General features: G+C 71.5%; 56 protein-coding genes and 2 pseudogenes (2 of these 58 running past the window's edge). 31 read left to right on the top strand and 27 right to left on the bottom strand.

Translation table 11 applies throughout. The features are described from left to right. From B082_RS0112975 to argS, 7 genes are all read right to left on the bottom strand, one after another. On the bottom strand, positions 1-78 hold the 5' end (the start) of the coding sequence (locus B082_RS0112975; protein ID WP_018552231.1) for a choice-of-anchor A family protein. It extends 1191 nt beyond the left edge of the window; only the first 78 of its 1269 coding nucleotides appear in the window; it begins with the start codon at positions 76-78; the stop codon falls past the left edge of the window. 132 nt (positions 79-210) lie between these two features. Next, positions 211-1008, bottom strand: a complete 798-nt coding sequence (locus B082_RS0112970; RefSeq protein ID WP_026249738.1) for a DUF4253 domain-containing protein — start codon at positions 1006-1008, stop codon at positions 211-213. A 38-nt stretch (positions 1009-1046) separates the two neighbouring features. Continuing rightward, positions 1047-1286, bottom strand: coding sequence for a DUF397 domain-containing protein (locus tag B082_RS0112965; RefSeq protein ID WP_018552229.1), 240 nt, complete (start codon positions 1284-1286; stop codon positions 1047-1049). Beyond that, entirely contained in the window at positions 1283-2107 is an 825-nt protein-coding gene (locus tag B082_RS0112960) for a Scr1 family TA system antitoxin-like transcriptional regulator (protein WP_018552228.1), read from the bottom strand. The genes B082_RS0112965 and B082_RS0112960 overlap by 4 nt, the downstream gene beginning before the upstream one ends. A 71-nt stretch (positions 2108-2178) precedes the next feature. Beyond that, on the bottom strand, positions 2179-3306 hold the full coding sequence (locus B082_RS0112955) for a hypothetical protein (RefSeq protein WP_018552227.1): 1128 nt from the start codon (positions 3304-3306) through the stop codon (positions 2179-2181). 686 nt (positions 3307-3992) lie between these two features. After that, positions 3993-4409, bottom strand: a complete 417-nt coding sequence (locus B082_RS0112940) for an ATP-binding protein (protein ID WP_199783793.1) — start codon at positions 4407-4409, stop codon at positions 3993-3995. Positions 4410-4576: 167 nt separating this feature from the next. Further along, entirely contained in the window at positions 4577-6346 is a 1770-nt protein-coding gene (argS, locus tag B082_RS0112935) for an arginine--tRNA ligase (protein WP_018552223.1), read from the bottom strand. A gap of 168 nt (positions 6347-6514) precedes the next feature. Between argS and lysS the strand changes: the two genes are divergently transcribed. Beyond that, positions 6515-8281, top strand: a complete 1767-nt coding sequence (gene lysS / locus B082_RS0112930; protein ID WP_026249735.1) for a lysine--tRNA ligase — start codon at positions 6515-6517, stop codon at positions 8279-8281. 108 nt (positions 8282-8389) lie between these two features. Here the strand turns inward: lysS and B082_RS0112925 are convergent, their stop codons facing one another. The 3 genes from B082_RS0112925 to B082_RS0112915 all read right to left on the bottom strand — a co-directional run bounded on the left by B082_RS0112925 (position 8390) and on the right by B082_RS0112915 (position 11747). Then, positions 8390-9766, bottom strand: coding sequence for a DUF2637 domain-containing protein (locus B082_RS0112925; protein ID WP_018552221.1), 1377 nt, complete (start codon positions 9764-9766; stop codon positions 8390-8392). 142 nt (positions 9767-9908) lie between these two features. Then, the gene (locus tag B082_RS0112920; RefSeq protein ID WP_026249733.1) at positions 9909-10700 is read right to left on the bottom strand and encodes a DUF3558 domain-containing protein; all 792 of its coding nucleotides are present in this window, start codon (positions 10698-10700) and stop codon (positions 9909-9911) included. Positions 10701-10877: 177 nt separating this feature from the next. Then, on the bottom strand, positions 10878-11747 hold the full coding sequence (locus B082_RS0112915) for a hypothetical protein (RefSeq protein ID WP_018552219.1): 870 nt from the start codon (positions 11745-11747) through the stop codon (positions 10878-10880). 170 nt (positions 11748-11917) lie between these two features. Here B082_RS0112915 and B082_RS0112910 point away from each other — a divergent pair, with 170 nt between their 5' ends. Next, positions 11918-13111: an RtcB family protein gene (locus B082_RS0112910; RefSeq protein ID WP_018552218.1), complete on the top strand. Its 1194-nt coding sequence runs from the start codon at positions 11918-11920 to the stop codon at positions 13109-13111. 95 nt (positions 13112-13206) lie between these two features. Here the strand turns inward: B082_RS0112910 and B082_RS0112905 are convergent, their stop codons facing one another. Beyond that, positions 13207-13965: an SDR family NAD(P)-dependent oxidoreductase gene (locus tag B082_RS0112905; protein ID WP_018552217.1), complete on the bottom strand. Its 759-nt coding sequence runs from the start codon at positions 13963-13965 to the stop codon at positions 13207-13209. Positions 13966-14037: 72 nt separating this feature from the next. Beyond that, a complete protein-coding gene (locus tag B082_RS0112900) occupies positions 14038-14373 on the bottom strand; it encodes a YnfA family protein (protein WP_018552216.1) in 336 nt (111 codons plus the stop codon). Positions 14374-14463: 90 nt separating this feature from the next. On the opposite strand from B082_RS0112900, the gene B082_RS0112895 reads away from it, so the two are divergent. Together B082_RS0112895 and B082_RS0112890 are read left to right on the top strand one after the other, a co-directional pair. After that, complete coding sequence (locus B082_RS0112895) at positions 14464-14988, top strand: hypothetical protein (RefSeq protein ID WP_018552215.1); 525 nt, start codon at positions 14464-14466, stop codon at positions 14986-14988. A gap of 130 nt (positions 14989-15118) precedes the next feature. Next, positions 15119-15616, top strand: coding sequence for a MarR family winged helix-turn-helix transcriptional regulator (locus B082_RS0112890; RefSeq protein WP_026249732.1), 498 nt, complete (start codon positions 15119-15121; stop codon positions 15614-15616). 3 nt (positions 15617-15619) lie between these two features. On the opposite strand, the gene B082_RS0112885 is transcribed toward B082_RS0112890, so the two are convergent. The 6 genes from B082_RS0112885 to B082_RS0112860 all read right to left on the bottom strand — a co-directional run bounded on the left by B082_RS0112885 (position 15620) and on the right by B082_RS0112860 (position 19922). Beyond that, a complete protein-coding gene (locus tag B082_RS0112885; RefSeq protein WP_018552213.1) occupies positions 15620-16357 on the bottom strand; it encodes a Mut7-C RNAse domain-containing protein in 738 nt (245 codons plus the stop codon). 40 nt (positions 16358-16397) lie between these two features. Then, entirely contained in the window at positions 16398-17237 is an 840-nt protein-coding gene (locus tag B082_RS0112880) for an NAD(P)H-binding protein (RefSeq protein ID WP_018552212.1), read from the bottom strand. 171 nt (positions 17238-17408) lie between these two features. Then, a complete protein-coding gene (locus B082_RS0112875; protein ID WP_018552211.1) occupies positions 17409-17939 on the bottom strand; it encodes a GNAT family N-acetyltransferase in 531 nt (176 codons plus the stop codon). Between the two features lie 58 nt (positions 17940-17997). Continuing rightward, positions 17998-18819, bottom strand: a complete 822-nt coding sequence (locus B082_RS0112870; protein ID WP_018552210.1) for a helix-turn-helix domain-containing protein — start codon at positions 18817-18819, stop codon at positions 17998-18000. Between the two features lie 11 nt (positions 18820-18830). After that, positions 18831-19106: a hypothetical protein gene (locus B082_RS0112865; protein WP_018552209.1), complete on the bottom strand. Its 276-nt coding sequence runs from the start codon at positions 19104-19106 to the stop codon at positions 18831-18833. Between the two features lie 222 nt (positions 19107-19328). After that, complete coding sequence (locus B082_RS0112860; protein WP_078622560.1) at positions 19329-19922, bottom strand: hypothetical protein; 594 nt, start codon at positions 19920-19922, stop codon at positions 19329-19331. 130 nt (positions 19923-20052) lie between these two features. On the opposite strand from B082_RS0112860, the gene hemL reads away from it, so the two are divergent. From hemL to ccsB, 7 genes are all read left to right on the top strand, one after another. Next, entirely contained in the window at positions 20053-21369 is a 1317-nt protein-coding gene (hemL, locus tag B082_RS0112855; protein ID WP_078622559.1) for a glutamate-1-semialdehyde 2,1-aminomutase, read from the top strand. Then, complete coding sequence (locus B082_RS0112850) at positions 21366-22064, top strand: histidine phosphatase family protein (RefSeq protein WP_018552207.1); 699 nt, start codon at positions 21366-21368, stop codon at positions 22062-22064. The genes hemL and B082_RS0112850 overlap by 4 nt, the downstream gene beginning before the upstream one ends. Positions 22065-22310: 246 nt before the next feature. Then, positions 22311-23573, top strand: a complete 1263-nt coding sequence (locus tag B082_RS0112845) for a hypothetical protein (protein WP_018552206.1) — start codon at positions 22311-22313, stop codon at positions 23571-23573. Between the two features lie 67 nt (positions 23574-23640). Continuing rightward, on the top strand, positions 23641-24249 hold the full coding sequence (locus B082_RS0112840) for a TlpA family protein disulfide reductase (RefSeq protein WP_018552205.1): 609 nt from the start codon (positions 23641-23643) through the stop codon (positions 24247-24249). A gap of 4 nt (positions 24250-24253) precedes the next feature. After that, positions 24254-25015, top strand: coding sequence for a cytochrome c biogenesis CcdA family protein (locus tag B082_RS0112835; protein ID WP_018552204.1), 762 nt, complete (start codon positions 24254-24256; stop codon positions 25013-25015). A gap of 6 nt (positions 25016-25021) precedes the next feature. Next, positions 25022-26767: a cytochrome c biogenesis protein ResB gene (gene resB, locus B082_RS0112830; protein WP_018552203.1), complete on the top strand. Its 1746-nt coding sequence runs from the start codon at positions 25022-25024 to the stop codon at positions 26765-26767. After that, entirely contained in the window at positions 26764-27846 is a 1083-nt protein-coding gene (gene ccsB / locus B082_RS0112825; protein ID WP_018552202.1) for a c-type cytochrome biogenesis protein CcsB, read from the top strand. Before resB ends, ccsB begins: the two co-directional genes overlap by 4 nt. A gap of 72 nt (positions 27847-27918) precedes the next feature. Here ccsB and B082_RS0112820 read toward each other — a convergent pair whose 3' ends face one another. Further along, a complete protein-coding gene (locus B082_RS0112820; protein ID WP_018552201.1) occupies positions 27919-28317 on the bottom strand; it encodes a PLD nuclease N-terminal domain-containing protein in 399 nt (132 codons plus the stop codon). 253 nt (positions 28318-28570) lie between these two features. Here B082_RS0112820 and B082_RS0112815 point away from each other — a divergent pair, with 253 nt between their 5' ends. The 3 genes from B082_RS0112815 to mqnP all read left to right on the top strand — a co-directional run bounded on the left by B082_RS0112815 (position 28571) and on the right by mqnP (position 31784). Continuing rightward, positions 28571-29335 carry an MHYT domain-containing protein gene (locus tag B082_RS0112815; RefSeq protein WP_018552200.1) on the top strand — a complete coding sequence of 255 codons (765 nt, stop codon included), beginning with the start codon at positions 28571-28573 and terminating at the stop codon, positions 29333-29335. A gap of 77 nt (positions 29336-29412) precedes the next feature. After that, positions 29413-30870, top strand: coding sequence for a menaquinone biosynthesis decarboxylase (locus B082_RS0112810; RefSeq protein WP_018552199.1), 1458 nt, complete (start codon positions 29413-29415; stop codon positions 30868-30870). After that, positions 30867-31784, top strand: coding sequence for a menaquinone biosynthesis prenyltransferase MqnP (gene mqnP, locus B082_RS0112805; protein WP_018552198.1), 918 nt, complete (start codon positions 30867-30869; stop codon positions 31782-31784). Before B082_RS0112810 ends, mqnP begins: the two co-directional genes overlap by 4 nt. On the opposite strand, the gene B082_RS0112800 is transcribed toward mqnP, so the two are convergent. Further along, positions 31774-32352 carry a rhomboid family intramembrane serine protease gene (locus tag B082_RS0112800; RefSeq protein WP_018552197.1) on the bottom strand — a complete coding sequence of 193 codons (579 nt, stop codon included), beginning with the start codon at positions 32350-32352 and terminating at the stop codon, positions 31774-31776. The two genes, mqnP and B082_RS0112800, sit on opposite strands and share 11 nt — an antisense overlap. Before the next feature lie 145 nt (positions 32353-32497). Between B082_RS0112800 and B082_RS0112795 the strand changes: the two genes are divergently transcribed. Beyond that, the gene (locus B082_RS0112795; protein ID WP_086023916.1) at positions 32498-33145 is read left to right on the top strand and encodes a UbiX family flavin prenyltransferase; all 648 of its coding nucleotides are present in this window, start codon (positions 32498-32500) and stop codon (positions 33143-33145) included. A 10-nt stretch (positions 33146-33155) separates the two neighbouring features. Here the strand turns inward: B082_RS0112795 and B082_RS40235 are convergent, their stop codons facing one another. Beyond that, positions 33156-33290 (bottom strand): hypothetical protein, encoded by a 135-nt coding sequence (locus B082_RS40235; RefSeq protein ID WP_018552195.1) that lies wholly within the window; start codon positions 33288-33290, stop codon positions 33156-33158. Positions 33291-33422: 132 nt separating this feature from the next. On the opposite strand from B082_RS40235, the gene B082_RS0112785 reads away from it, so the two are divergent. The 6 genes from B082_RS0112785 to B082_RS0112760 all read left to right on the top strand — a co-directional run bounded on the left by B082_RS0112785 (position 33423) and on the right by B082_RS0112760 (position 38726). Further along, positions 33423-33878, top strand: a complete 456-nt coding sequence (locus B082_RS0112785) for an Lrp/AsnC family transcriptional regulator (protein ID WP_018552194.1) — start codon at positions 33423-33425, stop codon at positions 33876-33878. Positions 33879-33927: 49 nt separating this feature from the next. Then, positions 33928-35091 carry an aminofutalosine synthase MqnE gene (mqnE, locus tag B082_RS0112780; protein WP_018552193.1) on the top strand — a complete coding sequence of 388 codons (1164 nt, stop codon included), beginning with the start codon at positions 33928-33930 and terminating at the stop codon, positions 35089-35091. 129 nt (positions 35092-35220) lie between these two features. Beyond that, the gene (locus B082_RS0112775; RefSeq protein WP_018552192.1) at positions 35221-35745 is read left to right on the top strand and encodes a GNAT family N-acetyltransferase; all 525 of its coding nucleotides are present in this window, start codon (positions 35221-35223) and stop codon (positions 35743-35745) included. 146 nt (positions 35746-35891) lie between these two features. Continuing rightward, entirely contained in the window at positions 35892-36146 is a 255-nt protein-coding gene (locus tag B082_RS0112770) for a DUF4229 domain-containing protein (protein WP_018552191.1), read from the top strand. A 437-nt stretch (positions 36147-36583) separates the two neighbouring features. Then, positions 36584-37927 (top strand): dicarboxylate/amino acid:cation symporter, encoded by a 1344-nt coding sequence (locus tag B082_RS0112765; RefSeq protein WP_018552190.1) that lies wholly within the window; start codon positions 36584-36586, stop codon positions 37925-37927. A 172-nt stretch (positions 37928-38099) separates the two neighbouring features. After that, the gene (locus B082_RS0112760) at positions 38100-38726 is read left to right on the top strand and encodes a TetR/AcrR family transcriptional regulator (RefSeq protein WP_018552189.1); all 627 of its coding nucleotides are present in this window, start codon (positions 38100-38102) and stop codon (positions 38724-38726) included. A gap of 145 nt (positions 38727-38871) precedes the next feature. Here the strand turns inward: B082_RS0112760 and B082_RS0112755 are convergent, their stop codons facing one another. Then, positions 38872-39693: a MaoC family dehydratase gene (locus B082_RS0112755; protein ID WP_018552188.1), complete on the bottom strand. Its 822-nt coding sequence runs from the start codon at positions 39691-39693 to the stop codon at positions 38872-38874. A gap of 4 nt (positions 39694-39697) precedes the next feature. Continuing rightward, positions 39698-41017 carry a 3-oxoacyl-ACP reductase gene (locus B082_RS0112750; protein ID WP_018552187.1) on the bottom strand — a complete coding sequence of 440 codons (1320 nt, stop codon included), beginning with the start codon at positions 41015-41017 and terminating at the stop codon, positions 39698-39700. A 76-nt stretch (positions 41018-41093) separates the two neighbouring features. On the opposite strand from B082_RS0112750, the gene B082_RS0112745 reads away from it, so the two are divergent. Together B082_RS0112745 and B082_RS0112740 are read left to right on the top strand one after the other, a co-directional pair. Then, complete coding sequence (locus B082_RS0112745) at positions 41094-42371, top strand: acetyl-CoA C-acetyltransferase (RefSeq protein WP_018552186.1); 1278 nt, start codon at positions 41094-41096, stop codon at positions 42369-42371. 371 nt (positions 42372-42742) lie between these two features. Beyond that, the gene (locus tag B082_RS0112740) at positions 42743-44656 is read left to right on the top strand and encodes an AMP-dependent synthetase/ligase (RefSeq protein ID WP_018552185.1); all 1914 of its coding nucleotides are present in this window, start codon (positions 42743-42745) and stop codon (positions 44654-44656) included. 141 nt (positions 44657-44797) lie between these two features. Here the strand turns inward: B082_RS0112740 and B082_RS38870 are convergent. After that, positions 44798-44923, bottom strand: a pseudogene (locus B082_RS38870) (MarR family transcriptional regulator); the annotation flags it as partial. On the opposite strand from B082_RS38870, the pseudogene B082_RS0112730 reads away from it, so the two are divergent. The 7 genes and pseudogenes from B082_RS0112730 to B082_RS0112700 all read left to right on the top strand — a co-directional run. Beyond that, positions 44922-45107, top strand: a pseudogene (locus B082_RS0112730) (multidrug ABC transporter permease); the annotation flags it as partial. The pseudogenes B082_RS38870 and B082_RS0112730 overlap by 2 nt on opposite strands. A 148-nt stretch (positions 45108-45255) precedes the next feature. Then, the gene (locus B082_RS0112725; RefSeq protein WP_199783796.1) at positions 45256-46173 is read left to right on the top strand and encodes an LLM class F420-dependent oxidoreductase; all 918 of its coding nucleotides are present in this window, start codon (positions 45256-45258) and stop codon (positions 46171-46173) included. 10 nt (positions 46174-46183) lie between these two features. Continuing rightward, positions 46184-46969: an SDR family NAD(P)-dependent oxidoreductase gene (locus B082_RS0112720; RefSeq protein WP_018552181.1), complete on the top strand. Its 786-nt coding sequence runs from the start codon at positions 46184-46186 to the stop codon at positions 46967-46969. Between the two features lie 100 nt (positions 46970-47069). Beyond that, positions 47070-48191 (top strand): LLM class flavin-dependent oxidoreductase, encoded by a 1122-nt coding sequence (locus tag B082_RS0112715; RefSeq protein ID WP_018552180.1) that lies wholly within the window; start codon positions 47070-47072, stop codon positions 48189-48191. Between the two features lie 279 nt (positions 48192-48470). Continuing rightward, the gene (locus tag B082_RS0112710; RefSeq protein ID WP_018552179.1) at positions 48471-50210 is read left to right on the top strand and encodes an N-acyl-D-amino-acid deacylase family protein; all 1740 of its coding nucleotides are present in this window, start codon (positions 48471-48473) and stop codon (positions 50208-50210) included. Next, the gene (locus B082_RS0112705; RefSeq protein ID WP_018552178.1) at positions 50207-51670 is read left to right on the top strand and encodes an aldehyde dehydrogenase family protein; all 1464 of its coding nucleotides are present in this window, start codon (positions 50207-50209) and stop codon (positions 51668-51670) included. The genes B082_RS0112710 and B082_RS0112705 overlap by 4 nt, the downstream gene beginning before the upstream one ends. Before the next feature lie 109 nt (positions 51671-51779). Further along, entirely contained in the window at positions 51780-53123 is a 1344-nt protein-coding gene (locus tag B082_RS0112700) for an MFS transporter (RefSeq protein WP_234018152.1), read from the top strand. Here B082_RS0112700 and B082_RS0112695 read toward each other — a convergent pair. Next, on the bottom strand, positions 53105-53836 hold the full coding sequence (locus tag B082_RS0112695) for a siderophore-interacting protein (protein ID WP_018552176.1): 732 nt from the start codon (positions 53834-53836) through the stop codon (positions 53105-53107). The genes B082_RS0112700 and B082_RS0112695 overlap by 19 nt on opposite strands. A gap of 165 nt (positions 53837-54001) precedes the next feature. On the opposite strand from B082_RS0112695, the gene B082_RS0112690 reads away from it, so the two are divergent. Further along, positions 54002-54847 (top strand): LLM class F420-dependent oxidoreductase, encoded by an 846-nt coding sequence (locus B082_RS0112690; protein WP_018552175.1) that lies wholly within the window; start codon positions 54002-54004, stop codon positions 54845-54847. Between the two features lie 7 nt (positions 54848-54854). Here B082_RS0112690 and B082_RS0112685 read toward each other — a convergent pair whose 3' ends face one another. Then, complete coding sequence (locus B082_RS0112685; RefSeq protein WP_018552174.1) at positions 54855-55334, bottom strand: hypothetical protein; 480 nt, start codon at positions 55332-55334, stop codon at positions 54855-54857. An 82-nt stretch (positions 55335-55416) separates the two neighbouring features. Continuing rightward, positions 55417-55496 carry the end of a class I SAM-dependent methyltransferase gene (locus B082_RS0112680; RefSeq protein WP_026249728.1) on the bottom strand. 646 nt of this gene lie beyond the right edge of the window, so 80 of the gene's 726 nt are visible here — the last part of the coding sequence; the start codon falls outside the window, past its right edge — the gene reads right to left on this strand; it ends in the stop codon at positions 55417-55419.

Raw genomic sequence — 55496 nt, 5'->3', positions numbered from 1 at the left:
GGCGGCCGGAGCGACGGTGAGCCCGAGGACGAGGGCACCGCCGAGCGCCGCGAGGGCGGCAGTGGTGGGTATGCGCATAGTGCGTGGTTCTCCCGCGGAGCAGTTATGAAGGTTCTGTGGCGACTCCGGTCATCATTCCCATACTCGCGAAAATTGGTCAAGACCAATGCGGGATCTGGTCCATGGTGCTGAGGGGCGGGGCGGCCCGGCTCAGTCCCACCAGAACGCCCAGGTCTCCTGCTTGAGGAGCGCTGTCTCCGCGTACGCGCGGAGCGTGTTGAGGCTGGACTGCTGGATGTTGTCCGGGCAGAACGCGAAGTGCTCCGCCGCCAGCGCCTCCGCCTCGGCGAGCGTCGTGGGCGGGCGGCTCACGGAGAGCACCAGGGTGTCGAACCCGAGCACGAGGACGCGTGCCCCGTACCGGTCCTCCCAGGAGCGCAGCACCGCGCTGAGCCTCGCCACGTCGTTCTCATGATTCGCCGGGCCGGACCAGCCGATCGCCGCCGGTATGTCCGCGCTGCGGCGCGCGGGGACCAGCGCGATCCGTATCCCCGCCATCGGGCTCCCCGGAGCGGTCAGTTGGTCCGCGATCTCCGCCGCGAGGGCGTCCGGCTCGTCCGGTCCCGCCTCGGCCGGGCTCGGCGCGAGGCCCGGCCACGCGCCGTCCGAGTCCACGAGACCCAACTCGTCGCTCTCGTGAGCCTCCCATGCCTCGGTCAGCACGGTCTCGGCGTCATGATCGCCCGGATACGACGTACTCGCCGGGTCCAGGTCCCAGTCCTCCGGCCACGCGGCACGCCTGCCGCCGTCGACCAGGACCGGCAGCAGACCGGCCGGCCGCCCGGCGGTGCGCAGCCCGGCCCAGACCCCGGGGGTCGCGGGCCGGTCCGCGTACCAGAGGAGGGGTTCGTGCCAGGTCTCGTCGATCGTGGTGTCCACGAGCGTGCCGGGCGGGAGTTCCAGCCCGGCATCGGCCGTTGAACGAAGTGCATTCGGGAGCGTCGCCATATCGGTGACTCTAAGTGCCCCCACTGACAGTGGACTTCTCAGCGCCCCACATGCCCGGTGAACGCGGCCCAGGCGGCGGGCGCGACGGTGAGGGCGGGGCCCTCCAGGTTCTTGGAGTCACGTACGTGCACGGCGGTAGGGTGCGCGGCGACCTCGACGCAGGCGCCGCCCTCGTCGCCGCTGTGGCTGGACTTGACCCAGTCGTAGGCGACTTCGAGGCACTCGCCGCCGTCGCTGCCGCTGTAGCTCGACTTGAACCACGTATGTGCAGTGCTCATTGCTCTCCCAGCAGACGGTCTAGCAGGCGCCTGGATTCCTCGGGTGTGAGGGCCTGCGACCGCAGCATTGCATACCTCTGCCCCAGGATGCTGATCTCATCGGGGTCAGTGATGAGCTGGCTGCCGCGCTGAGTTTCGGTGTACGCGAGGCGTTGGAAGTCCGGTGTCTCCAGCAGGATGAACGGCCCGTCGAGGGCGGCGTGGGTGGTCCGGGCGAGCGGCATGATCTGGAGCGCGACGCCGGGAAGGTCCGCGCACGCACGGAGGTGGCGCAGTGTCTCCCGGTGCACCTCGGCTCCGCCGAGGGGGGCGAGCAGAATCGCCTCGGAGATGATGAAGCTCATGGTCGGCGGGTTCTTGCGGCGCAGGATCTCCTGCCGTTCGAGCCGACTGACCACGTGGGCGTCGATCTCTTCCTGGCTGAAGGCCGGAACCCGGCTTTCGAAGACGGCTCGCGCGTAGTTCTCGGTCTGCAACAGCCCTGGCAGGACCTGGTTCGCGAAGAACGACAGCGCCAGCGCCTCCCGCTCCAGGTCCATGTACGCCTCCGCCCAGACCGGAATCAGGTCCACCTCGGGCAGGTGGTCCAGGGCCGTGATCAGGGCGCCCTTCGTGTCCATGATCGCGTCCAGGACCCTGGCCAGCGCGGGAACCAGGCTCCGGCGGCCCTGCTCGACGGACGCGATGGTTTCCGGCTGGACATTGGCCTGGCCCGCGAGCTGGTGCTGAGTCAGCCCGGCCGCTCGACGGAAATGGGCAACCAGTGCGCCCATCATCTTCATGATCGACGCGTCTTTGCGACGACGGCTCTTGTTGTGCATAAGGTGCCCACTCCCCACCCGGGCCCCTGCTTCACGCGCGCCCGACCCGTACAAGATATGTGTACGGGTGGTTACAGTGCGCGATCACCGTGAAGCAGAGCCGCGTCCAGGGCCGTGCGGACGGCCTCCGTGGCGGTCTCGTGGTCGAGACCGGGCTCGTTCATGACGACCGTGCCGTAACTGCCGTTGTCCACCCAGCTGCACGCCACGCGGGAGCCGGGGGTCTCCGAGTCGTCCGCGTACGAGACGCAGCGGAGCCGGCGGCCGTCCGGACCCGGGTCCGGCTTCCAGAGGCCGTCGATGGTCGAATCCGACTCGGCGAGCCCCAGTTCGTAGCCCTTGAGGGCTCTGTCGGGGGTGTTGCGGAAGTCGCCCACCGCGCCGAAGACGAGGGCGGCCGGGCCGATGGGGCCATCCGGGTCCGCGAGGTCGCCGTAGACGTAGGCGAACGCGCCCTCGGCGTTCAGGGTCTGGGTCCACAGCGAGGCCATGTCCGAGTTGACGCCGTCCACCACCGGGACGGCGGAGAACAGCGAGGCGCCCCGGAACGTCTTCGGTGCCGTCACCGTGTAGTGCGGATAGCTCGTGTCCGCCGGGCCCTTGAGCGCCAGCGGCGAGACCACCGCGAACACCGCCAGGGTGAGGGCCGTGCCCAGCAGCACGAAGTCCCGGGCGCCGGGCGGGGGCGGCGGGGGCAGGGGACTCGCCGGTTCGGGCGCGCCCTCCGGGAGCGGCGGTGTGCGGTGGACGGCGCGGGAACGGGCGCCGCTCTCCAGGACGGCGAGCAGGCGGTACGGGACGAGGGTGAGGAGCGCGGCGGCCCCCGCCCACATCGACCAGGGCGCGGCCGAATCGGGGACGAGGGCCACGGCGCCCACGGCCAGGACGGCGAGCACGCTCAGATACGGGGCCCTGACCTGGCCCAGGAGCAGCCTCCGGCCGGGGCGGAGGAACGCGGTGAGCGTCTCGGCGCGGATGGCCAGACGCAGGTCGTACGGGTGCTGCCCCGCCTCCTCGTCGGCTCGGCGGGCCGCCTCCGCCAGGTTCGGAGCGGCGGCCAGGGCGCCGCGGACGTCGTGGCGCTGGGTGTGGGAGACGGAGAGGCGGGGCGCCGTGGGCTGTGCGGCCCAGACCGGGGCCGGGTCGCTGAGCCGGAGCGCTTCCGGTGAGCCGGGGGCCAGTTCGGCGACGCGCGCCACGAGGCGGTCGGCGCGGGCGTGGCGGCCGGGGCGGTCCAGCGCGTCGGCCGCCCGGCAGAGTTAGGCGTAGGCGGTGAGCAGGGCCAGGTGGTCGGGAAAGGCGTCGAGCCCCCGGCGGTAGGCGCGTTCGGCCTCGGGCCTGTCCGGCGGATCTTCGCGGCCCGCGACGCCTGGCACGCACTCTCGCCGCACGCCCGCATCACCCGAGTACGTCCAGTACGAGGGCGATTCGGGCGCACGCCGATAGCACGCACCAGACGCCGCGGGCTGATCCACGAAGATCCGCCGGACAGGCCCTCGTCGTCGTGGTCGTCCTCGTCCTCGGCGACGTGCGCCTGGCCCAGCAGGAGGTACAGGTCGGGGCGGGGCCGTACGTCTCCAGCGCGGCGGCGGCCTGCTCGCGGGCGGCGGCCGGGCGCTTGCTCCGGAGGGCTTCCCGGACGGCTGCCGCGGCTGCCTCGGACGCGGCCCGTGCCCCCGGCTCCGGTCTCGGTTCCTCCGGCGGCCGTGCCGTTTCGGGCATGTTCGTCTGCCCGGTGTCCCGCATGTGATCCCCACCCCTGGTGACGCGTCCGGTGCTCACCGGACGCGCCACCATCCCCTGCGGCGGGGCGCGCGGTCAACGCCATTTGGGTGATGATGCCCGGGGGTGCGCCTTTCGTTTTCCCCGGAAAGCGAGTGGAGGGTCAGCGGGCCATTGTCGCGCTGATGATCTTTCCCTGGCCCATGTGGTTCCGGACGGTGACTTTCCTGGCCAATTTCAGGACCAGCGGCCAGCCGAAACCGCCGGCCGCGCCCGTCATATCCGGGACGCGCTGTCGCGGGCGGTCCGGGCTGGGGTCCGCGACCTGTACGTACAGCGCCTTCTCGTCCGCTCCGAACGCCAGGGCCGTGACGGCTCCCGCGTGGCGCACCGCGTTCGTGACCAGTTCCGAGGCGAGCAGCAGCAGGTCCTGGACGGCCGAGGGGGAGGGCGGGGGGTCGAGCGCCTCCACGAACGCGGCGGCCGCCGCGCGGGCGTCGGCCGCTTTCGCCGGTGGGGGCACGGCCTCGGTAATGGCCTCGGGCGAAGGCGGGTCAGGCGCTGTGCAATGGTCACTCATCTTTCGCCCCCAGAGAAAGGTTCGTCCAACGGTCTGAATTCTCTTTTGCCCCCGAGACCGTTGTGTACCCGAATCATTTCGGGGGCAGCCGAGAAAAGCGGGGCCCGGCGCCACCGAAGTGCCGCCGGGCCCCGCCGCCTTCCGCTCGCGCGGGCCGTGCCGTGTGCTCAGAGCCGCTCGGGCGTCCGGATGCCGAGCAGCGCCATGCCCTTGTGCAGGGTGCGGGCGGTGAGGTCGCAGAGGAACAGCCGGTTCTCCACGACCTCGGCCGGGTTGTCCTCGCTCAGGACGTGGCACTGGTCGTAGAACGTCGTGAAGTGCGACGCCAGCTGGTAGAGGTACGCGGCCAGCTTGTGCGGCTCGTAGTTCGCGGCGACCTCGGCCAGCACCTCGCCGAACTGGTCCAGGTGCAGGCCGAGCGCCCGCTCGGCCGGGGCCAGCTCCAGCTCCGGGTGCGCGGCCGGCTTCGCGTCGCCCGCCCTGCGCAGGATCGACCGGATGCGCGCGTACGCGTACTGGAGGTACACCGACGTGTCGCCGTTCAGCGACACCATCTGGTCCAGGTCGAACTTGTAGTCCCGCACGGCGGAGGTCGACAGGTCCGCGTACTTCACGGCGCCCACGCCCACGTACCGGCCGTTCTCGACGATCTCCTCCTCGGACAGGCCCACCTTCCCGGCCTTCTCCCGGACCACGGCCGTCGCCCGCTCGACCGCCTCGTCCAGCAGGTCCTCCAGCCGGACCGTGACGCCCTCACGGGTCTTGAACGGCTTGCCGTCCTTGCCGAGCACCGTGCCGAACGCGAGTTGGTGCGCCTTCACGTCGTCGTTCAGCCAGCCGGCCCGCCGGGCCGTCTCGAAGACCATCTTGAAGTGCAGCGACTGCCGCGCGTCCACCACGTACAGCAGGGTGTCCGCCTTGAGGTTCCGCACCCGGTCGCGGATCGCGGAGAGGTCGGTCGCCGCGTAGCCGTAGCCGCCGTTGGTCTTCTTGACGATCAGCGGGACCTTGTTGCCGTCGGGGCCCAGCACGTCGTCGAAGAAGACGCAGAGCGCACCCTCGGAGCGGACGGCGACGCCCGTCTCCTCCAGGATGCGGCAGGTCTCCTCCAGCATGTCGTTGTACCCGGACTCGCCGACGATGTCGGGGTCGCTGATCTCCATGTCGAGCTTGTCGAAGACCGAGTAGAAGTAGATCTTCGACTCGTCCACGAACCGCTGCCACATGGCCAGCGTCTCCGCGTCCCCGGCCTGGAGCGCGACCACCCGGTCCCGGGAGCGGGCCTTGAACTCCTCGTCCGAGTCGAACAGGGCCCTGGACGCCTTGTAGAGCCGGTTGAGCGAGGACATGGCGGCCTCGCCGTCCTCCTTGCCGCCCTCGTGGTCCAGCTGGTCCGGGTGCTCGGTGAGGTACTGGATGAGCATGCCGAACTGGGTGCCCCAGTCACCGATGTGGTGGCGCCGGACCACGGACTCGCCGGTGAACTCCAGGATCCGCACCATCGCGTCACCGATCACGGCGGACCGCAGATGGCCCACGTGCATCTCCTTGGCCACGTTCGGCTGGGCGTAGTCGATGACGGTGGTGCCCGCCGCGTCGTTCGCCGGGATGCCGAGCCGGTCGCCGTCGGCGGCGCGCGCCGCGAGGGTCTCGGTGATCGCCCGGTCGGCGAGCGTGACGTTCAGGAAGCCGGGACCGGAGACCTCGATGTCCTTGATCAGCTCGGAGGCCGGGAGAGCGGCCGTGACCCGGTCGGCCAGCTCGCGCGGATTGCCCTTGAGCTTCTTGGCGAGCGCCAGGATGCCGTTGGCCTGGAAGTCGGCCCGGTCGCTTCGGCGCAGCAGCGGGTCCGCGGTGCCGGCCTCCGGCAGTGCTGCCGTCAGGGCGTCCGCCAGCTGCTGCTGGAGCGTGGAAGCGAGGGAATTGACCGAGGCCATGAGCTGGCTGCCGTTTCCGTAGGGGTACAAGGGATGACCTCAAGTATCCCACGGCGTGTAAACGGGTTTTCCGCCCGTGCCGCGGGGCCCCGTAAAGCCGTTTTCGCGCTGCGGGCCGCACCTGGGAGAATGGGCGGTGCCCCTATGAGTCCTACCCGAGAGAAGGACGTGCCGACCGTGGCTCAGAGTCAGAGCAGCACCGAGACCGACTGGGTCTCCCGCTTCGCGGACGAGGTCATCGCCGAATCGGAGCGTCGTGCGCCTGGCAAACCGGTCGTCGTCGCCTCCGGCCTCTCCCCGTCGGGCCCGATCCACCTGGGCAACCTCCGCGAGGTCATGACCCCGCACCTGGTCGCCGACGAGATCCGCCGCCGCGGATACACCGTGCGGCACCTGATCTCCTGGGACGACTACGACCGCTACCGCAAGGTGCCGAACGGCGTCCCGGGCGTGGACGAGACCTGGGCCGAGCACATCGGCAAGCCGCTGACCTCGGTGCCCGCGCCCGCCGGGTCCCCGTATCCGAACTGGGCCGAGCACTTCAAGGCCGCGATGACCGCGTCCCTGGACGAGCTGGGCGTCGAGTACGACGGCATCAGCCAGACCGAGCAGTACCTCGCGGGCACCTACCGCGAGCAGATCCTGCACGCGATGCGCCACCGCGCCGACATCGACGCCGTCCTCGACCGCTACCGCACCAAGAAGGACCCGGCGGCCGGCGGTGCCAAGGGCGGCAAGAAGCCGCAGCAGCAGAAGAAGGTGGACGAAGCCGAGCTGGAGGCCGAGGCCGGTTCCGGCGCGGCGAGCGAGGACGACGGCAGCGGCGGCTCCGCCGGTTACTTCCCGTACAAGCCCTACTGCGGCAACTGCGAGAAGGACCTCACCACCGTCACCTCGTACGACGACGACTCCACCGAGCTGAACTACACCTGCTCGGCCTGTGGCTTCGCCGAAACGGTCCGCCTGAGCGAGTTCAACCGCGGCAAGCTGGTCTGGAAGGTCGACTGGCCGATGCGCTGGGCGTACGAGGGCGTGATCTTCGAGCCCTCCGGCGTCGACCACTCCTCGCCCGGCTCCTCCTTCGTCGTCGGCGGCCAGATCGTCCGCGAGATCTTCGACGGCGTCCAGCCGATCGGCCCGATGTACGCCTTCGTCGGCATCTCCGGCATGGCCAAGATGTCCTCCAGCAAGGGCGGCGTGCCGACCCCGGCCGACGCGCTGAAGATCATGGAGGCGCCGCTGCTGCGCTGGCTCTACGCCCGCCGCAAGCCCAACCAGTCCTTCAAGATCGCCTTCGACCAGGAGATCCAGCGGCTCTACGACGAGTGGGACTCGCTGGGCCGCAAGGTCGCCGACGGCTCCGTGCTGCCGGCCGACGCCGCCGCGTACGCCCGCGCGATCGGCACCGCGGCCGGTCAGCTGCCGAGCACGCCGCGCCCGCTGCCGTACCGCACGCTCGCCTCGGTCGCCGACATCACGGCCGGTGCGCAGGACCAGACGCTGCGCATCCTCAGCGAGCTTGACCCGGCGAACCCGCTGACCTCGCTGGACGAGGCCCGGCCGCGTCTCGACCGCGCCGAGTCCTGGATCACCACCCAGGTCCCGGCCGAGGCCCGCACCGTCGTCCGCGACGAGCCGGACAAGGACCTGCTGGGCTCGCTCGACGAGCAGGGCCGCGAGTCGCTGCGGCTGCTGATCGAGGGGCTGGACACGCACTGGTCCCTGGACGGGCTGACCACGCTCGTCTACGGCGTGCCGAAGGTCCTCGCCGGACTGGAGCCCGACGCCAAGCCGACGCCCGAGCTGAAGACCGCCCAGCGGTCCTTCTTCGCCCTGCTCTACCGGCTGCTCGTCAGCCGTGACACGGGGCCCCGCCTGCCCACGCTGCTGCTCGCGGTGGGGGCGGACCGGGTGCGCAGGCTGCTCGGCGCGTAAGCGGATGTGTGGAAGGGCCGCTCCCCCGGTGGGGGGCGGCCCTTCGGTCTGCTTGGTGCTTGGTGCCTGGTGCCTGGTGCTTGGTGCTTGGTGCCTGGTGTTTCGTGCTTACGCGATGTGGTCGGCTTCGAGTTCGGCCTGCTCCGCCGCGTAGCGCTCCTTGAACAGCGGCATCAGCTGCCGGATCAGCGCCTCGCTGCGCGGGTGCCGCACGTTGTGCCCGTCCGACAGGTGTATGTCCAGCACCGCGATGCTCGGGTAGTCGTTGTTCTCGGTCACGAACGCCGCGAACACCTCGTACGCGATCTCGCTGAACTCCGCGTCCTCCTGCGCCCATTCCTCGGCCCACTCCTCGGCGGCCTCGGCGACGGGCTGCTCCGCGAGCTGCTGCTGCGGGAGCTGCTGCTGCGGGAGCTGGTCCGGGAGTTGCCCCGGGAGTTGTTCCGGGAAGGGGAGCTGCTGTTCGGGGATGGTGCTGCCGACCGTGCCCACGTTGCCCAGGGGACGGGTGCGGCCGCCCGGACCCGAGGGGACCTGGAGCGGGGTGGGCCCGGGGCCTTCGTAGTCGGGGTCGTACGTGCCCTCGTAGACCTTGGCGGTCGCCTGCGCGGGGAACCAGGGGTTCTCGTCGTTCTGCGCGGGGGCGGGCTGCTGGGGGTGCTCCTGGGGCTGCTGAGGGTCGGCCGGCTGCTGCTGGTGCTGCGGCTGCGGCTGGTGTGCGGCCTGGGGGAGTTCGGGGTGCTGCTGGGCCGTCTCCACCGCGGGGGCCGCGGCGGCCGGGGCCGGGGCCGGGGGGAGGAGGGCCGGTTCGATGCCGGCGGCGGCCAGACCCGCGGGGCCGGTCTCGGCCAGCGGCACGCCGTACTTCGCGAGGCGGAGCGGCATCAGGGACTCGACGGGCGCCTTGCGGCGCCAGTTGCGGCCGTAGCGGGCCTGGAGGCGGGCCTGATAGATCAGCCGGTCCTGTTCGAGCTTGATGACCTGCTCGTAACTGCGCAGCTCCCACAGCTTCATGCGGCGCCAGAGGCGGAAGGTGGGGACGGGGGAGAGGAGCCAGCGGGTGAGGCGGACGCCTTCCATGTGCTTGTCGGCGGTGATGTCCGCGATCCGGCCCACCGCGTGGCGGGCGGCCTCGACGGAGACCACGAAGAGCACCGGGATCACGGCGTGCATGCCGACGCCGAGCGGGTCGGGCCAGGCGGCGGCGCCGTTGAACGCGATCGTCGCGGCCGTCAGGAGCCAGGCCGTCTGGCGCAGCAGCGGGAAGGGGATGCGCAGCCACGTCAGCAGCAGGTCCAGGGCCAGCAGGACGCAGATGCCCGCGTCGATGCCGATCGGGAAGACCAGCGAGAAGTCCCCGAACCCCTTCTGAAGGGCCAGTTCGCGCACCGCCGCGTAGGAACCGGCGAAGCCGATCGCGGCGATCAGGACCGCACCGGCCACCACCAACCCGATCAGCACGCGATGCGTGCGCGTCAGCTGCATCGCAGCCACCCCCCATCCCCTCCCTGTTCCCTTGTCCTGTGCTCTCGCCGGCTGCTGTGGCCTGTTGCCGTGGCTTGTTTCCGGCGGGCACAGCCTGGCACATGTGTGCGAGAGGTGTCGCGGGGGGAGGGGAGAAGGCCCGTCAGTCCGACTTCTTGGTGGTGGCCGAGGAACTGGGGGAGTTGGAGGTCTTCGTCTCGGGCGAGGCGCCGGTCTCCTTGCTCCCGTTGGCGTCGGCGACGGCGGCGACCGCGTCCCTGACCGCCATCGTGGCGCCCTTCAGGATCGTCTCCGCGGTGGGCGTCTTCGAACCGGCGTAACCCGCGCCGTTGTAGTTGACGACGACCACGACGTTCCCCGTGCGGGCGACGATCGTCGTGTACCTGAAGTCCTCGTCCGCCTTGGACTGGTCGTACGTGACCTTGGTCGCCTGGTCGCCGATGCCGGTGACGGGCTCGGACTTGACGTTCTTCGCGCCGTCCGTCGCCTCGGTCTTGCCGACCTGCTTGGTGAAGTCCTCGCCGGCGCGCGCGGCGCCGCTGCCCAGGGTCTGGTCCGAGGTGAAGCGGGTGAAGCCGACGTCGAGCCAGCGGTACTGGGAGCCCTTGACGCCCTTGTCGGCCAGGCCGTTCCAGGAGCAGCTGCCCCGGGCGGAGGAGTCGCTGGACTTGCCGCGGGTGCCGTTCTTGCTCTTGGCCGAGGGGACCAGGGACTTGACGGTCTTCGCCGCGACCGACGAGCAGGGGTCCGGCAGCTCGGCGAACTTCGCGGCCTCGACGGTCGGTTCCGACTTCGTCACCTGCGGCGACGCGGAGGCGGACGCGTCGGCGTCCTTCTTGCCGTCGGAGTCCGACGAGCAGCCGGCGACGACGAGCATCACCGGGACGGCTGCGCAGGCGAGTATGCGGGTGAGTCGCGGGGCTGATCGGTGCATGGTTCCTTCAGTCGGTGGCGCGGCGGTCGGGGGACGGTTGCGCGGCGGTAGCCGTGCGGAGCGGCGGGCGGCGGGCGGCCGCCGGTGGCTCCGAGGGGCCACGGTACGACGGACGGCGGGCGGATGCCGCCTCGGCCGGGCGGCCCGGAGAGCGGTCCGGGCCGGGTTCCGGCGGGGTCAGGCGTTGAACGATTCGACCAGCTTCCGGGCCAGGGCCTGCGCCTTCTCCTGGAGTTCCTTGCCGTCGGGGGCCTGGGTGGAAAGGGCCGGCTGGGCGGTGTACTCGATGGTGACGATGACGTTGGATGTGCGGAATACCACGCTCACCGTGCGGTGCCGCGCGGTGGAACCCGCCCGGGGGAGCGCGTCGTCCAGGAACGCGCTGTCGCCGAGCTTGTCGAGCAGCCGGGGCTGGAGGTTCTCGGCGGGGCTGCCGCCGGTCTCCCCGTCGGACGCGCCGCCGTCAGCGCTTCCGTCCGGTGTCCCGCCGTCGGTGTCCGCGCTCGCGTCTCCGCTCGTGTCTCCGCTCGTGTCCGCGCTCGTGTCGCCGGTCGTGTCCGGGGCCGACTTGCCGGAGCCGGTCGGGGTGGCGCCGGGGGTGTCGCCGGTCGCGCCCGCCGTCGGGAGGTCGGCCGCCGCCTCCTTCTTCGCGTACACCTCGCGGGCGCGGTCGTCGTCGCTCACGGACGTGTCGTAGGAGACGACGCGCTCGAAGTCCAGGTGGACGCTGCGGGCACCCTCGGGGGCGTCCGACTTCCAGCGGCAGCCGATCCGGCGGTCCGTGTCGTAGGTGACCGTGGGGGCGCCCTCGAACACCTTCTCCTGCTGGGCCTCGGGCATGTCGGCGGTGCCGGGCAGGAGGTCCTTGAGGGTGGCCAGCGGGATGGCGCGGCAGGCGTCGGGGAGGGTGCGGTACTTGCCCGGCGGAGCGGGCGAGGAGGTCGGGTTGCCCGGCTTGCCGTCGGGGGCGGAATCGCCGCTTCCGGAGCCGCCGGAGCAGCCGGCGGCGAGCGCTGCGATGAGCACGGCGCCGGTCGCGTACGCCATTCGTCGCACGGTCCTGGGCTCCCTTCGTGCGAAAAACGGTTGCCGCCCGATGGCGGCCGATGGACACAATGTGTATCGCACGCGCCGCTGTGAATGCCGGTCGGCCGACCTCTTTGCCGATCTTGGCGCCGGTTTTGCGCTTTCAGGCTTTTCGGGGGAATCGAGGGGTTATGTCGTATGTAGAGGTACCGGGGGCGAAGGTTCCCATCCGTATGTGGGCCGATCCGGCCTCGGTCGAGGACGCGGCGATGCAGCAGCTGCGCAACGTCGCCACGCTGCCGTGGATCAAGGGCCTGGCCGTCATGCCCGACGTCCACTTCGGCAAGGGCGCCACGGTCGGCTCGGTGATCGCGATGCACGGGGCGGTCTGCCCGGCCGCGGTCGGCGTGGACATCGGCTGCGGCATGTCCGCGGTGAAGACCTCGCTGACCGCCAACGATCTGCCCGGGGACCTGTCGGGGCTCCGCTCGAAGATCGAGCAGGCCATTCCGGTGGGCCGGGGGATGCACGACGAGCCGGTGGACCCGTCCGGTCTGTACGGGTTCGGCGCGTCCGGCTGGGACGACTTCTGGGGGCGGTTCGACGGCGTGGCCGAAGCGGTCAAATTCCGTCAGGAGCGGGCCACGAAGCAGATGGGGACGCTCGGATCGGGAAACCACTTCATCGAGTTCTGTCTCGATGAGTCGGGTTCGGTCTGGCTGATGCTGCACTCCGGGTCCCGGAACATCGGCAAGGAGCTGGCCGACTTCCACATCGGAGAGGCGCAGAAGCTCTTCCACAATCAGGGCCTGGTCGACCGGGACCTCGCGGTCTTCCTCGCGGACACCGAGCCGATGCGCGACTACCGCAACGACCTGTTCTGGGCGCAGGAGTACGCGAAGCACAACCGCGCGGTCATGATGGCGCTCTTCCAGAACGTCGTCCGCAAGGAGTTCAAGAAGGCCAAGGTCACCTTCGAACCGGTCATCTCCTGCCACCACAACTACGTGTCGGAGGAGCGGTACGAGGGGATGGACCTGCTGGTCACCCGCAAGGGCGCGATCCGGGCCGGCTCCGGCGACTTCGGGATCATCCCCGGTTCGATGGGCACCGGCTCGTACATCGTGAAGGGCCTCGGCAACGCCAAGTCCTTCAACTCCGCCTCGCACGGCGCGGGCCGGAAGATGAGCCGGAACGCGGCGAAGAAGCGGTTCTCGGTCAAGGACCTGGCGGACCAGACGCGGGGCGTGGAGTGCCGCAAGGACTCCGGTGTCGTGGACGAGATCCCGGGCGCCTACAAGCCGATCGAGAAGGTCATCGACCAGCAGCGCGACCTGGTCGAGGTCGTCGCGAAGCTGAAGCAGGTCATCTGCGTGAAGGGCTGAGCCGGGGGCGGGTACGGGTACGGGGCCGGGGGCGGGGTCGAGCCGGGCCCCGCAGGGCCCATGCGGCTCGGCCCGCCCGGCTCGGCTCGTGCGGCTCAGCCCGTGCGGTGCACCTTCGAGTTGGACGCCTGGGCGCGGGGGCGGACCACCAGGAGGTCGATGTTGACGTGGCTGGGGCGGGTCACGGCCCAGGTGATCGTGTCGGCCACGTCGTCGGCGCTGAGGGGGGCGTCGACGCCCGCGTAGACCTTGGCGGCCTTCTCGGCGTCGCCTCGGAAGCGGGTGGTGGAGAACTCCTCGGTCTTGACCATGCCGGGGGCGACCTCGATGACGCGGACCGGGGTGCCGACGATCTCCAGGCGCAGGGTCTCGGCCAGGACGTGTTCGCCGTGCTTGGCGGCCACGTAGCCGGCGCCGCCCTCGTAGGTGGCGAAGCCCGCGGTCGAGGAGAGGATCACCACCGTGCCGTCGCCGCTCGCGGTGAGGGCCGGAAGCAGCGCCTGGGTCACGTTGAGCGTGCCGATGACGTTGGTCTCGTACATCTGGCGCCAGTCCTGCGGGTCACCCGTGGCGACCGGGTCGGCTCCGAGCGCGCCGCCCGCGTTGTTGACGAGGACGGCGAGGCCGCGGAACGCGGTGGCGAACTCGTCGACCGCGGCGCGGTCCGTGACGTCCAGGGCGTAGGCCGTCGCCTGGTGGCCCGCCTCGGTGAGCTCGGCGGCCAGCGCCTCGATGCGGTCCTTGCGGCGGGCGGTGAGCACGACGCGATAGCCGGCGGCCGCCAGTTGCCGGGCGGTCGCGGCGCCGATGCCGCTGCTCGCTCCGGTGATGACGGCGATGGGGGATGCGGCCATGACGGGCTCCTCGGACAGCTGATCGGTACCCGGTCAGGATAAAGGCCGTCCTCCGGGCAGGACCGCGGCCGGTCAGTGGTTGCGCGGGGCGTACATGATCACGGCCATCCCGGCCAGGCAGATCAGTGCGCCCGTCACGTCCCAGCGGTCCGGGCGATAGCCGTCGGCGGCCATCCCCCAGGCGATCGAGCCCGCCACGAAGACCCCGCCGTACGCCGCGAGCACCCGCCCGAACTCGCCGTCCGGCTGGAGCGTCGCCACGAAGCCGTACGTGCCCAGCGCGATGACCCCCGCGCCGATCCAGGCCCAGCCCCGGTGTTCGCGCACGCCCTGCCAGACGAGCCAGGCACCGCCGATCTCGAAGAGCGCGGCGAGGGCGAACAGGGCGGTGGAGCGGAGGACCGACATGGCAGCAGGGTGCCATGCGTCGCGTACCGCCAGACGCGCCGAACCGGTCGGTAAATACGCGCAATTCGGGGTGATCGGTATCTTCAGGGCATGCTTCTGACGTGTAAGGCTCTGCTCGGGGTGTCCGCCGCGGCGGTGACGGCGATGGCGATGGCTCCGGTCGCGGGCGGGACGGCCACGGCCGTGGGTGCGCCGGGCGCCGGTTCGCCGGTGGCGCGCACCCTCGTGCCCGAGGCGGACGTGTCGCACCACGGCCACGTCTCGCTCCGGGGCGACGTGCTCGGGATCTGGCTGCGCAGCGAGAACAACGGGCCTTCGGACGTGCCCTGGGTCACCGTGCGGCTGCGGGTGTCCGTGCCGCCGGCCGACGGGCAGGAGCTGCCCGGCGCGTGCCTGCGGGCCGACCCGCGGACCGTGCTGTGCCGGACCGGCCCGCTGCGGGCCGACGGTTCCCAGCAGCGGCGACTGGCCCTCCACCTCAAACTGCGGGGCCGGCCGGACGAGGTCGTCGTGCGGATCGACACCGCGTGGAACGGCGGGGCCACGGACCGGAACGCGAAGAACAGCGAGCACGAGGTGCTGGCCCCGGCGACCGGGGACCCGTACGTGTTCTGAGGGCCGGGGGCCCGTAAGTGTTCCGAGGGCCGGGGACCTGCGTGTTCTGACGGCCGGGGATCGGTATGTGTTCCGAGGGGCCGGCCCGCTGCGGGCCGGACGCCAGGTCTCCGCTTCGTACACTCTCCGCATGCCGCCCAAGCCGTCCCCCCGCCGCAGCGTGCTGCTGGCCGAGCTGTCCACCGCGTCGCGGCGCTACATGGCCGCGTACGCGCTGTTCAACCAGGCCGTAGCCGACCGGCTGGGGCTCCACCCGACCGACCTCCAGTGCCTCAACCTGCTCGGGCTGGAGGCGGCACCCGTCACCACGGGCCGCGTCGCCGAGCTGACCGGGCTCACCACCGGCTCCGCGACCCGGCTGGTGGACCGCCTGGAGCGGGCCGGTTATGTGACGCGCGCCCGGGACACGGCGGACCGGCGGCGGGTGCTCGTGACGACCGTGCCCGAGCGGATGGCGGAGTTCGGCGCGGTCTGGGGGCGGCTCACCGGCGGCTGGGACGGCCTGTTCGACGCGTACGACGACGACGAGATCGCCCTGCTCCTCACCCACATGCGGCGGACGGCGGAGCTGAGCGCGGTGCAGATCGCCCGGCTGCGGGCGGAGGGCGACGCGCCGGACAGCCCTTAAGCGTCAGCCGGCGTTCGCGGTGCCGAAGTCGCGGACCGCCTCCGTGACGATCGCCTCCAGGCGGGCGTGGTGCGCGCCCCGCCAGTAGACCCGCTCGCACGCGGTGCACTGCGCGAAGACGTCGTACGAGCGCCGCGTGCCGTGCTCCAGGTGCGGGCCGACCGTGTCCTTGTCGGCCGTCCTCAGCCGCCCGTTGCAGGCGGTGCACCGGGTCCACGGTGCGAGAGCCGGCGCGAACCGGCCCAGTACGTCCCGCAGTTGCTCCTCCGGCCGGTCGCTGTACACGTACGCCCCCGCCCAGATCTCCCGGCGGTGCAGCAGCCCGCGGTCCCGGGAGAGCAGGACGCGCCGCTCCTTCGCCGAGAGCGCGGCCAGGGCCGGATCGCCGATGTCCTCGCTCTCGTACGCGGCATCGACGCCGAGCAGCCGCAACCGCCGGGCGAGCGTGCCGAGGTGGACGTCGAGCAGGAAGCGCAGGGGCGCGCCCGGCACGCTCTGCGGGCGTGACACCGGGCGCACCTCGACCAGTTCCCCCGCCGCCGGGATGTGCGCGGCGGTGACCGGGCTGCCGTCGACGAGGAGGCGGCCCGCCTCGGTGAGCGGGATGCCGAGGGACTCCACGACGTGGCCGAGCGTGGACACGCCGTCGGTGGTCACCGGCGTCCGCCCCTGCCGGCGTCCGTGGGCCACGAAAAGCCTGAGCTCGGGGGCGACTTCGAGGTGGATCTCCGGTCCGTTCACCTGGTCAGGATGCCATCGGGGCGGCGCGCCGCCCACGGATTCAAGCGCGGAAGGAGGCGGCGTGGTCGGCGGCCCAGGAGGCGAAGGTGCGGGCCGGGCGGCCGGTCAGCTTCTCGACCTCGCCGGTCACTTCGGCCGGGGTGCCGTCGGTGAGCGCCCAGTAGGCGAGCAGGCCGTCGGCGACCTCGGCCGGCATGAAGGGGGACACCGCCTCCTTCCAGGCTTCCGGGCTCACCTCGTTGACGGTGGCCGGGGTGCCGGAGGCGGCGGCCAGGACGGCGACCTGCTCGGCGGCGCTGAGGGATTCGGGGCCCGTGAGGTGGTACGCGGCGCCCTGGAACGCCGGGTCGGTGAGCGCGGCGAGGGCCGCCTCGGCGATGTCGGTCTCGTGCAGGGGGGCGCCCCCGCTGCGGGGGTAGGGCAGGTCGACGGGGTGCCCGGACCGGAAGGCGCCCGACCACTGGTAGGCGTTGGTGGCGAAGGGGCCGGGGCGCAGGAGCGTCGTGGTCAGGGGCGAGGCGGTCAGGGCCCGCTCGACCGTGTGGTGCGAGGCGGCGACGGGGTTGGACGCCGGGTCCGGTGCGAGGACCGAGCTGGAGGAGAGCAGCACGATGTGCCGTACTCCGGCGGCCCGTGCGGCGGTGAGGAAGGCGTCGATGTGCGCGGGCTCGGCGTACAGGAAGACGGAGCCGACGCCCTCCAGGGCGGCCGGGAAGGTGGCGGGGTCGCCGAGATCGCAGGCCACGGACGGGACGCCGTCCGGCAGGGCGAGTCCGGCGGGGTTGCGCGAGGCGGCGCGGACGGCGTGGCCGCCGCGGTGCAGGAGGGCGGTGAGCGCGGAGCCGACGCGGCCGCGGCATCCGGTGACGAGCGTGAGCATGGGGCTGGTCTCCTCGGTAGTTCTTCTGCGTCACCCATTGTCTGCGTGACGCAGATAAATATGCGGGAGGGGCCCGCTCCCGTCAAACGAATTGAGCCGCCCCGCCCCCCCGAGGAGCCTTCACCCGGGGTGCCCCTCCCCGGAGCTGACTTCACCCGGGCTGCCTTCCCCTCAGCCGGACGGGTGCAGGTCCAGGCGCCAGTCGTTCGTGAGGAGCGGGTGCCCCGGCGGGTACTCGACCTCGCACTCGCCGAGCAGCGTGAAGCCCGCCTTGCGGCACACGCCGTTCGACGGGCCGTTCTCCACGGACGGGTAGGCGTGCAGATAGCGGTGCTTGCGCTCGGCGCGCGCCGCGTCGGCCACCGCGCGCGTCGCGGCCGACGCGATGCCCCGGCCCTGGAACTCCGGGAGGACCGTCCAGCCCGTCTCGTACACCTCCTGGTCCCGCCAGGTCCGCTCCCAGAAACCGATGGTGCCCACGGAACCGGCCTCGCCGGCCAGCGCGATCCGGAACATCCTGCCCCGGCCCGTACGGTCCGCGCTCAGCGCGACATAGCGGGCGTGCCGCCCCATGAGCTGCTCCTGCGACTCGGGGCCGCCGAGGTGGTCCATCAGCTCGGGTGCGTTGGCGCGGCTGAGGAGGTCCAGGTCGTCGTCCGACCACGGCTCGATCCGTACGGAAGATGCTGCGGTGCGCTCCATACCGGCACTGTAGGGCGGGCCACCGACAGTCGGGCTCCGGCCGCCGGGCCCCGGCGGGTCAGGGGGCGGTCAGTGCCGTGGGCGGTACGCCGATCGTCGCCGTGAAGTCCCTGACCAGGTGCGCCTGATCGCTGTAGCCGAGGTCGGCGGCGAGGCCCGCCCAGTCCACGGCCGGGTCCGATCCGGCGCGCTCCAGCGCCTCGTGGATGCGGTAGCGCAGGATGACCCACTTGGGGCCCACCCCCACGTACGCGGCGAACAGCCGTTGCAGGGAGCGGGCCGACACCCCCTCGGCGCGGGCGAGCGCGTCCACCCGCAGCACCGTGCGGTCGGTGCGCACCAGGTCGACCAGGGCCATCGCCCGCTCGGCCCGGGGGTCGGGCCCGGGATCGAGCGCCAGCAGGTACGCGTCGAGCGCGGCGACCCGCTCGTCCTCGTCCGCCGGGTCCAGCACGGCCGAGGCGGGGGCGGGCGGCGCGAACACCTCGGCCACCGGGAGCCGCCGCCCGGTCCACCGCGAGACGGGCGCCCCGGGCGCGAAGGGACGGAAGCCGCCCGGCCGGAACTGCACCCCGCAGACCCGCCCGCGCGCCTCCAGCTTCTGCGTGAACAGCTCCAGGCCGATGCCCGAGACCTCCGCGTACCCCGCCTCCTCGTCGCCGCAGCCCGGGTACCGCCCGAAGACGAGGTTGACGCTGGGGTGCGGGACGAGGTGGGAGGCGTACGGCTGGGGCAGGTCCCAGTCGATCAGCCAGTAGTGCTCCAGGTAGGGCCGCAGCGCGGGGGCGGGCTCGCGCCGCCGGAACTGTACGTGCGCGAACAGCTCGGGGGCGTCGACGATGCCGCGGGTGTCGCGCCGGGGACCTCGTTGACCGGCCATGACGGCCGATTTTAGGACGCGGCGCCCACCTGGTGCGAGGAGCGCGCGGCGGCCCGGTGCGCCGGGGCGGGCTGCCCGTCGTAGAGGCCGCCGAGCGTCCCGTACGCCTCGTCCACGATCCGCTCGGCGTCCACCAGCATCGCCCGCTCCGCGAGGCGGGCGGCCTGATGCGTGTACGGCGACGGCGGCGCCGGGTGCCTGCGCCGCCACCAGGTCTCGGCCACCGCGTACACACCACTGGCGAGGACCAGCGCGGGGATGGACAGGGCCGGCAGAACGTCGCCCATGGCAGCCTCCTTCAGGGTCGGTGCCTCCTGCATCGGCAGGTCTGCCCGCCGCCCTAAAGATCACTCTCCGGCCAATGAATGGCCGGATGCGGCCGGCCTACACATGTCCTTCGCGCACATGACCGCAGGCGCGCGCCGACGCGGCGGCGAGCGCCACCGGACGTGGTCGCCCTCCGGCGCCGCACCGCCGTCACCGCGAAGGCGCGGCTCCCGGGCCCGGGGTCACGGCCACACCAGGCAGTACGCCTGGTGCCCCGCGTCGTGCAGCCGGTGCGAGAAGTCCTGCCACTCGTGGAGCAGCTGGTAGACGTTGAACGCGTCGCGCGGGCCGCCGCGGTCCGGGACCGTGGACCAGATGAAGGCGGCGGCGCCGACCGATTCCTCGCCCACGCCGCGCAGCGGGTCCACGACCGTCATCGGAAGCTTGACCACCGCGTAGTCGGGGTGCAGGACGACCAGCTCCAGCGGCGGGACCTTGTGCAGAGGTATGCCCTGTATGCCGGTGAGGACCATCGCGGCCACCGTCTCCGGCTTGATCTTGGTGAACATGCCGCCCATGCCCAGCTCGTCCCCGCCGAGCTCCTCCGGGCGCATGGAAATGGGCACACGGGCGGCGGTGGCCCCGTCGGGAGCCCCGAAATACTTGTAGGTCACCCCCACCCGGCCACCACTCCTGCTCCCGGTTCCATCGCTCGTCTGCGCCTCACCGGCCTGTATGGCCTGTTTGCGTTCGGCCTCGCGCCGGTGCCGACCACGCCGGGCAGGCTCGGGCCCCGGGCCGTCGGTCCCTTCGCCCACTCCGCCACCGCGATGCATATCTCATCCACCCGACTACTCACTGGGAGGCACAGCCCCCGCCGCGCAACCCGATCATCGTGTCAGTGACCTCCCCCACGGGCGTGCGGTGAAACACCTGTCCGCAAAGACCGTCCGTGGCTCTGACACCATGGCATGTGTGAGCTTTCCCTATGACGCCCCAGTTTCGCAGACGCTTTTCGACCGCGCGTCCCTCGTGACGCCCGGCGGCGTGAACTCTCCCGTCCGTGCGTTCCGGGCCGTGGGCGGTACGCCCCGGTTCATGGTGTCCGGTACCGGTCCGTACCTGACCGACGCGGACGGACGTGAGTACGTCGACCTCGTGTGCTCGTGGGGGCCGATGATCCTCGGCCACTCCCACCCCGAGGTCATCGCCGCAGTCCAGGAGGCCGTCGCCCGCGGCACCTCGTTCGGTACGCCCGGCGAGGGCGAGGTCGCGCTCGCCGAGGAGATCGTCGCGCGCGTCGAGCCGGTCGAGCAGGTGCGGCTGGTGTCGTCCGGGACCGAGGCGACCATGTCCGCGATCCGCCTCGCCCGCGGCTTCACCGGCCGGGCCAAGGTCGTGAAGTTCGCCGGCTGCTACCACGGCCACGTCGACGCGCTGCTCGCCGCGGCCGGTTCCGGGGTGGCGACCTTCGGGCTGCCGGACACGCCCGGGGTCACCGGTGCCCAGGCGGGCGACACGATCGTGCTGCCGTACAACGACCTGGAGGCCGTGCGCGCCGCGTTCGCCGCGCGGCCCGGCGAGATCGCGTGCGTGATCACTGAGGCGTCGCCGGGCAACATGGGCGTCGTGCCGCCGCTGGACGGTTTCAACGCGGGGCTCAAGGAGCTCTGCGCCGCCAACGGGGCCCTGTACATCTCCGACGAGGTGATGACCGGTTTCCGTACGTCGAAGGCCGGCTGGTTCGGCGTCGACGGGGTGCGGCCCGACCTCATGACGTTCGGCAAGGTCATGGGCGGCGGCTTCCCGGCCGCGGCGTTCGGCGGCCGTGCCGATGTGATGGCCCACCTGGCGCCGGCCGGGCCCGTCTACCAGGCGGGGACGCTGTCCGGCAATCCGGTCGCCACCGCCGCGGGGCTCGCGCAGCTGCGGCTGCTGGACGACGCCGCGTACGCCAGGGTCGACGCGGTCTCCGCCGAGATCCGGGGTCTGGTGAGCGCCGCCCTGGACAAGGAGGGCGTCGCGCACACCGTCCAGGCGGCGAGCAACATGTTCTCCGTCTTCTTCACCGACGAGCCCGTCCGTAATTACGAGGACGCCAAGGCGCAGGAAGCCTTCCGCTTCACGCCGTTCTTCCACTCGATGCTGGCGCAGGGTGTCTACCTCCCGCCGTCCGCCTTCGAGTCGTGGTTCGTCTCCACCGCCCACGACACGCAGGCCGTCGAGCGCATCGCCGCCGCCCTGCCCGCCGCCGCCCGCGCCGCATCGGAGGCCACCGCATGAGCGAGAACGCCGACACGAAACGCCAGGACATCACCGTCGTCCATCTGATGCGCCACGGCGAGGTGCACAACCCGGAGGGCGTGCTCTACGGGCGCCGGCCCGGCTACCACCTCTCCGAGCTGGGGCGGAAGATGGCCGACCGGGTGGCCGAGCACCTGGAGAAGCGCGACATCACCCATGTCGTCGCCTCCCCGCTGGAGCGTGCCCAGGAGACGGCGACGCCGGTCGCCAAGGCGCACGGCCTGGACCTCGCCACCGACGAGCGGCTCATCGAGGCCGCCAACGTCTTCGAGGGCAAGACCTTCGGCGTCGGTGACGGGGCGCTGCGCAAGCCGGACAACTGGAAGCACCTGACCAACCCGTTCCGGCCGTCCTGGGGCGAGCCGTACATCGAGCAGGTCGTCCGGATGATGGGCGCGCTGGACGCCGCGCGGGACGCGGCCCGGGGGCACGAGGCGGTCTGCGTCAGCCACCAGCTGCCGATCTGGATCGTGCGCAGCTTCGTGGAGCGGCGGCGGCTGTGGCACGACCCGCGCAAGCGGCAGTGCACCCTCGCCTCGCTGACCAGCTTCACGTACCGGGGCGACAAGATCGTGTCCGTGGGGTACTCGGAGCCGGCCCGGGACCTGGTCCCCGCGCATCTGCTGGCGGGCGCGAAGCCGGTGAAGGGCGCGTCGAAGGGGTTCGGGGCGTAGCGGCCCCGGCCGGCCGGAGTCCTCGGCCCGGGTCCGCGCCGATGGAGGTCGGCGCAGGGGCCCGGGTCGCCCTTTTTTGGCGTTTTGCCCTCGGTCGTCGGCTAGGACCTGTGTTCGGTCAAGGGCTGGGGCTGGTTCCGTAAAGAATTGTGTGCTAAACGGGGGAACCTCTGTGTGGCTTCACCCATCTAAGGCTTTGCCAGTTTGTATGTACTTGAGGCAAAACGACCGCAGATGGGAAGCCGCATGCGAGAGATCAGCCGAAGAGGACTGCTGGGCGCCGGGCTCGGGGCCGCTGCCGCCGCCGGGATCGCGGGCTGCAGTACCGCCGGCTCGTCCGACACCGGGAGCGGTGGACCCGACAAGGGTGCCACGGGTGAGAAGGCGGCCGGCGGGACCTCCAAGGGCTCCGGGACCAAGAAGAAGGACGTCCGCGCCATCGGGGACGGTTCCACCGCCGACACCGGGAAGCAGCCGAAGCAGCCGCAGGCCCCCGTCCCGCTGGAGCCGGGCCAGAAGCCGCCGCAGTTCGTGATCTTTTCCTGGGACGGGGCCGGCGAGGTCGGCAACGGACTGTTCCCGCGCTTTCTGGAACTCGCCCGGGAACACGACGCGTCGATGACCTTCTTCCTCTCCGGCCTCTATCTCCTCCCGGAATCGAAGAAAACCCTCTACCGCCCGCCGGGCAACCCCGTCGGCGCCTCCGACATCGGCTATCTCACCGACGGCCACCTCAAGGAGACGCTCAAGAACGTCCGCCAGGCGTGGCTCGACGGACACGAGATCGGCACCCACTTCAACGGGCATTTCTGCGCGGGTTCCGGATCGGTCGGCAACTGGACCCCGGCCCAGTGGCAGAGCGAAATCGACCAGGCGATCTCCTTCGTCACCGAATGGCGCACCAACACCGGCTGGAGCGACGAGGAATCGCTCCCCTTCGATTACCGCAAGGAACTCGTCGGAGGCCGCACCCCCTGTCTGCTCGGACAGGACAACCTGCTGCCCACCGCGAAGAAGCTGGGCTGGCGCTACGACGCCAGCTCGCCCGGCGGCACGCAGGTCTGGCCCACCAAGCGCCAGGGCGTATGGGACCTGCCCCTCCAGGGCATCCCCTTCCCCGGGCACACCTTCGAAGTCCTCTCCATGGACTACAACATCCTGGCCAACCAGTCGCAGAACTCCACCAAGGGAATGCCGTCGCGCTATCCCGGCTGGCGCGAGCAGGCCACACAGTCGTACCTCGCCGGATTCAAGCGCGCCTACGAGACGAACCGCGCGCCCTTCTACATCGGAAACCACTTCGAGGAGTGGAACGGCGGTATCTATATGGACGCCGTCGAGGACGCGCTCAAGCACATCGCCGGGAAACAGGATGTGCGCCTCGTCTCCTTCCGGCAGTTCGTGGACTGGCTCGACGTCCAGGACCCGGCGGTCCTCGCCAAGCTCCGTACCCTTCAGGTCGGAGAGGCGCCCGCGGGCGGCTGGAACACCTTCTTTAAACAGGCCTGACAACGGGCTTTACGGGCACCGAGGGGGGTGCCCAAGATCCCCGAAACCGCCATGCGAAACTTTTCACATGAGCCATGGCCGCGCACTCCGACGCCGCTTCACCCTGCTCGCCGCCCCCCTGGCGGCCGCCGCGCTCGCGGTGACGCTGACCGCGTGCGACTCGGGCAGCCAGACCAGTGGCGGCGGCGACACCAACTTCGTCACGAGCAACAGCGGGATCGCGACCGCGGCCAAGGGCGAGCGCGTCGACGCGCCGAGCCTCGACGGCGAGAGCCTGGACGGCAAGAAGCTCGACCTCGCCGACTACAAGGGCAAGATCATCGTCCTCAACGCCTGGGGCTCGTGGTGCGCCCCGTGCCGGCTGGAATCGAAGTACTTCAACAAGGTGGCCAAGGAGACCGAGGACCAGGGCGTCCAGTTCGTCGGGATCAACACCCGCGACAACTCCCGGTCCAACGCCATCAGCTTCGAGGAGGACCACGGGGTCGTCTACCCGAGCTTCTACGACCGGACCGGGAAGCTCCTGCTGCGCTTCCCCAAGGGCACCTTCAAGCTCCAGTCCATCCCCTCGACCGTCGTCATCGACCGGGACGGCAAGCTCGCCGCCCGCTACGTCGGCCCGCTGGACGACACCCAGCTGCACAAGATGATCGACCCGTTGATCGCGGAGAAGTGATCAGGTGATCACCCTCGCCGCCGCCATGCAGAACGACACGGTCCTGAGCGGGGCCCTCCTGGTCGCCCTGCCCATCGCCCTGCTCGGCGGGCTCGTCTCCTTCTTCTCGCCCTGCGTCCTGCCGCTCGTCCCCGGCTACCTCAGCTACGTCACCGGGGTCAGCGGCGCCGACCTCGCCGAGGCCCGGCGCGGCCGCATGGTCGCCGGCGCCTCGCTGTTCGTCGTCGGCTTCACCGCCGTCTTCGTCTCCGGCGGCGCCCTCTTCGGCTACTTCGGCGACACGCTCCAGGAGAACAGCGGACCCCTCACCAAGGTCCTCGGCGTGCTCATGATCCTCATGGGCGTCTTCTTCATGGGCCTCATGCCGTGGATGACCCAGCGCGAATTCCGCATCCACCGCAAGCCGGTGACCGGCCTGGTGGGCGCCCCGCTGCTCGGCGCCCTCTTCGGCATCGGCTGGACGCCGTGCCTCGGCCCCACGCTCAGCTCGGTGTCCATCCTCGCGATGGACCAGGGCACCGCCGGGCGCGGCGCCATACTGACCGTCGCCTACTGCCTGGGCCTGGGCATCCCCTTCGTGCTCGCCGCCGTCGCCTTCCGTAAGGCGCTCGGCGCGTTCAGCTGGGTCAAGCGCCACTACGCCTGGGTCATGCGCATCGGCGGCGGAATGATGATCGTGACCGGGCTGCTCCTGCTGACCGGTGTGTGGGGCAGCATGATGCAGGAACTGCAGGGCTGGTCGACCGGCTTCACGGTGGGGATCTGAGTACCAATGAGCAACACCACGTCCAACCCTTCGTCCAGCCCTTCCCAGGAGCGGGACCAGGACCGGGACCAGGAGAACGCCCGTGAGCTCGGCGCCGCCGGCTCCCAGCTCTCCACCGCCCCGCGCGAAGAGGCCATGGCCGACCTGCCCGCCATGGGCGTCATCGGCTGGGCCCGCTGGTTCTGGCGCCAGCTCACCTCGATGCGGGTCGCCCTGATCCTGCTGTTCCTGCTGTCGCTCGGCGCCATCCCCGGCTCGCTGATCCCGCAGAACAGCGTGGACGAACTCAAGGTGCAGACGTTCAAGGACGCGCACACCGTCGTCACGCCGATCTACGAGAAGCTCCAGTTCTTCGACGTCTACAGCTCGGTGTGGTTCTCCGCGATCTACATCCTGCTGTTCGTCTCGCTGATCGGCTGCATCGTGCCGCGCACCGGCACCTTCGTCGGCCAGCTGCGCAGCCGCCCGCCGGGCGCTCCCAAGCGCCTCACCCGGCTGCCCGCGTACACCACCTGGCGCACCGGGGCCGAGCCCGAGCAGGTCCGCGAGGCCGCCCTCAGGATGATGCGCAAGCGGCGCTACCGGGCCCACGTCACCGGGAACGCCGTCGCCGCCGAGAAGGGCTATCTGCGCGAGGCCGGCAACCTGATCTTCCACATCGCGCTCATCGTGATGCTGATCGCCTTCGCCTGGGGGCAGCTCTTCAAGTCCGAGGGCGCCAAGCTGGTCGTCGAGGGCGACGGGTTCTCCAACACGATCACCCAGTACGACGACTTCAAGTCCGGCTCGCTCTTCGACAACGACTCGCTGGTCCCGTTCAGCTTCACCCTGGACGACTTCATCGGCACGTACGAGCGCGAGGGGCCGCAGGTCGGCACGCCGCGTACGTACGAGGCGCACGTCACGTACTCCGACGGGGCCTACGGCAAGCCGAAGAAGAAGGTCATCAAGGTCAACGAGCCCCTCGTCGTCGACGGCACCAAGGTCTACCTCAACGCCCACGGCTACGCGCCCGTCGTCTCCGTCAAGGACGGCCGGGGCAAGGAGGTCTACAAGGCCGCCGTGCCGCTGCTGCCCATCGACAACAACGTCACCTCGACCGGCGCCATCAAGGTCATGGACGGCTACCGCGACAAGAACGGCAAGAAGGACCAGCTGGGCTTCCAGGCGTTCTTCGTGCCGACCTTCGCCGGCAACGGCCAGGGCACGATGTTCTCGCAGTTCCCCGCCGCCGACATGCCCGTCCTCGCCCTCAACGGCTACCACGGCTCGCTCGGCGTCGACTCCGGCATCGCGCAGAACGTGTATCAGCTGGACACGACGAAGATGACGGAGTTCAAGGGCTCCGACGGCAAGCAGCTCAAGGAACGCCTCCTCGTCGGCGAGACGATGAAGCTGCCCGACGGGGCCGGCTCCATCACCTTCGAGGGCATCCAGGAGTGGGCCAGCTTCCAGATCTCCGAGCAGCCCGCCAGCGGCTGGGCGCTCACCGGGGCGATCGGCGCCATCGCCGGACTCGCCGGCTCGCTGTTCATCCAGCGCCGCCGCGTCTGGGTCCGGGCCGTGCGTGGCGCCGACGGCGTCACCGTCGTGGAGATGGCGGGGCTCGGCCGCAGCGAGTCCGCGAAACTTCCCGAGGAGCTGGCCGATCTCGCGGTCACGCTCAACGCCGAGGCGCCCACCGCGCCCGACACCGAATCGGACGCCGCCGAGGCGTCCACCGCAGAGCCTGCCGAAGGGGCTGAGAAGTGAATCTCGCCGCCGCAACCAACGAGAACCTCGCGCACACCAGCAATGTGCTGATCTATTCGTCGATGGCCGTCTACACCCTGGCCTTCTTCGCGCACATCGCGGAGTGGGTGTTCGGCAGCCGCAGCAAGGTCGGCCGCACCGCCGCCGCCCTCACCACCGAGGAAGCCGCCGCCGGCACGGTGAAGGTCCAGGTCGCCCGGAAGGGCGGGGGCTCCGCCGTACTGGAACGGCCGAAGGTCGTGACCCGGTCCGCGGCCGGTTCCCGTGACGTCCCGGACGGCCCCGGCGCCGACGGAGGCACGTTCAAGGGCGACCTCTACGGGCGGATCGCGGTCTCCCTGACCGTGCTCGCCTTCCTCGTGGAGGCCGGCGGTGTCGTCACCCGCGCCCTGTCCGTACAGCGCGCCCCCTGGGGCAACATGTACGAGTTCTCCATCACCTTCTCCACGGTGGCGGTCGGCGTCTACGTCGCCCTGCTCGCGCTGAAGAAGAACGTCCGCTGGATGGGGCTGCTGCTGGTCACCGCCGTCCTGCTGGACCTCGGTCTGGCGACCACGGTGCTCTACACCTCCAGCGACCAGCTGGTGCCCGCGCTGCACTCGTACTGGCTGTGGATCCACGTCTCCACCGCCATCATCTGCGGCGCCGTGTTCTTCATCGGCGCCATCGGCACCCTCATCTACCTCTTCCGCGACAGCTACGAGAACAAGATCGCCAGTGGCGGGGAGCCGGGCGCCTTCGCCCACTCCGTGCTCTCCCGGATGCCTTCCGCGTCGAGCCTGGACAAGTTCTCGTACCGGATCAACGCCGCCGTCTTCCCGCTGTGGACGTTCACGATCATCGCGGGCGCGATCTGGGCGGGCGACGCCTGGGGCCGCTACTGGGGCTGGGACCCCAAGGAGGTCTGGTCCTTCATCACCTGGGTCGCCTACGCCGCCTACCTGCACGCCCGCGCCACCGCCGGCTGGAAGGGCCGCAAGGCCGCCTACCTGGCGCTGATCGCCTTCGGCTGCTGGATCTTCAACTACTACGGCGTCAACATCTTCGTCACCGGCAAGCACTCCTACGCCGGAGTCTGACGCTCCCCCCGCACGACGGCTGCCCGCCACCCGGTCCTCCGGGTGGCGGGCAGCCGTCGTGCGGGGCCGTGGTTACGAGGCCTCGGGGCCGTTCTCGCGGCGCTTCAGCTCCTCCTCGCGGCGGCGCAGGTCCGCCTCCCAGTCCTTGAGGTCCGCCTCGTCCTTCCGGGGCCCGTCCTCCAGGGGCTCGTCCTTCAGCGACTTCAGGAAGTCCGGGTTGTCGTCCGGCGCCACCCACTGCTGCCGGCGGCCCCGGTGCCAGTCGGACGGCGCACGGCCCCCGGCGGGCGCCTCGCGCACCTTGCCCGCGGCCAGCCACACGATCGGGCCGACGATCCAGAACAGCAGGATGATGAAGACCCAGGCGATCTTCGGCAGGTGCTTGGCCTCGTCCTCCGGGGTGTTCAGGCAGTCGATGAACGCGAAAATCGTGAGCGCCAGCGGCAGAAGGTAGATCAGAGCCCGGAGCATGGTGGAAAAGTCCCCCCGAGGAGAGTTGGCGGGGCAATGTCCCGCCCCGGTGACGGGCCCAGAGTAGCGGGTGGCCCCGCACTCGGACCGTGTGACGAATCAACGTCGTGACAATGACCATACGGTCTGAATTACAGGATATCCGGACGCACATGGTTCATTGGGCGCAGACGGCTCGCTCTCCGCGGACCGCTCCACCTCGCCGTCCCCGTGAGGTGTCCGAGTCCGTCAGGGCATGCGAAGGGTTTGCGTCGTGGCTGCCACGGTGACCGATTTCCACTACGGCGCGGTGACTCCCCTCGCCGCCTATCTGATGGCCGTCCTGGGCTCCGCCCTCGGCCTGCGCTGCACGGTCCGCTCCGTACGCAAGGGGCCGCGCGGCAAGAAGAACGGCTGGCTCTCCCTGGCCGCGGTATCCCTGGGCTGCGGCATCTGGACCATGCACTTCATCGCGATGATGGGCTTCCGTGCCGACGGCACGGACATCTCGTACGACACCCGGCTGACGCTGCTGAGCCTCGTCGTCGCCATCGCCGTCACCGCGATCGGTGTGTTCCTCGTCGGGCACCTGGGCGCGGGCCCGAAGATCCTGGCCTCGGCCGGAGTGCTCATGGGCCTCGGCGTCGCCGCCATGCACTACATCGGCATGTCCGCCCTACAGGTGCACGGCCGCATGCGCTACGACACGGTGACGGTGTCCCTGTCCGTGCTGATCGCCGTGGCCGCCGCCACCGCGGCCCTGTGGGCGGCGGTCACCGTGCGGGGCCTGTGGTCGAGCATCGGCGCCAGCCTCGTGATGGGCATCGCCGTCACCGGCATGCACTACACGGGTATGGCCGCCGTGAGCGTGGACGTCGACCACACGGCGGGCACGCACGCCCAGTCCTCGATCGACCAGCTCTCCTTCCTGCTCACCATGGTCGCCGGGCCGGTCATCATGCTCGTCGTCGCGGCGACCGTCGTCATGTTCGACCCCGATCTCGTGCTCGGCGACGAGCCGTCGCCCGCGCCCCGCTGACGCCGTACCGGCTCCTTCGGCCGTCAACGCGGGGAGCCCCGGCGGCCGCCGTCCGGGGGGATGTCAAACTGGACAGCATGGCTTACGACGATCTTCGATCCCTCCTCCGGGCGCTGGAGCGCGAGGGCGAGCTCAAGCGCATCAAGGCCGAGGTCGACCCCTACCTGGAGGTCGGTGAGATCGTCGACCGGGTGAACAAGGCCGGCGGGCCCGCGCTGCTCTTCGAGAACGTCAAGGGCTCGTCGATGCCCCTGGCCATGAACGTCTTCGGCACCGACAAGCGGCTGCTCAAGGCGCTCGGGCTGAAGTCCTACGGCGAGATCAGCGACAAGATCGGCGGACTGCTCAAGCCCGAGCTGCCGCACGGCTTCGTCGGGGTGCGGGAAGCCTTCGGCAAGCTCGGCACGATGGTCCACGTACCGCCGAAGAAGGTGAAGAGCGAGAACGCGCCCGTCCAGGAGGTTGTCCTGACCGGCGACGACGTCGACCTGGACCTGCTGCCCGCGCTGTTCACCTGGCCCAAGGACGGCGGTTCCTTCTTCAACCTGGGCCTCACCCACACCAAGCACCCGGAGACCGGCGTCCGCAACCTCGGGCTCTACCGGCTCCAGCGGCACGACCGGCGCACCATCGGGATGCACTGGCAGATCCACAAGGACAGCCGCAACCACTACCAGGTCGCCGCCCGGCGCGGGGAGCGGCTGCCGGTCGCCATCGCGTTCGGCGCGCCGCCGGCCGTCACGTACGCCTCCACCGCGCCGCTGCCCGGGGACATCGACGAGTATCTGTTCGCCGGGTTCATCCAGGGCAAGCGCATCGAAATGGTCGACTGCAAGACCGTGCCGCTCCAGGTCCCGGCCAACGCCGAGGTCGTCATCGAAGGGTGGCTGGAGCCCGGCAAGACGCTCCCCGAGGGGCCGTTCGGCGACCACACCGGCTTCTACACCCCGCAGGAACCGTTCCCCGCACTGACGATCGACTGCGTGACCATGCGCAAGCGGCCACTGCTCCAGTCGATCGTGGTGGGCAGGCCGCCGACCGAGGACGGGCCGCTGGGCCGGGCCACCGAGCGGTTCTTCCTGCCGCTGCTGAAGATCATCGTGCCGGACATCGTGGACTACCACCTGCCGGAGTCCGGCGGCTTCCACAACTGCGCGATCGTCTCGATCGACAAGAAGTACCCGAAGCACGCGCAGAAGGTGATGAGCGCCATCTGGGGCGCGCACATGATGTCGCTGACCAAGCTGATCGTCGTCGTGGACTCCGACTGCGACGTCCACGATCTGCACGAGGTGTCCTGGCGGGCGCTCGGCAACACGGACTACGCCCGTGACCTGACGGTCTCCGAGGGCCCGGTCGACCACCTCGACCACGCCTCCTACCAGCAGTTCTGGGGCGGCAAGGCGGGGATCGACGCGACGAAGAAGTGGCCCGAGGAGGGCTACACCCGGGACGGGGGCTGGCCGGACATGGTCGAGTCCGACCCGGAGACGGCCGAGCGGGTCACGCGACGCTGGAAGGAGTACGGGCTGTGAGCGCCGCCGAAGCGACCCTGGGCTCCGGGCCCGCGCAGCCGAGCAGCAGGGTCAAGGCGTTCCTGCGGCTCGTGATGATCGAGCACTCGGTCTTCGCGCTGCCCTTCGCCTACATCGCCGCCCTGACCGCGATGTTCCAGGTGGACGGGAGCATCCACTGGGGCACGCTGCTGCTCGTCACGCTCGCCATGGTCGGGCTGCGGACCTTCGCGATGGCCGCGAACCGGATCATCGACCGCGAGATCGACGCCCGTAACCCGCGGACCGCCACCCGTGAGCTGGTGACCGGTGCGGTGTCGGTGAAGTCGGCGTGGACGGGGGCGCTCGTCGCCGTCGTCGTGTTCCTCGGGGCCGCGGCCCTGCTGAACCCGCTGTGCCTGGCGCTGGCCCCGGTCGCCGTGATCCCGATGGTCGTCTACCCGTACGGCAAGCGGTTCACGAACTTCCCGCACGCGATCCTGGGGCTCGCCCAGGCCATCGGGCCCATCGGCGCCTGGCTGGCGGTGACGGGCAGCTGGTCGTGGGACGCGGTCGTCCTGGGCCTGGCCGTCGGCATCTGGATCGGCGGCTTCGACCTGATCTTCGCCTGCCAGGACGTGCGCGCCGACCGGGCGCACGGGGTGCTCTCCTTCCCGGCGCGCTTCGGCATTCCGGCCGCGCTGTGGGGGGCTCGGGTCTGCCACGTCGTGACGACGGGGCTGCTGGTCTGGTTCGGCCTGGCGACGGACGCGGGGGTCCTCTACTGGGCGGGCATGGTGATCGTCGCCGTGGCCTTCGTGTACGAGCACCGGGTGGTGCGGCCGCACGACCTGTCGCGGCTGAACCGGGCGTTCTTCTCGGTGAACGGCTTCATCGGCATAGCGCTGTTCGTGTGCGCGCTGCTGGACCTGGTGGTGCGCGGGCTCACGGTGTGAGCGCGCGGGGGGCGGTGGAGCGGCGCAGCGCGAAGGCCGCCACCACCCCGCCCACCAGCCCGAAGAGGTGGCCCTGCCAGCTGACGCCGGGGTCGGTGGGCAGGACGCCCTGGAGGAGCGAGCCGTACACCACGGCGACGATCAGTCCCACGACCACGTCGAGCGGGCGGCGGTCCACGAAGCCGCGGACCAGCAGGTAGCCGAAGAGGCCGAAGACCACGCCCGACGCGCCGAGGGTGACGGTGTGGGCGGGGGCGGTGAGCCAGACGCCGAGGCCGCCGATCAGGATCACGGTGAGCACCACGCCGGCGAAGCGGCGCAGACCGCCGAGCGCGGCTATGAAGCCCAGGACCAGCAGCGGGACGCTGTTCGACGCGACGTGGGCCCAGCCGTCGTGCAGGAAGGCGGCGGGCACGATGTCGAGCAGTTCGCCGGGCTCGCGGGGGCTGATGCCGTGGTCGTCGAGGCCGTGTCCGGTCGCGAGGTCGATGGCCTCCAGGACCCAGAGCAGCCCGACCCAGCCCAGCACGACCGCGCCGGCCGTCAGGGCCCGGTAGCCGGTCCTCACGCGGACGTCCGCACATCGGTCATGGCAGGACCCACCCCCCTTCACTCCTCGGAACGTACCGGACCCCTCGGACAGTTCCGGGTGCCGTGCGCCGGATAGGCTCGGGGGTGTGGATTCCCGGACTTCAGTGAGTCAGCAGCAGCGAATGCCTTGGATTGTCGGGGTTTCCGGCGCTTCGGGCACGCCATTCGCGGCCGCGGTGCTGCGGGGGCTGCTGGCGGCGGGGGAGAGCGTCGACCTGGTGGTGAGCCGGGCCTCGCGGCTGACCCTGCTGGACGAGACGGGGATCGCCTACCGCGACGCGCACTGGCGCGAGGACCTGGCCGGCTGGCTGGCCCGGGGGGCGGACGGCAAGCCGGACACCTTCGACGTGGACGTGTCCGGCGTACGGCACTGGGCGGCCGGTGATCTGGCCGCGGGACCGTCCTCGGGGTCGTACCCCGTCAAGGGGATGCTGATCGTCCCGGCGTCGACGGCGTGCGTGGCGGGGGTGGCGCTCGGGCTCTCGAAGGACCTGTTGCAGCGGGCCGCGAGCGTGACGCTCAAGGAGCGGCGGAAGCTGGTCGTCGCGGTCCGCGAGACGCCGTTGAACGGGCAGACGCTGAAGCATCTGGTGGCCCTGGACGAGGCGGGCGCGGTCGTGCTGCCCGCCTCTCCGGGGTTCTACGCGGGGGCGACGCACATCCAGGACCTGGTGGACTTCGTCGCGGGGCGGGTGCTGGACGCGGCGGGGGTGCCGCATCAGCTGTACCGCCGCTGGAAGGGGGAGCTGGGTGGCGGCTTCGGGGGCTGACCCGGTGGGGTCAGCGCTTCTTGGGGGTGCGCGGGCCGCGGGTCCGGTCGACCCGGAGGGCGGCGGCGGGGTGGTGGGCACGCGAGCGGTTGGCCAGGTCCTGCAGCTCGCGCATCCGGGCGTAGGCCATCTCGATCGTGTACACGGTGCTATCACTCCTGAAGATTCGAAAGTGTTTTTTGATTAAGCGGGAAGATTTGTAGGCGTCAATGCCTGCACGCCTTAGATTCTACACGTAGACTTGCTGTACTGCTAAACAATGGAAGGTTTCAGTCACATGGACGCGGTGGACAGGCAGCTCATCCAGGCCCTCCGGGAGAACGGCAGGGCCTCGTACGCCGAGCTGGGACGGCTCGTCGGGCTCTCCGGGCCCAGCGTCACCGACCGCATCAACCGGCTGGAATCGGCCGGTGTCATCACCGGCTACCGCGCCACCGTGGACGCGGCCTCGCTCGGCCTCGGCGTGACGGCCCTGATCGGCATCTCGCTCTCCGACGCCGCCGACCACGAGGACGTGGCGCGCCGGCTGAAGGACCTCGCGGAGATCGAGGACGCCTGGTTCATCGCGGGCGACGACTCCTACATGCTCAAGGTCCGCGTCGGTGACGTGGACGGCCTGGAGCGGACGATCCGCCGGCTCAGCGGCACCAAGGGCGTCTCGCGCACCCGCACCACGATCGTGCTGTCCACCAAGTGGGAGAACCGGGTCGGGGAGCTTCCCGAGGAGGGCTAGGCGTACGGTGGGCGGGGTTCGGTCACGGAGAGAAATGGGAGGCGCCCTAGTGGACGCGGGACTCAAGCGCGAGCTGGAGCAGAAGGTCAGGGCCGGTGAGCGGCTGACCCGCGAGGACGGGATCGCGCTCTACGAGTCCGACGACCTGGCGTGGCTCGGCGGTCTGGCCCATGAGGTGCGTACGCGGCTGAACGGCGACGTCGTCCACTTCAACGTCAACCGGCACCTCAACATGACCAACGTGTGCACGGCCTCGTGCGCGTACTGCTCCTTCCAGCGCAAGCCGGGCGAGAAGGACGCGTACACGATGCGCATCGAGGAGGCGGTGAAGCTCGCCAAGGCGATGGAGGGCGAGAACCTCACCGAGCTGCACATCGTCAACGGGCTGCACCCCTCCCTCCCGTGGCGCTACTACCCGCGCTCCCTGAGCGCGCTGAAGGAAGCGCTGCCGCAGGTCTCGCTCAAGGCGTTCACCGCCACCGAGATCCACCACTTCGAGACCATCTCCAAGCTGTCCGCGTCGGAGATCCTGGACGAGCTGATCGAGGCCGGTCTCGAATCGCTGACCGGCGGCGGCGCCGAGATCTTCGACTGGGAGGTCCGCCAGCACATCGTGGACCACCGCACGCACTGGGAGGACTGGTCGCGCATCCACCGCCTGGCGCACGAGAAGGGGCTCAAGACCCCGGCGACCATGCTGTACGGGCACATCGAGGAGCCCCGGCACCGCGTCGACCACGTGCTGCGGCTGCGTGAGCTCCAGGACGAGACCGGCGGCTTCCAGGTCTTCATCCCGCTGCGCTACCAGCACGACTTCGTGGACATGAAGGACGGCAAGATCCGCAACAAGCTCCAGGCGCGGACGACGATGGCGACCGGTGCCGAGGCGCTGAAGACCTTCGCGGTCTCCCGGCTGCTGTTCGACAACGTGCCGCACGTCAAGGTGTTCTGGGTGATGCACGGCGTACAGACCGCCCAGCTCGCCCTTCAGCACGGCGCGGACGACATGGACGGCTCGGTCGTCGAGTACAAGATCACGCACGACGCGGACAACTACGGCACGCCGAACAAGCTCGGCCGCGAGGACCTGCTCGACCTGATCCGCGACGCGGGCTTCCGGCCCGTCGAGCGCAACACCCGGTACGAGATCATCCGCGAGTACCCGGGCCCGGACGCGGAGCGGCGCGAGTCGCCGCAGCCGATGCGGGTCTGAGGCCCGGCGCCGTCGCGCCCGCGGCGCCGCGCTGCACGTACGAAAGCTCCGGCCACCGTCCCCGGCCGGAGCTTTCTCGCGTTCCGGACGCTGTTTGAGCCGGCGGGTAGTAATAGTTAATCTGCCTCTATGGCGCTTACATTCGAGGTGGACCCGAAGTTCGACCGGTCGCTGCGCGACGGCATAGCCGCGCTCTGGGCCGATGTCTCCAACGCCGGCGGCGCCGTGGGCTTCGTACCGCCCGTGACGGCCGACGACGTCCGGCCCGAGCTGGTCAAGCACCTCGTCGCCATGGCCGAGGGCCGCACCCGGCTCCTCGTCGGCTACGACGAGGACGGCACCATCGCCGCCACCGCCTTCCTCACGCGCAACACGCACCGGCTGATGGCCCACTGGCTGTGGGCGTACACCGTGATGGTCCACCCCCGCCACCAGGGCCGCGGCTACGGCCGCGACCTGATGGCGGCCGCCGCCGACGCGGCCCGCGCGACCGAGGGCATCGAGGCCGTCCGGCTCACCTGCCGGGGCGGCACGGGCGCCGACCGCTTCTACGCGGCCTGCGGATACAAGGAGGTCGGCCGGGTGCCCGGCGCGATCCGGGTGGCCGAGGGCGACGACCGCGACGACATCATCATGCTGCTGCCGCTGGGCTGATCACGGCCTGTGGCCGCCTCGGGATGCGGCCCTGCGAATCGCTCGATTGCGGGGCATGCTTCACTGGTCGGGCAGGACTGTCGTACGTAGAGAGAAGGCCAGCTGTGTCCGCTGCCAAGCCGAGCGCAACGATCCGGTACACCGCGATGCGTCTCAGCATCTTCGTCGGCTGCTTCGTCGTCGCCGCCATCGCCGTCAACTTCGGGCTGGTGCCGTCCGGTGCCGGGGGATCCAACGTCGTCTGGGTCATCCTGCTGGCCCTGGTGCTGTCCGCGCCGCTCAGCTACGTCCTGCTGCGCAAGCAGCGCGACGAGATGTCCCAGCAGATCGTCTCCTCGGTCGACCGCGCCAAGGCCCGCCTGGAGGCCAACCGCACGCGCGAGGACGGCGTCACGCAGTGAGAAGGGCCGCAGGGAAGGCTGTAAGGGGAACGTAAGCTTCCTCACAGTCCCCCTCTTCCTCCGTCGAACCCCAGCGCGGGAGCACTCGCTCCCGTACTGGGGTTTTTCGTTCCTTCAGGCGGAGTTGGGGATTCCGGGCCGTCCCCGAAGGGCTGCCGGGGCGCTGTTCCGTACCAAAGAAGACCTTTGAGGTTCTCAAAGTTCAAGTGTTAACGTGTTCGCCATGAAGACAGCTGTGCGCCTCCGTTCTGCCACGAGCATCCCGCTCGTGGAGCGCCTTCATGTCGACCTCTGCCGCTGTATGTCCGCGGTCTGTTGCCGCAACGTCTGAAACCGGCATCATGCAGCGGCGCCGCCCCTGACGCGGGCGCCGCACCCCCGTCCCCCTCCGCACACCGTCCCCGTGCGTCCCGATGCGTCACATCTGGAGTGTGTCCGTGTCCGCGAACCCCGCGTCCACCACCGAGAAGCCCGCAGGCTCCGGCTTCCGTATACCCAAGGTCCCGTTCTGGGCCCAGATCGTCGCCGGTCTGGTCCTCGGTGTCCTCCTCGGCTGGCTCGCCCGCAGCCAGGACATCGACTGGCTCTACACCACGCTCGACAAGGTCGGCCACATCTTCGTACAGCTGCTGAAGCTGGCCGTCGCGCCCCTCGTCTTCTTCGCGATCCTGGTGTCGATCACCAACCTGCGCAAGGTCAACAACGCCGCCAGGCTGGCCACCCGCACCCTGCTCTGGTTCATGATCACCTCGCTGATCGCCGTCGCCATCGGCCTCGCCATCGGCCTGATCACCAACCCGGGCTCCGGCACCGGCCTCACCCCGAAGGACGGCAAGGCCCCGGAACACGCCGGCTCCTGGCTCGACTTCCTGACCGGCATCATCCCGGACAACGTCATCACGCCGTTCACCGAGCTGAACGTCCTCCAGATCGTCTTCATGGCCGCCGTCGCCGGCATCGCCGCCCTCAAGCTCGGCGAGAAGGCCCAGCCGATCCTCACCCTCAGCGAAGCCGTCCTGGAACTCCTCCAGAAGGCCCTGTGGTGGGTCATCCGCCTCGCCCCCATCGGCACCATCGGCCTCATCGGCTACGCCATCGCCGACTACGGCTGGGACCTCATCGGCAAGTACGCCACGTTCACCGCCGACGTCTACATCGGCTGCGCCCTGGTGATGTTCGGCGTCTACCCGCTGCTGCTCGCCACCGTCGCCAAGGTCAGCCCGCTCCAGTTCTTCAAGGGCGCCTGGCCCGCGATCCAGCTGGGCTTCGTCTCGCGCTCCTCGGTCGGCACCATGCCGGTCACCCAGAAGGTCACCGAGCGCCTCGGCGTCCCGAAGGAGTACGCCTCCTTCTCCGTCCCGTTCGGCGCCACCACCAAGATGGACGGCTGCGCCGCGATCTACCCGGCGCTCGCCGCGATCTTCATCGCGCAGATCTTCGACGTGCAGCTGGGCATCGGTGACTACATCCTGATCGCGTTCGTCTCGGTCATCGGTTCGGCGGCCACCGCCGGTCTGACCGGCGCGACGGTCATGCTGACGCTGACCCTGTCGACCCTGGGCCTCCCGCTGGAGGGCGTCGGCCTGCTGATGGCCATCGACCCGATCCTGGACATGATGCGGACCGCGACGAACGTCGCGGGCCAGGCGCTCGTCCCGGTGATCGTCTCGGCGCGCGAGAAGATCCTCGACCACGACGCGTACAACTCGGCCTCGGCCTCCCCGGTCGATGACGCCGACGTGCGCGACTCCGAGCCGGAGCGCGTGCCGGTCGCGGCCTGACCGCCCCGGACCGACCCTCGCGCCTGTGGGCCCCTTCTCCCTCGCGGAGGAGGGGCCCTCGTGCGTTCCGCGCTCGGTACGGCGGGGCCGGGGCGCGGCCCCGTACCCTTACCCGGGAGTAGTGCTGCGGGGGAGGGAGGAAGTCGACGTGGGTGCTGTGAGGAACAAGCGGATGCCGCGTGCGGTGCGTGAGCGGCAGATGATGGACGCCGCGGTGCAGACGTTCGGGCAGCGGGGGTACCGGGCCGCCTCGATGGACGAGATCGCCGAGCTGGCCGGGGTGTCCAAACCGCTGGTCTACCTGTATCTGAACTCCAAGGACGAGCTGTTCACCGCGTGCATCCGGCGCGAGGCGCAGGCGCTGCTCGCCGCGGTCCAGGCGGGCGTCGAGCCGGGGCTGCCGGCCGACCGGCAACTCTGGGCCGGGCTGCGGGCGTTCTTCACGCACACCGCGGAGAACCCGGACGGCTGGGCGGTGTTGTACCGGCAGGCGCGGACGCACGGGGAGCCGTTCGCCACCGAGGTCAACGTCATGCGCGAGGAGATCGTCGCCTTCGTGACGGGCCTGATCGGGGCCGCCGCCCGTGAGGCGCACCACGACCCGGCGCTCCCGGACCGGGACGTGGCGGGCCTCGCGCAGGCGCTGGTGGGCGCGGCGGAGGCGCTGGCCGGCTGGGCCAACGAGACCCCGGGCGTCTCGGCCAGGGAGGCGGCGGCCACCTTGATGAACTTCGCCTGGGCGGGGCTGGAGAACCTGATGAACGGGCGGCCCTGGCAGCTGCCGGCGGAGGGCGTCTAGGTGTATCGCCCTGTCCGGCGGATCTTCGCGGGGCCTCCGCGAAGATCCGCCGGACAGGGCGATACACCTGGGGCCTGTCTTCGAACTGCCGTCGTCGCCCGGCAGACGGCAGTTCGAAGACAGGCCCCAGGTGGCCGGACAGGCACTAGCCGGTGCCGGCCGTCCCCGTGAGGTGGACGCGCTCGCCGTCCCCGCCGCCGCGCAGTTGGAACGCCGTGCCGTCCGTGGCGTAGGTGACCGTGCCGGGCAGCAGGACGGGGGCGCGGAAGTCGGCCCGTACCGTGCGGAGCAGGGCCGGTTCGGGTGCTTCGGCCAGGCAGCGGGCGACGGTCCACATGCCGTGGGCGATGGCCCGGGGGAAGCCGAACAGCCGGGCGGTGAGCGGGTAGAGGTGGATCGGGTTGCGGTCGCCGGAGGCGGCGCCGTAGCGCCGGCCGAGGTTCGCGGGCAGCCGCCACTCGGTGACGGCGGGGAGTCCGGGGGCCGGGGGCTGGGGTGCGGGCCGGTCGCCGGCCGTCGCGTGGCGGGAGAGGTAGCCGCTGCGGGACTCCCAGACCAGCTCGCCACGGACGCGCGCCTCGGTCACCACCGTGACCTCCGTGCCGCGTCGGTGTGGGGCCAACTCCTGCGCGTACACCGTGAGTTCGAGCCGGTCCTCCGGGTGGAGGGTGCGGTGGGCGGTGATCTCGATCCAGGTGTGGACGAGGCCGGTGACCGGGAGCGGGAAGTCGCGCCGGGTCATCAGCCGCATGGCGAGCGGGAACGCCAGGACGTGCGGGTAGGTGACCGGCAGCGGGCCGGCCGCCGGGAAGCCGCAGATCGTCCGGTACGCGGCCAGCGGGCCGGGTGCGACGGGGGCGGCCGGCAGGTGGAGGCGGTCGGCGGGGAGGGCGGCGCCCGGCCGTCCGGCCCTTTTGAACGGGGAGGTGGCGGCGCCCCGGGCCAGCGAGAGGGTCAGGCTCGGCACGGGGTCACGCCCCCAGCAGGCTCTGGCCGCAGACCCGGACGACCTGGCCGTTGACGGCCGCCGACGCGGGCTGGGCGAACCAGGCGGTGGTCTCGGCGACGTCGACCGGGAGGCCGCCCTGCGCCAGGGAGTTCATGCGGCGGCCCGCCTCACGGATGAAGAGGGGGACGGCCGCGGTCATCTTCGTCTCGATGAAGCCGGGGGCGACCGCGTTGACCGTGACGCCGTGGTCTGCGGCGGCGCGCGGGGCCAGGGAGCGGACGAGGCCGATGATGCCGGCCTTGCTGGCCGCGTAGTTGGTCTGGCCGTTGTTGCCGGCGATGCCCGCGATGGAGGCGGTGGCGACGATCCGGCCGCCCCGGTTGACCGTGCCGGCCTTCAGCAGGGCGTCGGTGGTGCGCAGGACACTGTCGAGGTTGACGTCGATGACCGAGGCCCAGCGCTCGGCGGGCATGTTGGCGAGCCGTCGGTCGCGGGTGATGCCGGCGTTGTGGACGAGGATGTCGAGCCCGTCGGGGGCGGCGGCCGCGATGCGTTCGGCCGCGTCGTCGGCCGTGATGTCCAGCGGGAGCGCGGTGGCGCCGAGGCGGTCGGCGGTGCGCACCAGGTCCTCCTGGGCCTGCGGGATGTCCAGGCAGATGACCCGGGCGCCGTCGCGGGCCAGGACCGAGGCGACGGAGGCGCCGATGCCCCGGGCCGCGCCGGTGACCAGGGCGGTGCGGCCGGCCAGCGGTGCGGCCCAGTCGGCGACCGGGTCGGGGGCGGTGTCGGTGACCTCGATGACCTGGCCGCTGATGTACGCGGACCGGGGCGAGAGCAGGAAGCGCAGCGTGGAGCCGGCGGCGGCGACGGCTCCGGGGGCGATGCGCACCAGCTGTACGGTTGCGCCCCTGCCGATCTCCTTGCCGAGGGAGCGCACGAACCCCTCAAGCGCCTGCTGGGCGGCGGCCTGGTGGTGGTCGTCCGGGGACGGCCGCACCCCGAGGACGACGACCCGGCCGCCCGGGGCGAGCGAGCGCACGACCGGGTGCAGGGCCGCGTGGACGGCGGCGAGCCCGGCGGCGGTGTCGACGGCCGTCGCGTCCAGCACGAGCGCGGCCGGCCGGTCGGCGCGCGCGGCGACCTCCAGGCCGGTCGCGGCGAGGACCGCGGCAAGCTCCCGGGTGACGGCGGACTGCCCGGCGGTGAGGTGGAGGACCGGGCCGGTGAGCGCCGGGGTCTCCGGGGTCCAGCGGCGCAGTCGCGCGGGCTGGGGGAGGCCGAGCTTCCGGGTGAGGAACTTGCCGGGTGCCGTGCCGGTCAGGTGCAGATAGCGGTCGGCCATTGTCCAGACTCCCTGCTCGGTCGTAGATTTACTCCAGAGTAAGGTTACTCAAGAGTCAGGAGTTGGTCGAGATGAGTTGGTCGAGTTGATCCCCCTCGCACTCCCGCAGCCCCGCCGGGTCGCGGTCATCGGCGGCAGCCGCATCCCCTTCGCCCGCTCCGACGGGCCGTACGCACAGGCGTCCAACCAGCAGATGCTGACCGCCGCGCTGGACGGGCTCGTCGAGCGGTTCGGGCTCCAGGGGGAGACGGTCGGCGAGTTCGCCGCGGGCGCGGTGCTCAAGCACAGCCGCGACTTCAACCTGGCCCGCGAGACCGTGCTCGGCTCGCGGCTCGACCCGCGCACCCCCGCGTACGACGTCCAGCAGGCCTGCGGCACCGGCCTCCAGGCGGTGATCGCCGCCGCCAACAAGATCATGCTCGGGGCCATCGACTCGGCCGTCGCGGGCGGTACGGACACCACGAGCGACGCGCCGCTCGGCGTCAACGACGAGCTGCGCAGGCTGCTGCTGTCGGCCCGGCGGGCGAAGTCGGCGGGCGGCCGGGCGAAGGCCCTCACGGGCGTACGGCCCCGGCACCTCGTCCCCGACATCCCGCGCAACGCCGAGCCCCGCACCGGTCTCTCGATGGGCGACCACGCGGCGGTCACCGCCCGGCAGTGGGACGTCGCCCGCGCCGATCAGGACCTCCTCGCCGCCACCAGTCACCAGCGGCTCGCCGCCGCGTACGAGCGGGGCTTCCTGGACGACCTCGTCGTCCCGTACCTCGGCCTGGACCGGGACCAGAACCTGCGCCCCGGCTCCACCGTGGAGAAACTCGCCACGCTGAAGCCGGTGTTCGGCATGGACCACCCGGACGCGACGATGACCGCGGGCAATTCGACCCCGCTCACGGACGGCGCCGCGACCGTGCTGCTGGCGAGCGAGGAGTGGGCCGAGCGGCACGGTCTGGAGCCGCAGGCGTATCTGTCCCTGTACGAGACGGCCGCCGTCGACTACGTGGGCGGCGAGGACGGGCTGCTGATGGCGCCCGCGTACGCGGTGCCCCGGATGCTGGAGCGGGCCGGGCTCGGCATCGAGGACTTCGACCTCTTCGAGATCCACGAGGCGTTCGCCTCCCAGGTGCTGGCCACGCTGGCCGCCTGGGAGAAGCGGGGGCTCGCGCCCGTCGACCGGGACCGGCTCAACGTGGCGGGGTCCTCCCTCGCCACCGGGCACCCGTTCGCCGCGACGGGCGCCCGGATCGTCGCCACGCTGGCCAAGCTCCTCGCGGAGCGGGACGCGCCGGGCCGGGGCCTGATCTCGATCTGCGCGGCGGGCGGCCAGGGCGTCACGGCCATCCTCGAACGCGTGTGAGGACGCGCCCCGCGAGGGCGTGAGCGGTGCGCGGCGGGACCGCGCGCCGGGTCCGCCCCCGCCGGGCGCACCAGCACCCTCCGGCCACCGGCCGGGCCCGCACGATCCGGCCGGGCCGGCGTCGACCGTACGGGGCCCGCACCATCCGGCCGGGCCCGCACCATCCGGCCGTCCGGGCGCCGGGCGCGGACGCACGTACCGGTTGGCGTCGTCCCGGCGCCGGCCGTACGCGCACGCACACCGGGGGGCCGTCGCCCCCCCCGCACGCACGCCGGGGGCCGCCGCCCCCCTCCGCACCTCGTACGAGAACCAGCCGGCCACCACCCGCCGGTCGCAGTGAACCGCCCGACCCCGATGCCGAGGAGCCGCTCGTGTCCACGCCACCCGCCCCGTCCCCCGCACCCGCCGTCCCCGTCCTGGTCGAGCCGGCCAAGGTCCGGGACGCCGACGGCACCGTCCGGCAGGTCTCCGTACCGGCGTTCGCCCCGCCCGTCCGGCGCGGCTCGCTCGCCGAGATACCGTTCGACAACGCCCGCGAGGCCCCCGCCGACGCCGTCCTCAGCCGCAAACAGGCCGACGGCAGCTGGCAGGACGTGACGGCGGCCGAGTTCGCCGCCGAGGTGCTCGCCGTCGCCAAGGGCCTGATCGCCGAGGGCCTGCGCGGCGGCGACCGCATCGCGATCATGGCCCGTACGACGTACGAGTGGACGCTGCTCGACTTCGCCGCCTGGGCCGCAGGGCTGGTCACCGTCCCCATCTACCCGACCTCCTCCGCCTTCCAGGCCCGCTGGATACTCCAGGACTCCGGGGCCGTCGCCTGCGCCGTCGAGTCCGCCGACCAGGGCCGGATCATCAGTCAGGAACGCAAGCAGCTCGGCGACCTCGCCCACCTCTGGCAGTTCGACACGGGCGCGCTCGGCCGGCTGAAGAAGCTCGGCAAGGACCTCCCGGACGACGCCGTCGCCGCCCGCCGCGCCACCCTGGAGCCGGAGACCCCGGCCACCCTCATCTACACCTCCGGCACCACGGGCCGCCCCAAGGGGTGCGTGCTGACCCACGGCAACTTCTTCGCCGAGGTCGACAACGCGATCGAGCTGCTGCACCCGGTCTTCAAGTCGGTCAGCAAATACCCCGCGTCCACGCTGCTGTTCCTGCCGCTGTCGCACGTCTTCGGCCGGATGGTCGCGATCGGCTGCCTGCGCGCCCGGGTCCGCCTCGGCCACGCCCCCTCGATCCGGACCGAGGACCTGCTCGCCGACCTGGCCGGGTTCAAACCGTCGTTCCTGCTGGCCATCCCGTACGTCCTGGAGAAGGTCTACAACACCGGCCGGGCCACCGCCGAGAAGATGGGCCGCGCCTCCTCCTTCGACCGGGCCGCCCGGATCGCCCAGCGCTACGGCCAGGCCGTCGAGGCCGCCGAACACGGCACGGGGCCGGGCCCCGGCCTCGGGCTGCGGGCCGCCCGCGCCCTGTACGACCCGCTGGTCTACCGCCGCATCCGGGCCGCGCTCGGCGGCCACGTCCGGTACGCGATCTGCGGCGGCTCCCCGCTGGGCCGCCGGCTCGCCGCGTTCTACGCGGGCGCCGGCATCGAGATCTTCGAGGGCTACGGCCTGACCGAGACCACCGCCGCCGCCACCGTCACCCCGCCGCTCAAGCCCCGGCTGGGCACGGTCGGCTGGCCGATGCCCGGCACCGCCGTCCGGATAGCCGACGACGGCGAGGTGCTGCTCAGCGGCGGGCAGGTGTTCCGGGGTTACTGGGACACCGAGCGCGGCGAGGCCGTGTCCGTGCTCGACGGCGGCTGGTTCCCCACCGGAGACCTCGGCGCGCTCGACGAGGACGGCTACCTCACGATCACCGGCCGCAAGAAGGACATCATCATCACCTCGGGCGGCAAGAACGTCACCCCGGCCCCGCTGGAGGACTGGCTGCGCGCCCACCCGCTGGTCAGCCAGTGCATGGTGGTCGGCGACAACCGCTCGTTCATCACCGCCCTGATCACCCTGGAACCGGACGGGCTCGCGCACTGGCGGCAGATGCGCAAGAAGCAGGACGTCCCGATGCGCGAACTCGTCCACGACGAGGAGCTGCGCACGGCGCTCCAGCGCGCGGTGGACGAGGCCAACCGGCTCGTCTCCCGGGCCGAGTCGATCCGCAAGTTCACGGTCCTGCCGGTGGACTTCACCGAGGAGGGCGGGCACCTCACGCCGTCGCTGAAGCTGAAGCGGGACGCCATCGCGCGGGACTTCGCGGCGGAGATCGAGGAGCTGTACCGCAAGTGAGGGGGCTGTGGCGGAAATGAGGGGGGTGCCTCCGGCCGCCGGCGCCCCGGACGCGCCCCGGACGCGTCCCGGACGCGTCCCGGACGCGTCCCGGGCGCGTCCCCGGCGCCCTGACCGCGTTCCCGGCCGCCGGGAGCGCGGTCAGGCCGGGGCGTCGGGGGGCGGTGTGCCCGGCTGCGTGTGGAGGAGGTCGCGGGCCTGCTCCGCCGCGCGGGCCACGGCCTCGGAGACGTGGTCCAGGAACCGGGCCATGTTCTCCAGGCGGATGCCCGGCTGGTTCCGGCCGGTCGCCGAGTACCAGCCCTTCACGCCGGCCATCGAGACCCTGCGCGGCCTGCTGCTCGGTACGGAGATCGGTCACAACGGCCGGCTCGCCGTGGCCTGGTGTGCCGATCTGGCCGTCCTCGGCCACTTCTGGACCAGGGCGCGGTTCGCCCGCGACCCCGAGTAGGCCGCCCGCCCGGTTCGCCCCTCCCCCTTGCCTGATGACCCGTCAGATACGACGATGGCCCCCCGCGGCCCTCACGTGACGGGCCGTCAGGTCAAGGGGAAGGGGTCGTACGGTGCCGATACCGCTCACCGGGCCGCTGTCGTACGGGATGCAGCTGCCCATCCAGTCGCAGAGTGCCCTCTTCGCCGAGCCGTGGGAGGCCGGGGCCACCCCGGCCGACCTCGCCGCGATCGCCCGCACCGCCGACCGGACCGGCTTCGCCTACATCGCCGGCTGCGACCACGTCGCCGTCCCGCGCCGGCTCGCGGCGGGCATGGGAACCGTCTGGTACGACCCGGTGGCCACCCTCGCCTTCCTCGCCGGGGTCACCGAGCGCGTCCTGCTGATGAGCCATGTCGCCGTCGTCGGGCTCCGCCATCCGCTGGCCACCGCCAAGCAGTACGCCACCCTCGACCACCTCAGCGGCGGCCGGCTGATCCTCGGCGTCGGGGCCGGTCATGTGCGCGAGGAGTTCGAGGCGCTCGGGGCGGACTTCGACGGGCGCGGGGCCGTGCTCGACGAGAGCATCGACGCGCTCAGGGCCGCGCTCGGGCCCGAGGAGTACCCGGAGTTCGCGGGGGAGCGGTACGCCTTCGGCGGGCTGGGGCAGCTGCCCCGCCCCGCCCAGGAACGGGTGCCGCTCTGGGTGGGCGGCTCCTCGCCCGCCGCGCTGCGCCGGGCCGCCGTGCGGGGGGACGGCTGGCTGCCGCAGGGCGATCCCCGGGACCGGCTGCCCGCGCAGATCGCCCGGCTGCACGCGCTCCGCGCGGAGGCGGGGGTGGCCGGGCCGATCACCGTCGGGGCCATCACCGAACCGCTGTACGTGGGGGAGCCCGGCTGGTCCGTCGGGCGGCGCACGCTCAGCGGGAAGCCGGAGGCCCTCGCCGATTCGCTGCGCGCGTACGCCGCGATGGGCGTCCACCAGATCCAGGTGCGCTTCCGCAGCCGGGGCGTGAGCGAACTGACCGATCAGATGGCGGCGTTCGCCGCCGAAGTCGCACCTCACCTCGACAACCCCGACAGGTAGGAGTCAGGTCATGGGCAAGCTGGACGGACGGACCGTGCTGATCAGCGGGGCCGCGCGCGGGCAGGGCGAACAGGAGGCGCGGCTCTTCGCCGCCGAGGGCGCCCAGGTGGTGATCGCCGACGTGCTGGACGAGCAGGGCGCGGCGCTCGCGAAGGAGCTGGGGGAGGAGTCCGCGCTCTACGTCCACCTGGACGTGCGCCGGGAGGAGGACTGGCAGGCCGCCGTCGCCGCCGCGCGGGGTGCCTTCGGGAAGATCGACGGGCTGGTCAACAACGCGGGCATCCTGCGTTTCAACGAGCTGGTGGGCACGCCGCTGGAGGAGTTCCAGCAGGTGGTGCAGGTCAATCAGGTGGGGGCGTTCCTCGGGATCAGGACCGTCGCGCCGCTGATCGCGGAGGCCGGGGGCGGCACGATCGTCAACACCTCCTCGTACACCGGGCTCACCGGGATGGCGTTCGTCGGCGCGTACGCGGCGAGCAAGCACGCCGTGCTGGGGCTGACCCGGGTGGCGGCGGTGGAGCTGGCGGCCAAGGGGGTCCGGGTCAACGCGCTGTGCCCGGGTGCGGTGGACACCGCGATGACCAACCCGGCGGCGCTGGACCCGGACGCGGACCCGGAGGAGACCAAGGAGGCGGTGGACGCGCTCTACCGCAAGCTCGTGCCGCTCGGCCGGATCGGCAGGCCCGAGGAGGTGGCGGCGCTCGCCCTCTTCCTGACCTCGGACGACTCCTCGTACATCACCGGCCAGCCGTTCGTCATCGACGGCGGCTGGCTGGCCGGCGTCAGCCTCGTCTGACGATGCGTCAGCTATTGACTGGCCCCGGCCCCGGTGGAACAGTCGGACGCACATCACGATCTGACGATGCGTCAGAAACGATTGAGGACGGTGAACCCCCTTGGAATTCGGGCTCTTTGTACAGGGGTACGTGCCCGCCGCGCGGGCCCAGGCGGACCCCGGGGCAGAGCACAAGGCGCTGATCGAGGAGACCGAGTACGTCATCCAGGCGGACAAGTCCGGCTTCAAGTACGCCTGGGCCTCCGAGCACCACTTCCTGGAGGAGTACTCGCACCTCTCCGCCAACGACGTCTACCTGGGCTACCTCGCCCACGCGACCGAGCGCATCCACCTCGGCTCCGGCATCTTCAACCCGCTCGCCCCGGTCAACCACCCGGTCAAGGTCGCGGAGAAGGTCGCCATGCTCGACCACCTCTCCGAGGGCCGCTTCGAATTCGGCTCCGGGCGCGGGGCGGGCAGCCACGAGATCCTCGGGTTCATGCCGGGCATCACCGACATGAACCACACCAAGGAGTTGTGGGAGGAGACCATCGCCGAGTTCCCCAAGATGTGGCTCCAGGACGAGTACGTCGGCTTCCAGGGCAAGCACTGGTCGCTCCCGCCGCGCAAGATCCTGCCCAAGCCGTACGGGAAGTCCCACCCGGCGATGTGGTACGCGGCCGGCTCGCCGTCCTCGTACGCGATGGCCGGAAGGCGTGGGCTCGGTGTGCTGGGCTTCAGCGTGCAGAAGGTCTCCGACATGGAGTGGGTCGTCGACTCCTACAAGAGCGCCGTCAAGGACGCCGATCCGGTCGGTGACTTCGTCAACGACAACGTCATGGTCACCTCCACCGCGATCTGCGCGGAGACCCATGCGAAGGCGGTCGAGATCGCGGTCGGCGGCGGGCTCAACTACCTCCAGTCGCTGCTGTTCCGCTACCACGACACGTTCCCCCGCCCCGAGGGCATCCCGGAGTGGCCCGAGCTGCTGCCCGAGTACACCGAGGAGATCATCGAGCTGCTGATCGCCGAGGAGCTGATGATCTGCGGCGACCCGGACGAGGTGCTGGCCCAGTGCCGCAGGTGGGAGCGGGCGGGGGCGGACCAGCTGAGCTTCGGCCTGCCGATCGGGATCGGGCGCGAGGACACGCTTGAGTCGATCCGGCTGATCGGGGAGCACGTGATTCCGGCGATCGACACGGACCCGGTCCACCGGACGTCCCGGTTCCGGGACGCGGCGTAGTCGCGGGGGCGCTGCCCCCGTACCCCGCTCCTCCCGGAGATCCCCGAACGGGCGGCGGCATCCCGGTCCGTCGCTCGCCGGCCGGGGTGCGTACCGCGGCCGTACGCACCCCGGCGCACACCACACCCCCGGCGCCCCGCACACATCACACCCGCGGCGCCCCGCACACATCACACCCGCGGCGCCCCGGCGCACACCACACCCGCGGCGCCCCGCGCACATCACACCCGCGGCACCCCCCCCCGCACACCACACCACAGGACAGGAAGGGACCCCGCCATGCTCGACCACCTCATCCGCGGAGCGACCGTCGTGGACGGCACGGGCGGGCCCTCCTACCCGGCTGACGTCGGCGTGCGCGACGGCCGCATCGCCGTCATCGTGGAGCCGGGCACCGTCACCGAGGAGGCGGTGACCAGCGAGGACGCCCATGGGCTCGTCCTCGCGCCCGGCTTCGTCGACCCGCACACGCACTACGACGCGCAGCTGTTCTGGGACCCGTACGCCACGCCCTCGATGAACCACGGCGTCACCACCGTCGCCGGAGGCAACTGCGGGTTCACGCTGGCCCCGCTGCACCCGGACCGCCCCGAGGACGCCGACTACACGCGGCGCATGATGGCGCGGGTCGAGGGCATGGCCCTCAAGGCGCTGGAAGAGGGAGTCGACTGGACCTGGTCCGGATTCCGGGAGTACCTCGACGCGCTGGAGGGCCGGATCGCCGTCAACGCCGGGTTCATGGTCGGGCACTGCGCCCTGCGCCGCCACGTCATGGGCGCGGACGCGATCGGCGGGCAGCCGACGCCCGAGCAGATGGACGCCATGCTGGCGCTGTTCCACGACGCGATGGCCGCCGGGGCGTGGGGGCTGTCCACCACGCAGTCCTCGACCCACTCCGACGGCGACGGCCGGCCCGTCGCGTCCCGGCACGCGCTGCCGGAGGAACTGCTCGCGCTCTGCCGGGCCGTCGGCGAGCACGAGGGCACGCAGATCGAGGCGATCGTCGCGGGCTGCCTGGACCAGTTCGCCGACGAGGAGATCGACCTGCTCGTGGACATGACGGCCGCCGCCGGGCGCCCGCTGAACTGGAACGTGCTGACCATCGACGCCGCCGTCCCCGCACGCGTACCGCGTCAGCTCGTGCCCAGCGAGCGGGCCCGCCGGGCCGGAGGCCGGGTCGTCGCGCTGACCATGCCGATCCTGACCCCGATGAACATGTCGCTCGGCACGTTCTGCGCGCTCAACCTGATCCCCGGCTGGGGCGACATCCTCGCCCTGCCCGTACCCGAACGCATCGAGCGGCTGCGGGACGCGGACACCCGTGCCGGGATGCTGCGCCGCGCCGACAGCAAGGAGGCCGGTGTCTTCCGGCGCCTCGCGGACTTCGGCCGGTATGTCATCGGCGACACCTACAGCGCGGCCAACGAGGGCTTGACCGGCCGGGTCGTGAAGGACATCGCGGCCGAGCGCGGCCAGGACCCCTTCCACTGCCTGGTCGAGATCTGCGCCGCCGACGAGCTGCGTACGGTGCTGTGGCCGATGCCCACCGACAACGACCCGGCCTCCTGGGCGCTGCGCAGGGAGACCTGGGACCACGAGGACGTGCTGCTCGGCGGCTCGGACGCGGGCGCGCACCTGGACCGGATGTGCGGCGCCCCCTACACGACCCGCTTCCTCGGGGACTGCCTGCGCGGCCGGAAGCTCGTGGCGCTGGAGAGGGCGGTGCAGATGCTCACCGACGACCCGGCGCGCCTCTTCGGCCTGCGGGAACGCGGCCGGGTCGAGGAGGGCTTCCACGCCGACCTCGTCCTCTTCGACCCCGAGCGCGTCGACGCGGGCCCGGCGACCCTCGTCCACGACCTGCCGGGCGACAGCCCCCGGCTCGACTCCAAGGCGCTCGGGATCGTGTCGGTCCGGGTCAACGGGGTGGAGACCCTGCGCGACGACAAGGTGACCGGGGCCGTTCCGGGCACGGTGCTGCGCTCGGGCCGCGACACCAGGACGGTGAGCACCCGGTGACGAACGCGCCCCAGCGCCTGTTCATCGACGGCGAGTGGACCGAACCGGCCGGCGGCCACTACGAGGTGACCGACCCGGCCACCGAGGAGACCGTGGGCCTCGCCCCCGAGGCGAGCCGGGCGCAGGTGTACGAGGCGGCGGCCGCCGCCCGTGCCGCCTTCGCCTCCTGGTCCCGGACCCGCCCCGGGGAACGCGCCGCGATCCTCGACCGCGCGGCCGGCCTGATCCAGCGGGACTCCGCCGCCCTCGCGGACCTCGCCCGCGCGGAGAGCGGCGCCACCACCGCGACGGCCCGGGGGATGCAGGTCGCCGTGGGCGCGGCCCGGTTCCGGCGGTACGCGAAGGGGGCGCTCGAACCCGTCGAGGAGGCGGTCGCGCCGCAGATCAACGAGGCCGGTCCGATGGGCCGGGCCGGGATCTTCGGCGCGCTGGCCGTACGCCAGCCGGTCGGCGTCGTCACGTGCGTCACCTCGTACAACAACCCCTGGGCCAACCCGGCGGGCAAGATCGCCCCCGCGCTGGCCATGGGCAACACCGTCGTCGTGAAGCCGGCCCCGCAGGACCCGCTCTCCGTCTACCGGATGGCCGAGGCGCTGGCCGAGGCGGGCGTCCCGCCGGGTGTCGTCAACGTCGTCAGCGGCTCGGCCCCGGAGGTGGGGGAGGCGGCCGTCGACGCCGGGGACGTGGACATGGTGAGCTTCACCGGCTCCACGGCGGTCGGGCAGCGGATCGCGGAGGTCTGCGGCCGTTCCATGAAACGGCAGTTGATGGAGCTGGGCGGCAAGGGGGCGGCCCTCGTCTTCGAGGACGCGGACCTGGGCGCGGCGGTCGCGGGGATCGGTACGACGTTCTCGTTCTACAGCGGACAGATCTGTACGGCTCCGACCCGCGTCCTGGTCCAGCGGGGCGTCCAGGACGCGCTGATCGCCCAACTGGCCGCGTACGCAGGTCACTTGAAGGTCGGCGACCCGGCGGTGAAGGGCACGGTCGTCGGTCCGGTCATCTCCGCCGCCCATCGCGACCGTGTCGAGTCGTACGTGGAGCTCGGCCGCAAGGAGGGGGCCCGGATCGTCACGGGCGGCGAACGGCCCGACCCCACGGGCCGGGGCTTCTACGTCGCCCCGACCCTGCTGGCGGACTGCACCCCGGACATGCGGGTGGTGCGCGAGGAGATCTTCGGCCCGGTCGTGGTGGTGGTCCCCTTCGACGACGAGGAGGAGGGCATTGCGCTGGCCAACGACAGCGACTACGGGCTGATCGACTACGTCTGGTCCGGCGATGTGGCCCGCGCCTTCCGGGTGGCCCGCCGGCTGCGGGCCGGCGGGGTGGGCGTGAACACGATCGGCCGGAACATGGAGGCGCCGTTCGGCGGGTTCAAACGGAGCGGCGTCGGCCGGGACGTGGGCTCGTACGCGCTGCACGCGTACAGCGAGGTGCAGTCGATCGTCTGGCCGGGGTGAGAGAACCCATTATCTCGCCATCAAGTATCTTGACATCGAGAGAGTAACCCGGCAGGCTTCCCCAGGTCTATTGATCTCTTGATGTCGAGATACCTGGGGGTGGGCGGCGGTGCGACGCGCAGGGGCGGGCACACGCGGGGCGGCGAGGACGGCGAGGGCGACGAAGCGCGGCCCGGGTCTGATCGCCCAGCTACGCAACCCACCGGGCGGCCGGGACGCCCGGATCATGCTGCTCGCCCTGGCCGTCGACCGCACCGGCTCCGGCCTGTGGGCGGCGTCCTCGGTCCTCTACCTCACCTTCGTCACCCACCTCAGCGCCCAGCAGATCGGCGTCCTGCTGGGCACGGCCGGTGTCGCGGGCATCGCGGGCTCACCCCTCGCCGGCCGCCTGGCCGGCCGCTTCCCGGTGCGCCCGCTGCTCATCGGCTGCCACCTGCTGCGGCTGGTGACGCTCACGCTGGTACTGCTCTGTACGAGCTTCGGCGCGCTGCTCGTGGTGGTCGCGGTGACCTATCTGGGCGACCGGGCGGCCAAGACCCTGGAGATGCTGTTCGCCACCCGCGCGGCCGGCGAACGCCGCGTCGCCTACCAGGCGTTGTCGCGCAGTGCGGCGAACGCCGGATACGGGGTCGGCGCCGGACTCGCCGCCATCGGCCTGGCCATCGGCACCACGGACGCCTACCGCGCCCTGATCCTCGGCAACGCCCTCTCCTTCGTCGTCGCCGCCGCGCTGGTGTGGCGCACGGGCGAACCGGCCGGCCGGACGCGGGAGGTGGCACGCGCCGCGCCCGTACCCGACGACGCGACCCCCGCCCCCCGCCCCAAGAGCCCCTGGCGGGACCGGGGTTACCTCCGCTTCGTGCTGCTGGACATCCCCATGAACCTGGACGACTCGGTCCTCGCGGTCGGCCTCCCCCTGTGGCTCGTCAACCGCACCTCCGCCCCGCACGCCCTCGTACCGGCCTTCCTCGTCATCAACACCGTGCTCGTCGTCGCACTCCAACTGGCCGTCTCCCGAAGGGCCGAGGGCCCGCGCAAGGCGGTGCGGGCGGTGCTGCTGTACGGGGCCCTGATGTTCGTCTGCTGCGCCCTGCCGGCCGTCGCCACCGGCTGCGGTACCTGGGCGGCGGCCACTGTCCTGCTCGCCGCGGCCGTCCTGGTCACGATGGCCGAGCTGATGCGCTCGGTCAGCTCGTGGGAGCTGGCCGTACTCCTGTCCCCGCCGGACGAACGGGCCGCGTACCTGGGGGTGGCCGGCATGTCCCAGTCCATCCAGAAGTCGGCGGGCCCGCCGCTCCTGACGGGCGTGGTGATGGCCGCCGGGCCGGTGGGGTGGCTGGCGCTGGGAGCGGTGGTCGCGGGGCTCGCGGTGGTGCAGCAGCGGGGGTGCGCGGGGAGGCTGAGGGCTCCGGTGGTGGAGGGCGAGTGCCGGGTTCAGCCCGCCCGCCAGTAACCCAGCGCGTGGACGCGCTCTTTGGGGACTGCCAGCTCCCTGCGCACGTACCCCGACAGGGACCTGGTCGTCGCCGTGTCGCAGGCGATCCAGACGTACGCGTCGGATGGGTCGTCGCCCAGCAGGCGCGGCAGCGTGGAACGGACCGCGTCGATCAGTTCGCCGCCCCGGCCGTGCCTGTCCACCCGGTGGAGCGTGTGGTGGGCGTGGTCCAGGCGCAGTGGCGGCTCGTCGTCCGTTCCCGGTGCGCTCTCGTACCAGATGGTGGCCGGGGTCCCCGGGGCCGCGGCGAGCAGGGAGTTGATGGCGGGCAGCGACGCCGGGTCTCCGATGACGAAGAGCCGGGACGGGGCCGGTTCGGGCAGGGCGAAGCCGGTGCCCTGGAGAGTGGCGTCGATCGTGTCGCCCGGCGCGGCGGCACGGGCCCAGTCGGTCGCGGGCCCCTCGTGCAGGGCGAAGTCCAGGCTGAACGTCCCCGCCTGCGGGTCGGGATCGACCAGGGTGTAGGCGCGCTGGTGCGGTTTGCCGTGCCGCTCGAACCAGAGGCGCACCCACATCGTCGGGTGCGCCCCGCCGGTCGCGGCGAGGAGCCCGCCATCGGTGACGCTCACGCGCCGGAAGCCGTCGGTGAGCTGTTCCGCCGCGGTCACGGTGAACGTGAAGTCGCGTCCGCGCATGAGCTTGAGGACGACGCCCTCCCAGCCGTGTCCCACAGCCGTGCCCCCTCCGCTCGGTATTGCTCGACGTTGATTAGGTGAGCCTAACCTAAATGACCGGTCTCCGGCAGGGTCTCCGGTCCGCCCGTAGCGGGCCGGGGCTTCCCGCCCCGGACGGCTTACGTTGGAACGGTCACGCGACAACGACGGAGGTGCCTTCGTATGCGGATCGCCACCACGATCTTCCTCACCGACGAGACCATCACCCCGGTGCGGCTCGCGCACCAGCTCGAACAGCGCGGGTTCGCCGGGCTCTTCCTGCCCGAGCACACCCACATCCCGGTGAACAGGGAGACCCCCTACCCGGCGGGCGGCGACCTGCCCCGCGAGTACGGCCGCACCCTGGACCCGTTCGTCGCCCTCGCCCAGGCCGCCGCGGTGACCGAGCGGCTGGCCCTGGGCACCGGCATCACGCTGATCGCCCAGCACGACCCCATCGACCTGGCCAAGCAGGTCGCCACCCTCGACCACCTCTCCGCCGGCCGCTTCACCCTGGGCATCGGCTACGGCTGGAACGTCGAGGAGGCCGACGACCACGGCGTCACCTGGTCGACGCGGCGACGCCTGGGCCGCGACCGGCTGGCGCTGATGCGCGCGCTGTGGGAGCGGGAACCGACCGCGTACGAGGGCGAGTTCGCCTCGGTGCGGGCCAGTCACGCCCACCCCAAGCCGTACCAGCAGCCGCGCGGCCCGCTGACCGGCCCGCGCACCCTGATCGGCGGCGCGGCGGGCCCCAGGCTCTTCGCGCAGATCGCGGAGTCCGCGGACGGCTGGCTCCCGATCGGCGGCCGGGGCCTCACGGAGTCCGTCCCCGCGCTCCGTACCGCCTGGGAGGCGGCGGGCCGCGACCCGGAGGGCCTCCACGTCGTCCCGTACGCCGTCCTCCCCGACCCGGGCAAGCTGGCCCACTACGCGGACCTGGGCATCGAGGAGGTCGTCCTCCAACTGCCCCCGGCCGCCGAACCGGAGGTGCTGCGGACGCTGGACGCGTACGCGGCGTACCTCTGAGCCCGGCTCACCCCCGGCGCGGCCGGACCCGGTAGACCCCCCACCCGATCCCCGCACCACCGACGACGACCCCGCCCACGCCCGTGCCGACGACGCCGCCCGAGTGGGCGATCCAGCGGTCGCCGACGGGTGAGTGCGAGGCCGTCACCCGGTCCGGATCGCGCCGCCCGTCATGCTGGACGAACATCAGCTCCGTACGCCGCGGCGCCTCGGGCACCCCCAGATGGTCGACCCCGCGCAGCCCGTCCAGCTCCGCCTTGCGCCGGGCCGCCTCATTGGCGGCGGCCTGCTCCGGGCTCTCGCCGCGGCAGTGCCACACGGACCCGCCCTTGACGGACACGGAGTCACAGATGATCGCGCCGAACGTCTCCGTCTCCACCCCGAACGCCCCGGTCCCGAGGGCGATGACCCCCACCCCCACCGCCCCGACGACGAGCCCGCCCACGATCAGCCCGAGCCCGGTGACACTTCTCCGCTCCCACCGCATGCCGATTCCCCCCGCCCCGTTGGTGGGTTCATCGTACGGACGGGGTCCGGTCCGGCAGCGGCTCCGGTGCCGGCGGCCCGGGTCAGACCCGCCGGGCCACGAAGACGAACTCGCGGCCCGGACGGTCGGGTGCGTCGCGGATGTCGTCCACCGTGTATCCGA

The sequence above is a fragment of the Streptomyces sp. ATexAB-D23 genome (assembly GCF_000373645.1).
GTDB classification, from domain to species: domain Bacteria; phylum Actinomycetota; class Actinomycetes; order Streptomycetales; family Streptomycetaceae; genus Streptomyces; species Streptomyces castrisilvae.
The sequence above is the reverse complement of the archived record's forward strand: the minus strand, read 5'-3'. Positions and strand labels throughout refer to the sequence as shown.

What these genes read in the sequence shown, in the direction of transcription:
- B082_RS0112970 (WP_026249738.1), bottom strand. Translation starts at nt 1,008, where the DNA reads ATGGCGACGCTCCCGAATGCACTTCGTTCAACGGCCGATGCCGGGCTG.
- B082_RS0112965 (WP_018552229.1), bottom strand. Translation starts at nt 1,286, where the DNA reads ATGAGCACTGCACATACGTGGTTCAAGTCGAGCTACAGCGGCAGCGAC.
- B082_RS0112960 (WP_018552228.1), bottom strand. Translation starts at nt 2,107, where the DNA reads ATGCACAACAAGAGCCGTCGTCGCAAAGACGCGTCGATCATGAAGATG.
- B082_RS0112940 (WP_199783793.1), bottom strand. Translation starts at nt 4,409, where the DNA reads ATGAGTGACCATTGCACAGCGCCTGACCCGCCTTCGCCCGAGGCCATT.
- argS (WP_018552223.1), bottom strand. Translation starts at nt 6,346, where the DNA reads ATGGCCTCGGTCAATTCCCTCGCTTCCACGCTCCAGCAGCAGCTGGCG.
- B082_RS0112925 (WP_018552221.1), bottom strand. Translation starts at nt 9,766, where the DNA reads ATGCAGCTGACGCGCACGCATCGCGTGCTGATCGGGTTGGTGGTGGCC.
- B082_RS0112920 (WP_026249733.1), bottom strand. Translation starts at nt 10,700, where the DNA reads ATGCACCGATCAGCCCCGCGACTCACCCGCATACTCGCCTGCGCAGCC.
- B082_RS0112915 (WP_018552219.1), bottom strand. Translation starts at nt 11,747, where the DNA reads ATGGCGTACGCGACCGGCGCCGTGCTCATCGCAGCGCTCGCCGCCGGC.
- B082_RS0112910 (WP_018552218.1), top strand. Translation starts at nt 11,918, where the DNA reads ATGTCGTATGTAGAGGTACCGGGGGCGAAGGTTCCCATCCGTATGTGG.
- B082_RS0112905 (WP_018552217.1), bottom strand. Translation starts at nt 13,965, where the DNA reads ATGGCCGCATCCCCCATCGCCGTCATCACCGGAGCGAGCAGCGGCATC.
- B082_RS0112900 (WP_018552216.1), bottom strand. Translation starts at nt 14,373, where the DNA reads ATGTCGGTCCTCCGCTCCACCGCCCTGTTCGCCCTCGCCGCGCTCTTC.
- B082_RS0112895 (WP_018552215.1), top strand. Translation starts at nt 14,464, where the DNA reads ATGCTTCTGACGTGTAAGGCTCTGCTCGGGGTGTCCGCCGCGGCGGTG.
- B082_RS0112890 (WP_026249732.1), top strand. Translation starts at nt 15,119, where the DNA reads ATGCCGCCCAAGCCGTCCCCCCGCCGCAGCGTGCTGCTGGCCGAGCTG.
- B082_RS0112880 (WP_018552212.1), bottom strand. Translation starts at nt 17,237, where the DNA reads ATGCTCACGCTCGTCACCGGATGCCGCGGCCGCGTCGGCTCCGCGCTC.
- B082_RS0112875 (WP_018552211.1), bottom strand. Translation starts at nt 17,939, where the DNA reads ATGGAGCGCACCGCAGCATCTTCCGTACGGATCGAGCCGTGGTCGGAC.
- B082_RS0112870 (WP_018552210.1), bottom strand. Translation starts at nt 18,819, where the DNA reads ATGGCCGGTCAACGAGGTCCCCGGCGCGACACCCGCGGCATCGTCGAC.
- B082_RS0112865 (WP_018552209.1), bottom strand. Translation starts at nt 19,106, where the DNA reads ATGGGCGACGTTCTGCCGGCCCTGTCCATCCCCGCGCTGGTCCTCGCC.
- B082_RS0112860 (WP_078622560.1), bottom strand. Translation starts at nt 19,922, where the DNA reads ATGCATCGCGGTGGCGGAGTGGGCGAAGGGACCGACGGCCCGGGGCCC.
- hemL (WP_078622559.1), top strand. Translation starts at nt 20,053, where the DNA reads ATGGCATGTGTGAGCTTTCCCTATGACGCCCCAGTTTCGCAGACGCTT.
- B082_RS0112850 (WP_018552207.1), top strand. Translation starts at nt 21,366, where the DNA reads ATGAGCGAGAACGCCGACACGAAACGCCAGGACATCACCGTCGTCCAT.
- B082_RS0112845 (WP_018552206.1), top strand. Translation starts at nt 22,311, where the DNA reads ATGCGAGAGATCAGCCGAAGAGGACTGCTGGGCGCCGGGCTCGGGGCC.
- B082_RS0112840 (WP_018552205.1), top strand. Translation starts at nt 23,641, where the DNA reads ATGAGCCATGGCCGCGCACTCCGACGCCGCTTCACCCTGCTCGCCGCC.
- resB (WP_018552203.1), top strand. Translation starts at nt 25,022, where the DNA reads ATGAGCAACACCACGTCCAACCCTTCGTCCAGCCCTTCCCAGGAGCGG.
- B082_RS0112820 (WP_018552201.1), bottom strand. Translation starts at nt 28,317, where the DNA reads ATGCTCCGGGCTCTGATCTACCTTCTGCCGCTGGCGCTCACGATTTTC.
- B082_RS0112810 (WP_018552199.1), top strand. Translation starts at nt 29,413, where the DNA reads ATGGCTTACGACGATCTTCGATCCCTCCTCCGGGCGCTGGAGCGCGAG.
- B082_RS0112795 (WP_086023916.1), top strand. Translation starts at nt 32,498, where the DNA reads ATGCCTTGGATTGTCGGGGTTTCCGGCGCTTCGGGCACGCCATTCGCG.
- B082_RS0112785 (WP_018552194.1), top strand. Translation starts at nt 33,423, where the DNA reads ATGGACGCGGTGGACAGGCAGCTCATCCAGGCCCTCCGGGAGAACGGC.
- B082_RS0112775 (WP_018552192.1), top strand. Translation starts at nt 35,221, where the DNA reads ATGGCGCTTACATTCGAGGTGGACCCGAAGTTCGACCGGTCGCTGCGC.
- B082_RS0112770 (WP_018552191.1), top strand. Translation starts at nt 35,892, where the DNA reads ATGCGTCTCAGCATCTTCGTCGGCTGCTTCGTCGTCGCCGCCATCGCC.
- B082_RS0112760 (WP_018552189.1), top strand. Translation starts at nt 38,100, where the DNA reads ATGCCGCGTGCGGTGCGTGAGCGGCAGATGATGGACGCCGCGGTGCAG.
- B082_RS0112750 (WP_018552187.1), bottom strand. Translation starts at nt 41,017, where the DNA reads ATGGCCGACCGCTATCTGCACCTGACCGGCACGGCACCCGGCAAGTTC.
- B082_RS0112725 (WP_199783796.1), top strand. Translation starts at nt 45,256, where the DNA reads ATGCAGCTGCCCATCCAGTCGCAGAGTGCCCTCTTCGCCGAGCCGTGG.
- B082_RS0112720 (WP_018552181.1), top strand. Translation starts at nt 46,184, where the DNA reads ATGGGCAAGCTGGACGGACGGACCGTGCTGATCAGCGGGGCCGCGCGC.
- B082_RS0112710 (WP_018552179.1), top strand. Translation starts at nt 48,471, where the DNA reads ATGCTCGACCACCTCATCCGCGGAGCGACCGTCGTGGACGGCACGGGC.
- B082_RS0112690 (WP_018552175.1), top strand. Translation starts at nt 54,002, where the DNA reads ATGCGGATCGCCACCACGATCTTCCTCACCGACGAGACCATCACCCCG.
- B082_RS0112685 (WP_018552174.1), bottom strand. Translation starts at nt 55,334, where the DNA reads ATGCGGTGGGAGCGGAGAAGTGTCACCGGGCTCGGGCTGATCGTGGGC.